Genomic DNA, 57,671 nt, shown 5'->3' on the forward strand with positions numbered 1-57,671 from the left:
TTCGACCAGACCGTCCGGTGCAAGGGCTTCTGCGCGTAAACCGGGGGCCAGGCGATCGATACCCTGGGTATGAATCGAGTTGACCTCGAACTCAGTGGGCAAGCCCAAAGCTGCCAACACTCCGCCCGGCTGGACGTGCATGGCGTGGCTCGGTGCATATTGCACCTCAACAGGGGCACTGGGGTCTTCGCGATGTTCGATAAAACCTTCGACTTCATGCAATTTCTGGTGAAGTGAGCCACCCAGAGCTACATTCAACTCCTGAAAGCCGCGGCAAATGCCGAGCACCGGAACGCCCGCTGCCAATGCAGCACGAATCAGGGGAAGGGTGGTGCGATCACGCTCGGGATCATGCAGCGTGTCTGGTGCGCTGGCGGGGCCGTGATACAAGTGGGGTTCAATATTGGAAGGCGACCCGGTAAAGAGCAGGCCGTCCAGACCGTCAATAATATCGGTTGGATCAATCAGTTCCGCCAGTGACGGAATGATCAGGGGCAAGCCTTTGGCGGCCACTGCAACTGCTCGCACGTACTTATCGCCAGTGATGTGATAAGGATGCAAACCGATCTGCTTGGTGCAGGCGGTGACGCCGATTAACGGCAGGCGTGACATGTAACACCCCGGTATTATTGCTGTTATGGGTTTGAATCGAGCTTAGCCTTGTTCATTTTTTTACACAACACCCCCGTAAAAAATACAACACGGCCCGCTCAAGCCTGCGGGCGCCACCCGTCAAAACAGAACAAATACGCCCCAAAAAGCGTCAAAAATGGCCTTCCGGCGCTTTTTCAGGGCAAAAAAGAGGCTGCTTGACTTCGGTATGCCGTTCGGGTTGACTGAATCCCGTAGCGCTCAATGATTGATATTTTTAACAACAAAGGTGTTGCATCATGTCGGTACCCCCGCGTGCCGTTCAGCTTAACGAAGCGAACGCGTTCCTTAAGGATCATCCTGAGGTTCTGTACGTAGACCTTCTCATTGCGGATATGAATGGTGTGGTGCGCGGCAAGCGCATCGAACGCACCAGCCTGCACAAGGTTTACGAGAAAGGCATCAACCTGCCTGCCTCTCTGTTTGCACTGGATATCAATGGCTCAACGGTGGAAAGCACCGGCCTGGGTCTGGATATCGGTGACGCAGACAGAATCTGTTATCCCATCCCCGACACCCTGTGCAACGAACCCTGGCAAAAGCGCCCTACCGCGCAATTGCTGATGACGATGCACGAACTTGAAGGTGAACCTTTCTTCGCCGACCCTCGCGAAGTACTGCGTCAAGTTGTTACCAAATTTGACGAACTGGGCCTGACCATTTGCGCCGCTTTCGAGCTGGAGTTCTACCTGATCGACCAGGAGAACGTTAACGGTCGCCCGCAGCCACCCCGTTCGCCGATCTCCGGCAAACGCCCGCATTCGACTCAGGTTTACCTGATCGACGACCTCGATGAATACGTCGACTGCCTCCAGGACATTCTGGAAGGTGCCAAAGAGCAAGGCATCCCGGCTGACGCCATCGTTAAAGAAAGTGCCCCGGCGCAGTTCGAAGTGAACCTGCACCACGTTGCCGACCCCATCAAGGCCTGCGACTACGCGGTACTGCTCAAGCGTCTGATCAAAAACATCGCCTACGACCATGAGATGGACACCACATTCATGGCCAAGCCTTATCCGGGCCAGGCGGGCAACGGGCTACACGTTCATATTTCGATTCTGGACAAAGACGGCAAAAATATTTTTGCCAGCGAGGATCCCGAGCAGAACGCCGCATTGCGTCACGCGATCGGCGGTGTGCTCGAGACCCTACCGGCACAGATGGCGTTCCTTTGCCCCAACGTGAACTCCTACCGTCGTTTCGGCGCACAGTTCTATGTGCCCAACTCGCCGTGCTGGGGCCTGGACAACCGTACCGTGGCCATTCGCGTTCCGACCGGCTCGGCCGACTCGGTACGGATCGAACACCGGGTTGCCGGTGCCGATGCCAACCCGTATCTGTTGATGGCCTCTGTGCTGGCCGGTGTTCACCACGGTCTGACCAACAAGATCGAACCGGGCGCACCCGTCGAAGGCAACAGCTACGAGCAAAACGAGCAAAGCCTGCCGAACAACCTGCGCGATGCATTGCGTGAGCTGGATGACAGCGAAGTGATGGCCAAATATATCGACCCGAAATACATCGATATTTTTGTCGCCTGTAAAGAGAGCGAGCTGGAAGAGTTTGAACACTCCATCTCCGATCTCGAATACAACTGGTACTTGCATACCGTGTAAGCGATTGCAGTCCACGAAAAACGCCGCCGGCCTTACAGCCCGCGGCGTTTTTTCATGCTCACAGGTCTACAATGCCGGCTGCCCTTGAGGAGACGCTGATGTCCAGCCGCGCCACACCCCGAAAGCCACGCGCTCGCAGCCAGGGCCGCATCGACACGATACTTGACGCTGCCCGCACGCTGCTGACGGCGCAGGGCGTATCCAGCCTGTCGATTTACAACGTGGCAGAGCACGCACAAATCCCGCCATCGTCGGTCTATCACTTTTTCGCGGGCGTACCCGCGCTCCTTGAGGCGCTGACCGGTGATATTCACGCAGCCTTCCGCGCCTGTCTGCAGGCGCCGATCGAGCATGATGCGTTGAAAGACTGGCGCGATCTTTCGCACATTGTTGAACACCGAATGCTGACGATCTACAACGAAGATGCAGCCGCCCGGCAGTTAATTCTCGCCCAGCATGGCCTTACCGAAGTCACACAAGCCGACCGCCAGCACGACCTTGAGCTGGGGCAATTGATGCACGCGCTGTTTATGCGCCACTTTGAATTGCCAGCACTGCCACAGGACGTGGACGTGTTTGCCCTGGCGATGGAGCTGGGCGACCGCGTGTATGCACGCTCCATCCAGCTGCACGACAGCATCACCCCGCGTATGGCCGAAGAAGGCATGCGCGTGGTGGATGCTTATCTGGGGTTGTATTTGCCGCCGTTTTTGCCGAAACGCAAGAGCCCGACGGTAAACCTGTAGATACTCTGTTGCAGGTCAAGCCCTATTGTGGGAGCGAGCAGGCTCGCTCCCACAGTTGCAGTGTTCATGCCGCTGCGCTCGTCAGCGGCTACACGTCATCCCGCGCTCATCAGAACGGAGCATCACCCAAAATCGTTGCACGGTGCATCACACGGCGGTTCGGACGGTAATCGTCCACGGCGTAATGCTGGGTTACGCGGTTATCCCAAAACGCCACATCGTTCTCCTGCCAGCGCCAGCGAATGGTGTATTCCGGGCGGGTGGCATGGGCAAACAGCAACTTCAGGATCGCTTCGCTCTCTGCTTCAGACAGTTCATTGATGCGCGTGGTGAAACCTTCGTTGACGAACAACGACTTGCGCCCGCTTACCGGGTGGGTGCGGATAACCGGGTGCGACAGCGGCGGGTTATTTTTGCGGGTCTGTTCCCAGCGTGCCAAATCTTCCGGGGTCGAACCAAAGCGCTCCAGCGGGAATGACTTGGTGAAATCGTGGGTTGCGGTCAGCCCATCGAGCAGCACCTGCAACGGTTTCGACAACCCTTCAAAAGCGGCAATACCGGCTGCCCACAACGTGTCACCACCAAAAGCCGGCAGTTGCTTGGCACTCAATACCGCGCCCATGGCCGGGGTTGGCAAAAAGGTCACGTCGGTGTGCCATACCGCGTTGTCACGCACGTCAGTCACGGCGGTGTCCAGCACCAGCACTTCCGGCTGGCCAGGCACGTTGGGGTAGATCGGGTGAATATGCAGGTCGCCAAAATTGGCGGCAAAACGGGCCTGCTGCTGCGGTGTAATCGACTGGTTCTTGAAAAACACCACATGATGTTCAAGCAAGGCTTGCTCGATGGCATCACGGTGCTCAAGGCTCAGCGGTTGAGTCAGGTCGACACCCTCAATCTGGGCGCCCAGGGCAGAGCTAATCGGGGTAATGGTCAGGCTCATGATCTCTCTCTTAATCAGCGCGCCGATTAATCAGCGTCGAGTTCTGTTGTTAGTGAGCCTGGCCGTGCCACGGCACCAGCTTGCGTTGCAGGGCGCGCAGGCCCATTTCCATGGCAAAGGCGATGATGGCTATCACCAGAATCCCCAGTACCACCACATCGGTCACCAGGAACTGCGCGGCGGACTGCACCATAAAACCCAGGCCACTGGTGGCGGCGATCAGTTCGGCGGCCACCAGCGTCGACCAGCCCACGCCCAGACCGATACGCACACCGGTCAAGATATCCGGCAAGGCGCTCGGCAAAATCACATGGCGAATCAACTGCCAGCGCGTCGCACCCAACGACTGCGCAGCACGGACCTTGGCCGGGTCAACGGTACGCACGCCGGTGGCGGTGGCAATCGCGATCGGGGCGAAAATCGCCAGGTAAATCAGCAGCACTTTCGACAGCTCGCCAATACCGCACCAGATCACGATCAGTGGCAAATAGGCCAATGGCGGGATTGGGCGATAGAACTCGATCAGCGGATCGAAAATCCCCCGCGCAATGCGGTTGTGGCCAATGGCGATGCCCACCGGCACTGCTGTCAGAATCGCAAAGCCCAGACCCAGGCCGATACGGCTCAAGCTCGCGCCCAGGTGCTGCCACAGGGTGGAATCCATATAGCCCGTGGTCGCCAGCAGCCAACCTTTTTGCAACACGGCAGAGGGCGGCGGCAGAAACAGGGGTTCAATCAGCCCGGCAGCGGTAACGGCCCACCATACGGCGATCAGGGTGACGAGGGTCAGCACGCTGATCCAGCGTGTGCTCAGGCTGCGCTTGACCGGGCGTGGGGTGTGGGGCGCGGCAACCGGGTTGGCGGCGACTGCTTCATAACTGCTCATGCGCGCTCCTGCCGCTGGGCGGCACCGCGTTGTGAAAACACGCGATCAAGCACGTGCTCACGGGTTTCAATAAAGCGAGGGTCGGACTTGATCGAACGTGCCGATTCGCCGGCGTTGTAGCGCTGGCCAAAATCCAGGCTCAGACGCTCAACAATGCGGCCGGGGTTGGGCGCCAGCAAAATCAGGTCAGTGGCCAGAAACACCGCTTCTTCAATGTCGTGGGTAATCAGAAATACCGGCTTGTCGGTACGTCGGCACACTTGCAGCAACAGTTCCTGCATCTGCTCACGGGTGAACGCATCGAGGGCACCGAAGGGCTCATCCATCAGCAATACGCGAGGGTCGGCAGCCAGCGCGCGGGCCAGGCCCACCCGCTGTTTTTGACCGCCAGACAGCTCCCATACGCGGCGCTTTTCAAAGCCGGACAAATCCACCAGCGAAAGCATTTCACGGGCACGGGCTTCGCGCTTGTCCCGTGGCACACCGGCCAGTTCAAGGCCGAAAGCCACGTTGGCCAGTACGTCTTGCCAGGGCAGCAACACATCATCCTGAAACACCACACCGCGCTCGGCACTCGGGCCGTGGACGGGTACGTTGTCGAGGGTAATTCGACCAGCGCTGGGCTCGACGAAGCCAGCGATCAGGTTCAACAAGGAGGTCTTGCCGCTGCCCGACGGGCCAAGTGCGACCAGCAGTTGCTGTGGCCCGAGGCTGACGGAAATATCCGACAGCACCGGCTCAGCGGCGCCCGGGTACTGTGCGCTGATGCGCTCCAGTGTTAACAAGGCCATGACGGTCGACTCCTCAGCGGCGTTGATTATTGAGTAACAAAAGTGGCGTTGACCGACGGCGCGTAGTCCGGCAGTACAGCGTCGACTTTTTTCTGCTCTTTCAGGAAGGCAGCAGTGTCGGCCAGGGCTTTGGTAGTCGGTGCGCCCAGCAATACCACCTGATCAGCCGCCAACGGGTAGACGTTGCCTTGCAGCAGCAGCGGGATATCGGCCGCCTTGGCGCCCGAGAGCTTCACAACCTTGTCGATATTGCCCTGATTGGCCAGCCAGGCTTTTGGGTCCTTGTGGTAGTCGGCGTAGGCATCCAGAGTCACTTTGGCGAACTGCTTAACGACTTCCGGGTGCTTGGCGGCGTAGTCCTTGCGCACGATCCAGGCATCAAAAGTCGGCGCACCGAGCTTGCCCAGCTCACCGGAAGTGATCAGCACTTTGCCGTTCTCTTTGGCAGTGCCCAAAGCCGGGTCCCATACATAGGTGGCGTCAATATCGCCACGCTTCCAGGCCGCGACAATGGCAGGCGGTGCGAGATTCAGAATCTGTACTTTCGAAGGGTCGATGTTCCAGTGCTTCAATGCAGCCAGCAGGCTGTAGTGACCGGTGGACACAAACGGCACGGCTACTTTTTTGCCGACCAGGTCCTGCGGGCCGTTGATACCGGAGCCGTTGCGGGCGACCAGGGCTTCAGAACCGCCCAACTGAGTGGCGATCAAAAAGGTTTCGACCGGTACGTTACGGGTCACGGCGGCGGTGAGCGGGCTCGAACCCAGGTAGGCAATCTGCACATCACCCGAGGCAATGGCCGCAATGATGTCTGCGCCGTTATCGAATTTGCGCCAGTTGATCTTGGCGTCGGTGGCTTTTTCGTAAGCACCGTCGGCCTGGGCGACTTTGGCCGGGTCAACGGTGGTTTGGTAAGCCACGGTGACATCCGAGCTGGCAGCCTGCGCGAAGAAGCTGGCACCCGCCAGAGACAAAGCAGCCAAAAGGCGTAGGGGAGAGTGCAGTTTCATCAGGTAGCTCCTCGGCAGGTGGCCGGATATCGGCTGGATGCGAGGTTAAATGATCTAAGAATCAGTAAATAAATAACTTTTAAGCATTAGCTTATGTAGTTACGCAACATACAGGCGCGCACCCGCGCCCTAACTGCCAGGGCGTTTTAGCCAGCGGGTGATTAGGTCGAGTGTTTAATAACCAAAGGCTATTAAAAGATTCATGAAATTATGTTTAGAAATTAGACAAAAGACCGATAGCATTCCCACGCGCGCGTGTAGGAGAAACCCTGCTATATGCCTATTTGATCTGAAAAGATCAGAAACAATTCTTTTTAGGTTTATTAAATAGTCATTAACCTGCGCACAAACGACGAATGATTAGACAAAGGTCGTAGCCATGATGGGTTGCGATTGACTTGCCGGTCACCGTCTGGCGCTAATCGCGCATCTGCAGCACCCAGGCATCAGATCCGGGGCTGAGGAACTACAAAAATTAGAAACGCAAAGGAGCAACACAATGCACAAGTCCACCTTGGCCATCGCTGTGGCCGTAGGATTGTTGGCACAACAAGCCAGCGCTGCCGGCTTTATCGAAGACAGCAAGGCCACGCTGAAGCTGCGTAACTTCTATATCAATAACGATAACCGTGACTCGGGCACCAAAGCTGCCGGTGCGCAAAGCAAGACTGAAGAATGGGGCCAGGGCTTCCAGCTGGACTTCACTTCGGGCTTCACCCAGGGCACAGTCGGTTTCGGTATTGATGCCATTGGCCTGTTGGGCGTCAAGCTCGACTCCAGCGCTGGCAAACACGGCAACCCTACCGGCGCAAACTATGGCGGTTCGGTGTTCCCAAGCGATGGCAACCACGCTGTAGACGATTTCTCCAGCCTGGGCCTGACCGCAAAAGCCAAAGTGTCCCAGACCGAACTGCGCATCGGTACCCTGCAGCCTAAACTGCCGGTTATCGTTAGCAACGACGGTCGCATGCTGCCGCAAACCTTCCAGGGTGGCCAGATCACTTCCAGCGAGTTCAAGGACCTGACCTTCACCGGCGGCCAGATCGAGCACGCCAAGGGCCGTAACTCGAGCAACAACGAAGGCCTGTCGATTGCCGGCGCGAACAATTCCATTACGGGCAAGTTCGTTAACAAGTTCTACTACGGCGGTGTGGACTACAAGGTCAACAAAGACCTGTTGTTGCAGTACTACTACGGCAACCTGGAAGATTTCTACAAACAAAACTTCCTGGGCCTGGTTCACAACTGGTCCATCGGTCCGGGCGTGTTGAAATCTGACCTGCGCTACTTCAACAGCACCGACGACGGCAAGAACGGCCACGACTCTGCGTATTACACCACCGGTGATTACGCCAACAGCTCTGCAGGTAGCGGCAAGGGCAAGGTCGACAACAACCTGATCAGCGGCCTGTTCCTGTACACCGTTGAAGGTCACACCTTTGGTGGCGGTTATCAGGTGAGTAACGGCAGCAGCGACTTCCCGTTCCTGAACCAGGGCGACGGTGCATCGGCGTACATCCCTACCGATATGCAGATCTCGAAGTTCGCCCGTGCTGGCGAGCGTACCTGGCAGGCGCGTTACTCGTATGACTTCGCCAAAGTCGGCGTACCTGGCCTGACGGCGGGCGCGGTTTACCTGCGTGGCGACAATATCGACACCTACAACAGCAAAAATGTGCAAACCAGCAATGGCTCTTCCGAGTGGGAACGCGATATCACCGTGGCTTACGTGATCCAGGAAGGCACGCTGAAAAATCTGGGCTTCATGTGGAAAAACGCCATGTGGCGCAACGATATTGCTGGCCAGCGCGACCAGGACGAAAACCGTCTGATCGTGAGCTACTCGATCCCGTTGCTGTAAGCGTGATTTAGTACAAAGTAAGAAAAATCCTGCCCGGCGCAATGCCGGGCAGGGTGTTTACCGAAGACCTCAACGGTCAATTCGCAACACATTAATAGTCGCAGCTCCCTGCCGCTCCCCTTGCCTAAACCAGAACCCACAGTGGCCCCACGCCTGGGCTGCGTCCAATGAAACAGTTTTTAATATCTCTTTTTGTTCTAATCAAATCGATATTTATTCTTTTTAATTAGCTCCAGAGGCAGGCAGAGTGGCTCCATCACGCCCCGCCATTGCCAATAAAAAGGAGCTGCACCATGAGCCTCAGACTCGGCGACATCGCCCCCGATTTCGAACAGGATTCCAGCGCCGGCAAGATCCGTTTCCATGAATGGCTGGGCGACAGCTGGGGCGTGTTGTTTTCGCACCCGGCGGACTTCACCCCGGTGTGCACCACCGAACTGGGCTTCACCGCCAAGCTCAAGGACGAGTTTGCCAAGCGCGGCGTCAAAGCCATCGCACTGTCGGTAGACCCGGTGGATTCGCACCACAAGTGGATCGAAGACATCAACGAAACCCAGAATACCGTGGTCAACTTCCCGATCCTGGCCGATGCCGATCGCAAGGTGTCTGACCTCTACGACCTGATTCACCCCAATGCCAGCGACACCCTGACCGTGCGCTCGTTGTTCGTGATTGATCCGAACAAAAAAATCCGCCTGACCATTACCTACCCGGCCAGCACCGGTCGCAACTTCAACGAAATTTTGCGGGTGATCGACTCGTTGCAACTGACCGACAGCCACAAAGTGGCCACCCCGGCCAACTGGCAGGACGGTGACGAGGTCGTGATCGTGCCGTCGCTCAAGGACGAAGACGAAATCAAGCGTCGCTTCCCCAAGGGCTACCGCGCCGTGAAGCCCTACCTGCGCCTGACGCCGCAGCCGAACAAGTAAAACCAACCTCATACCCTGTGGGAGCGGGCTTGCTCGCGATGATGGCGCCGCGTTTTTTTCTGATACACCGCGCCGATCCCATCGCGAGCAAGCCTGCTCCCACAAACATGCAACCGTGTCTTCAACAGGGTTTTTGGCCGTTTCGACGGCCTTTTTTTTGCTTTCGATTTAACAAAAAGGCATATGCATTTTAAGAATAAACAAATGAATAAATATGATTTATAGATATATAAATCACCTGTTATGGTCTGTTCACTCAAGCGAAAACGCTGACAGCGAATTGCACATATTCATTCAAGGAAACGTCTAGATGCTGGTCGTGACACTCGGAGGAAGCCCAAGCCAACGTTCCCGCTCAGGAGTGTTGCTGGACCACGCCAAACGCTGGCTCAACCAGCAAGGCGTTGAAGTGGTGAGCTATCAGGTACGCGACTTTCCGGCCGAGGACTTGCTGCACGCACGCTTCGACAGCCCGAAAATCATCGACCTGCTGCAACAGATCGAAAACGCCGATGGCCTGGTGATTGCCACCCCGGTGTACAAAGCCTCGTTCAGCGGCGCGCTGAAAACCGTGCTCGACCTGCTGCCCGAACGCGCCCTGAGCCACAAAGTGGTACTGCCTATCGCCACCGGTGGCAGCATCGCCCACATGCTGGCCGTGGACTACGCCCTCAAGCCAGTACTGTCGGCACTCAAGGCCCAGGAAATGCTTCAGGGCATTTTTGCCGAAGACAGCCAGATTGCTTACGGAGAAGGCGGCGCACAAGCGCAACTGGTGCCGATTCTGGAACAGCGCCTGCAAGAGTCACTCGAACAGTTCTACAGCGCCCTGGCGCGACGCCCCAAGCCTCTGGACCCGAGCATCCTCAACGAGCGTCTGGTGACGGCTCGCTGGAGTATCTGAAACAGCATTTTTCCCACCGATAAAAGCTCCACCACCTTACTGATCCGCTAACGGCCCAGCAGGTGCTACCCGAATCCCGAACAACAAAAAAGGAGAGCGCCATGCGCCCTGTCATTTTGCGTCGTGGTCTGGTCGCACTCTTAGCTGCGGCTGTGTCCTTCGGTGCTGTTACCCAGGCTCAAGCCGATACCCTGCGCATCGGTTATCAGAAATACGGCACGCTGATGCTGCTCAAGGCCAAAGGCACGCTGGACAAGCGCCTGGCCGAGCAGGGCGTTGACGTGCAATGGACCGAATTCCCCCGTGGCCCGCAATTGCTTGAAGGCCTGAACGTGGGCTCCATCGACTTCGGCGTGACCGGCGAAACCCCGCCCGTGTTCGCCCAGGCCGCTGGCGCCGACTTGCTCTACGTCGCCTACGAGCCACCAGCCCCCACCAGCGAAGCGATTCTGGTGCCCAAGGATTCGACCATCACCTCGGTCAAAGACCTCAAAGGCAAAAAAGTCGTCCTCAACAAAGGCTCCAACGTGCACTACCTGCTGGTGCGCGCCCTTGAAGACGCCGGCCTTAAATACACCGATATCCAGACCGTGTTCCTGCCCCCCGCCGATGCCCGTGCTGCCTTTGAACGCGGCAGTGTCGATGCCTGGGTAATCTGGGACCCGTACCAGGCAGCCGCCGAACAACAGCTGCAAGCGCGCACCCTGCGTGACGCCAGTGGCATCGCTGATAATCATCAGTTCTATCTGGCTACCAAGCCTTATGCCGAACAGCACCCCAAGGTGATCGAAACCCTGGTCGATGAAGTACGCACTATTGGCGAATGGGCCAAGGCCCACCCCGAGGACGTGACAAAACAAGTCGCACCACTGCTGGGCCTGTCTCCTGAGATCACCCTCACGGCGGTCAAGCGCCAGGGCTACGGCGCACAGTTTCTGACCCCGGAAGTGGTCAACGCGCAGCAAAAAATCGCCGACAGTTTTTACCAGCTCAAGCTGATCCCCAAGCCGCTGGTTGTGAAAGACGTGATCTGGACGCCCCCGGCCAATCTGGCCAAAGCCAACTAACGCTTGCTGCCCCTAATTAGGAGACCACTCCATGAGCCTCAATATTTTCTGGTTCCTGCCTACCCACGGTGATGGCCATTACCTTGGCACCTCCGAAGGCGCCCGCGCCGTTGACTACGGTTACCTGCAACAAGTCGCGCAGGCTGCTGACCGCCTGGGCTTTGGCGGGGTACTGATTCCTACAGGTCGTTCGTGCGAAGACTCATGGCTGGTGGCGGCATCGCTGATTCCGGTAACCCAGCGCCTGAAATTTCTCGTAGCCCTGCGCCCGGGCATTGTGTCGCCCACCGTTGCAGCGCGTCAGGCCGCGACCCTGGACCGCTTGTCCGGTGGCCGCGCCCTGTTCAACCTGGTCACCGGCGGCGACCCGGAAGAGCTGGCCGGTGATGGTTTGTTCCTCAGCCACGAAGAGCGTTATCAGGCCTCGGTAGAGTTCACCCGCATCTGGCGCCGTGTGCTTGAAGGCGAAACCGTGGACTACGATGGTGAACACATCACCGTCAAAGGCGCCAAGCTGCTTTACCCGCCGATTCAGCAACCGCGGCCACCGCTGTATTTCGGCGGGTCTTCGGAAGCCGCACAGGATCTGGCCGCCGAACAAGTGGAAATGGTTCTGACCTGGGGCGAGCCACCGGCTGCCGTTGCAGAAAAAATCGAACAGGTGCGCGCCAAGGCCGCCAAATTGGGCCGCACAGTACGTTTCGGCATTCGTTTGCACGTAATTGTGCGTGAAACCAACGAGGAGGCTTGGAAGGCCGCCGACAAACTGATCTCGCATCTGGACGACGACACCATCGCCCGTGCCCAGGCCTCGCTGTCGCGCTTTGACTCGGTGGGCCAGCAGCGTATGGCCGCCCTGCACGGCGGCAGCCGCGACAACCTCGAAGTCAGCCCTAACCTGTGGGCAGGCGTGGGCCTAGTACGGGGCGGCGCTGGTACGGCGCTGGTCGGGGATGGTCCGACCGTGGCCGCACGGGTTCAGGAATACGCCGACCTGGGCATCGACACCTTTATTTTCTCCGGTTACCCGCACCTGGAAGAGTCCTACCGTGTGGCCGAGTTGTTGTTCCCGCACCTGGATATCGAACGCCCGGAACTGCCAAAAAGTGCAGGCTACGTGAGCCCGTTTGGCGAAATGGTCGCCAATGACATCCTCCCTAAAGCCGCGTCGCAGAGCTGAGGTCGCCATGAGTTCAGGCAAGGCCTCGGGCCTCAAAAATATCGGTCACACCCTGGCGCCCTGGGCCTTGCCGGTCTTGCTGCTGGCAGTGTGGCAGCTGTCCGTGTCAGCGGGCTGGCTGTCGACACGCATCCTGCCCGCCCCCAGTGCCGTGATCACGGCCGGCGTCGAGCTGGTGCGCAGTGGCGAAATCTGGAAACACCTGGCCATCAGCGGCTGGCGCGCCGGGCTCGGCTTTGTGATCGGTGGCAGCATCGGTCTGGCGCTGGGCTTTATCACCGGCCTGTCGAAATGGGGTGAACGCCTGCTCGACAGCTCGGTGCAAATGATCCGCAACGTGCCGCATCTGGCGCTGATTCCGCTGGTCATCCTGTGGTTCGGCATCGACGAGTCAGCGAAGATTTTTCTGGTGGCGCTGGGGACTTTATTCCCGATCTACCTCAACACTTACCACGGCATCCGCAACGTTGACCCGGCGCTGGTGGAAATGGCGCGCAACTATGGCCTGTCCGGTTTCAGCCTGTTCTGGCAGGTGATCTTGCCGGGCGCGCTGCCGTCGATCCTGGTGGTTGTGCGCTTTGCCCTGGGCTTTATGTGGCTGACCTTGATCGTGGCCGAAACCATCTCCGCCAGCTCCGGCATTGGCTACCTGGCGATGAACGCCCGGGAGTTCCTGCAAACCGACGTGGTGGTGCTGGCGATTGTTTTGTACGCAGTGCTCGGCAAACTGGCCGACACCGCAGCCCGGGGGCTGGAGCGCATCTGGTTGCGCTGGCACCCGGCGTATCAAGTGGTTAAAGGCGGTGCAGCATGACAGCTCAACAACCTCCACGTTTGCGCCAGGGCATACCGCTGGCCATCAACGGCTTGCAGAAGGCCTTCGGTGAGCGCCTGGTGCTACGTGATATCAACCTGCATATCCCGGCAGGTCAGTTTGTCGCCATCGTAGGCCGCAGCGGGTGCGGTAAAAGCACCCTGATGCGTTTGCTGGCCGGCCTGGATCAGCCCACTGCAGGCCAGTTGCTGGCCGGTAGTGCGCCCCTGCAAGAGGCCCGTGAAGACACGCGCCTGATGTTTCAGGAAGCGCGTTTACTGCCCTGGAAAAAAGTCATCGACAACGTGGGCCTGGGCCTTAAAGGCGACTGGCGGCCAAAGGCGCTCAAGGCACTGGAAGAAGTCGGCCTGGCCGAGCGCGCCAATGAATGGCCGGCAGCACTCTCGGGCGGTCAGAAGCAGCGCGTGGCCCTGGCCCGCGCCCTGATCCACCAACCGCGCCTGCTGCTGCTTGACGAGCCGCTGGGCGCGCTGGATGCCCTGACCCGCATCGAAATGCAGCAACTGATTGAACGCCTGTGGCGCCAGCATGGTTTTACCGTATTGCTGGTGACCCATGACGTGAGCGAAGCCGTCGCGATTGCCGACCGTGTCATTTTGATTGAAGAAGGCCAGGTAGGGCTGGACCTCACGGTCGACCTGCAACGCCCGCGGCTACGCGGCTCGCATCGCCTGGCGGCACTGGAAACCGAAGTACTGAACCGTGTTCTTGCACTGCCTGGCTCGCCACCTGAGCCGGAACCCGTTGCACCGCTGCCTACGCAACTGCGCTGGGCGCAATAAACCCACTTTCTATCCCAAGACAGGAATCGACACCATGACCATTAAAGCCATCAACGTTCGCAACCAGTTCAAAGGCCACATCAAGGAAATCGTACTGGGCGACGTGCTGTCGGAAATCGACGTACAAACGGCGTCGGGCATCGTGACTTCGGTGATCACCACCCGCTCGGTGAAGGAGCTGGAGCTGGTGGTCGGTAGCGAAGTGATCGCGTTCGTAAAATCCACTGAAGTGTCCATCGCCAAGTTGTAAATCATGGGTGATTCACAGCCCCGAACGGCGTAAGCCCTTCGGGGTTTTTTGTGCCTGAAAATCGCCCTCAAATCTTGGGGGTCATGGCTGTGGCCGCTCATCAGCGATAAACAGCGCAACAAATTCTTGGCCGCCTGAATGCGCTGCTCGGCACAGGCCAGCAGGGCAGATACAGAGGCGCGGGGATCGATCAATAAAACGTGGGAAGCGACGGGATTGTCGGTTTGGGGAACGTACTGGGACATGCTTTAACTCCTAAGAAAAGGAGCCACCTCAATCAGCTTGCACGCAGAAAGAGGGTAGCAATTGAGCGCGGGTGTGCAAGACCGGTCCCAGATAACCCGGCAGACCCGAAGATCTCCCGCGCACAACCGCCATAACGCCGATTGCAGGCGCTGAGCCTACCAAGCGATATGGAAAGTTGAAATCCAATAATTAGGCTTGCACGCCTGATCGCTGATGTTCAGCGATGGAGCGGACTATAGGCAGCCCGCCTGGGGCATCACAATGGGGTAACGCGGGTGAAAGCCCGATCCCACATAAGTGCGCGAAAGGTCTGTAGAAATCGCAGCGCCTGCATCGCGAGCAAGCCCGCTCCCACAGGTTTGACGAGCATCCACACATTGTGAGAACACCCAAAACCTGTGGGAGCGGGCTTGCTCGCGATGGCATCAGCCCGGTGACTCAGGCCATCACAGCAGCCTGAATCACCACCAAACCAATCAGCGCACCAAATGCAAAAACTGCAGATGGCGTTCGTACTGGTCGAGGATATCGTTGATGATCTGCTCTTTGGTGTAGCCCGTCAGGTCGTAGTCCTGGCTGCCTTCGGCCAGATGCACTTCAGCACGGTAGTAACGGCGATTACGCAGTTGCTCCTTTTTGCCAAAGCCACCCCGGGCGAAGGACGGCGTGAAGTAGCCACGCATCTGCACCTGATAGATAAACGGATGTTCATCCCCATGACCGATTTCCAGGCTCACGTTGTCGTTGGCCGGGTCTGGCTGGGTGACAACGTTAAGGCCTTTCTCCCGGAACACCGCACTCACTTCTTCAATCGCCGGGCGCACGGTGGTGTCCATAAAGCGGTACACCTCGTCCCGCGACGGGAAGTGCACGGCCTGGCTCAAACGCTGGCGCCAGCCACCACGACGCGAGTGAGAAACCGGCGCCAGGGAGTGGGTCTGCGCAATCTTCTTCTGCGACTCAAGGTAGAACGCCTTGTGCAGGCCCCACATCATCAGCAGCAAAATCAGCGAGAACGGCAACGAGGTCAGCACTACCGCTGACTTGAGCGCATCGATACTGCCCGAGAACAGCAGCGCACTGGTGACCAGCGCAGTCATCGCGCCCCAGAACACCCGCAGCCATTTCGGGCCGTCTTCGTCCGCGTTATTGCCACGGGCCGAGAGGGTGGACAGCACCACAGTACCGGAGTCAGCCGAGGTCACGAAGAACACGAAGCTGATAAACACCGTCACCGCGATAACGGTCTTGCTCCACGGGTAGGTCTCAAGCAGCAGGTACAGCGTACGCGACGGGTCATCGATAGCCGACTGGCCAAGGGCTACCATGCCGTGGTTGAGCACCTGGTCGATGGCGCTGTTGCCGAAAATAGACATCCACGCCAGGGTAAAGCCCAGCGGAATCAGCAGCACGCCGAACACGAACTCGCGGATGGTCCGGCCACGGGAAATACGCGCAATAAACAGGCCTACAAAGGGCGACCATGCGATCCACCAGGCCCAATAGAACACGGTCCAGCCGCCCAGCCAGTCACTTGGCTTGTCGTAGGCATACACATCGAAACTCTTGGTGGGCAGTGCACCCAGGTAGTCACCGATGTTCTGCACCAGAGTGTTGAGCAAGTGCTGGGTGGGGCCGGCGAACAACACAAACAGCAGCAGGGCACAGGCCAGCAGCATGTTGATGTCGGACATCACCCGCACGCCCTTGTCGACACCGGCAATGGCCACCAGAATCGCGGCGCCCATCATCAACGTGATCAGGCCCACTTGCACCCATTGGGTATGGGGCATGCCGAACAGGTAGTCGAGGCCGGAATTGAGATGCAGCACCCCAAAGCCCATGTCGGCGCCCAGACCGAATACCGTGGCAATGATACCGAAACCATCCACCGCATAACCGATGGGGCCGTTGATGCGCTTGCCGATCAGCGGGTAGAGCGCCGAGCGCAGCGCCAGCGGCAGGTTATGCCGGTAGGCGAAGTAGGCCAGTGCCATGCCGACGAACGCGAACACACCCCAGCCGTGCAGGCCCCAGTGCAGGAACAGCAGCTGCATGCCCTGGCGCGCAGCCTCGGCATTGCCGGCCGGGCCCTGCGGCGGGTTGAGCATATGGGTGAGGGGTTCGGACACACAGAAGAAAAATAGCGTGATGCTGATCCCGGCGGCGAACAACATGCCCGCCCAGGACAGGTAACTGAACTCGGGTTCGTCGTGGTCGGCACCGAGCTTGATCTTGCCGTAGCCGGACAAGGCGGTGACGACCACGAAGATCAGATACAGGGTCATCGCTAACATGTAGTACCAGCCGACCGTGTTGGCCGCCCAGTTTTGTGCGGCCAGCAGCCATTCGCCGGCAGCGGCAGGCATGGCGATGACCACCACACCGAAGATCAGGATAAACGCGGCGGCAAAGTAGAACACCGGCGGGTTCATGCGGATCGAGGACGTCTCGGACGTGATCGGTACACTCATTGGATGTGCACCTTATAGAGGTAAAACGGGATCAAAAAGAGCGGATTCGGCAAGGGTTAGCCTCCTGTTGTGAGCGGGCAGCGGACCACCGGTTTAACTTGAACAAGCATTCAAGTTAAACATGGATGGCCTTTCAGCACTAATCGCTGCCCGCAGCTGCACGCCTGATACGTTAGCTCATGGCAAGGTATGACACATGGCCATGATCATCGTTCAGCCGTTATAGCGTGGGGCTATCAGGGGAGGCGGGGGTGGTTGAAGGAGAAAGATTTTATGGCCGTGAAAAAAATTTCAAATCCAGGCAAATGCCGGATGACATCAAGCAAAACATCAGCAAAACCGCCGCCCCAACTCACGCATGCTCATTTCATATTTTCAGGGCTCAAGGATCAATCCTCAGTCGCCCCCCACCGCCACTGTAATGTCCGCCATTGTCGTACCCGGCGGCTGTAGTTGGTGGCCGTCCGCCACCTCCGCGGCGTCTTCGACGGCGGGCAGGTGGTTGTGTTGGCATCTGGACAGGAGGTAATGGCATTACAATCTTTGGAGGAGGAGAGGTGGGGGCAGGTGCGGGGTAATAGGGAACCACTGGCTTGCCAAAAATATACGCCTTAACTTGTGTTATCGAGCCGCCAAAAATCTTAACCAGTTTGGCTGATCCTAACTTAACGATGGCGCCAGAGTTTTCAATAGACTCAATGCGTCTGATCCAACGAGCAGCCATTTGTCGGCCCTCACTGGAAGCTGAAATAGACGCAATATGCATAAAAATATAAGTCTCTGCCGCAAGCTCCAACTCGGCCTGAGTATTACCGGCCGAGTCCAGCACCCGCTGCCAATATTCTTCGCGTTTACCCTCCGGTAAAATAGTAAATACGGAGTTAAGCGTCCATGCATCTGCTGTGTAGCCAGCAGAGATAAATACATCACTATGAAACTTCCAAACTTCTTGATAATTAATATCTCGAACTACTTCCAGCTGTTCGTCTTCAATTTGACTTTTCAACACCTTCAAATACTCACTCGCCATTTCGCGGAGTATTTCTTGAGTTTTACTTTCATCAACAGGCATACCTTGAGCGGCAGCAACCTCCTTCATATAGTTCATCGCCACTATCCCGGCAACTGTGTTTTGCTCTGCAACACCTAACGCCAAAGTCGCATAGGTATATCCTTTCCCACTCAGATAGTGATACAGAAAACCTGGATTTGTTTCACGCAAATAACCTTCAGCGAACTTTAAATTTCCTGAGTCTAGTTTCCCAACATAAATCAACCTTCATTATTTTTTGTGAACATCAATAAATTGATCAATATCTCTTTTTATAATTTTCCAATTTGAGACCATGTAAGCTTGATAATAAATACTCACCGTCGAGCCGATACCATCGTTAATCCACTTTTGATCACAGGTATAGGGTTCATCTTCACGCATGAACTTGCACTCTATAATGACCTGCTCCGCAGCCTTGGCATCAGTCCAATAGAGCGAGACTCTGCCTTGGCCTATATAGCCTGAGTCGGTTGCATTTAATTCATAAAACAACCCTAACGCTTCATCAAAGTTGTCTCGCTGATCATCGGAAACTTTACGCTGCCTAATTATGAAATCGATCATAGAGGCTGCATTGACCTCACGAGTTGGACTTGGGTACAGAGACACACTGATAAATCCAGGGCGGATCTCCATACTGTAAGCAGGCTCCATGCTAGGCCATAACAACTCGAACCCCAAACTAACTAAATTTGCATCACACCCCTTTTTATTATTTATAAACCCCTTTTCCCAAGAGCTTTTCCCTTCATACTCTGGCCAAAAAAACATATAAGCTCTGGAAATTTCAAATACTGTTCCCGATAATTTTCCACACGCCAGGGCATAGGTTCGTTCATGAGGTTGCTTGCCGTCTATAATCCAGAACCAGTGAAAACTGGAAGCAATAACTACCAGCTACGACTTAACCAGTGCCGACCATACATAGAGATAAATAAGTGCTAAAAACGGCATAACAATAAACATGGCTTAATCTTCTCGCACCGTCAGCCCCGAACATGCGATATTAAAAATCTTATATATCGTGCATATTCAAACGTTAGACCCGGTATCAAAATATAACCACAGCGAAGCCGCCGTACTTAATCTCGGATATTTCCGTAACTAATAATTTTATGTAGGGGAGGGTTAAACCGGGCGCAAAATTGCGCGCCCCCGTTTAAAAAACAGACAAATCCAGCGGCCGAATCGCGCCCATCCAGATTGCATGGTCGGTGTGGTCCAGCAGGTCATTGCCGGTATCGGGATGCATAAATACCACCAGCCCGTGCCGGTAGAGCGCCAGCCACGGCAGGACGATGCCGATCAGTTCAGGGCCGAAAGCCAGTTGGCAGCTCCAGTCCGGGTGCGGCCCCACCGGGCGCTCGTGGACGCGGCCCATGGTGACGCCAAACAGTCGCCTGGCCTCTTCGCACAAGGCGCGCGCCTGATCGATGGTCGAAGCGTCGAAGTAGACATGGGCGTGGTAGCCCTTGATTCGCTGCATAAGTACCTCTTGCCCTCACCCCGCCCTCTCCCGGAGGGAGAGGGCTGCTTTAAAGCGCCAGCAACCGGCGCAATTCAGCCAGCGCCGGTGCAGTATCCGGACGCACCCCGCGCCACAGATAAAACGCCTCGGCGGCCTGTTCGGCCAGCATGCCCAAACCATCCATCACCTGACCCGCGCCATGCCCGCTGGCCCACACGCAAAACGGCGTCGGCTCCTTGCCATACATCATGTCGTAGCACAGGGTTTTACCCGGCTCGATCAGGCTGCTGGCAATGGGGGGCAGTTCGCCGCTCAGGCTGGCCGAGGTGGCATTGATGATAAGGTCGACCGGCTCGTGCAGCCAGTCAAAACCGCTTGCAGCCACCGGGCCCAGGTCGCTGAACAACTCGGCCAGCAACTCGGCTTTTTCAACGGTGCGGTTGGCGATGGTGACCGAGGCCGGCCCTTCAGCCAGCAGCGGCTCCAGCGCACCCCGCACCGCACCGCCCGCGCCCAGGATCAGGATGCGCTTACCCTTGAGGCTGAAACCGGCATTGACCGTCAGGTCGCGCACTAGCCCTGCACCATCGGTGTTGTCCCCCAGCAAAACGCCATCGGCCAATTTGCTCAGGGTGTTGACCGCTCCTGCTCGCTGGGCCCGAGCTGTCAGTTGATCCGCCAGGCGGTAGGCGTCTTCTTTGAAGGGCACTGTCACATTGGCGCCACGCCCCTGCAGGAAAAACTGCGTTGCGCAGCCAGCAAAATCATCCAGTGGTGCCAGCAAGGTGTCGTACTGCATGGCCTGGCCAGTTTGCTCGGCAAACAGGCGATGCAGCACCGGGGATTTGCTGTGGGCAATCGGGTTACCAAAAACAACGTAACGGTCCATCAGGCAAGCTCCTCGGGCAGTGTCAGGCGTTGGCCAACCAGTCGCGGTCTTGCAGGAAGTAATCCGTCAGGCGCGCTTCCGGGCTTTCCGGTTCCGCTTTCCAGTCATAAGCCCAGCGCACTTGCGGTGGCAGGGACATCAGGATCGACTCGGTGCGACCGCCCGATTGCAGGCCAAACAGGGTGCCACGGTCATAGACCAGGTTGAATTCCACATAGCGTCCACGGCGGAATTCCTGGAACTCACGCTGCTGGGCAGTGTATTCGTCGTTTTTGCGGCGCTGAACGATCGGCAGGTAGGCGTCGATATAGGCATCACCAATGGCGCGAATAAAAGCGAAACAGGTGTCGAAATCCCACTCGTTCAGGTCATCAAAAAACAGGCCGCCAATACCACGGGGCTCATTGCGATGCTTGATATGGAAGTAGGTGTCGCACCACGCCTTGTAGCGCGGGTACACATCGGCACCAAATGGCGCACAGGCCTGCTCGGCCACGCGGTGCCAGTGCACGCAGTCTTCTTCAACGCCATAGTAAGGGGTGAGGTCAAAGCCGCCACCGAACCACCAGACCGGTTCTTCGCCTTCTTTCTCAGCGATAAAAAAACGCACGTTGGCGTGGGACGTTGGTACATGCGGGTTGTGCGGGTGGATCACCAGCGACACACCGAGGGCTTCAAAGCCACGGCCCGCAAGTTCAGGGCGATGAGCACTGGCCGACGGTGGCAGGCCGCTGCCGAACACATGGGAAAAGTTGACCCCGCCTTTCTCGATGACGTGGCCGTTTTCGATTACACGGGTACGACCGCCACCACCCGCCGGGCGCTCCCAGGCGTCTTCAACGAACTGGGTGCCGCCGTCTTCCGTTTGCAATGCGTTGCAAATGCGGTCTTGAAGGTCGAGCAGGTAGGCTTTTACAGCCTCGGTGCGAGTAGTCATGACATCACCTTAAATCGGGCAAAGCGACGCGGCGTGCGGGGCCGGCGGCAAAGGGGGGCTAGCATAACACCGCACTCCGGCTCACCGCAGTTGACGAAGATCACGCTTCAGCGTTGGATGGTGGCTTCGTGAAATGAGCGAGGACAGTGCAGATGGCAAAGCGTATCCAGTTTCGGGCCCACGGCGGCCCTGAAGTGCTTGAGTATGTCGATTACCAACCCGCCGAGCCGGGCCCACAGCAAGTTCGGGTGCGCAATCAGGCCATCGGTCTGAATTTCATCGATACCTATTACCGGGGTGGCTTGTACCCGCTGGCTGAACTGCCGTCCGGGCTGGGCAATGAAGGTGCGGGGATCGTTGATGCGGTGGGCAGTGACGTGCGCAACGTGAACGTCGGCGATCGCGTCGCTTACGGCACCGGGCCGCTGGGGGCATACAGTGAACTGCACGTTTTGCCTGCAGCCAATGTGGTGAAACTGCCCGAGGATATTTCCTTTGAGCAAGCCGCCGCAGTGATGCTCAAGGGCCTGACAACCCAGTACCTGCTGCGTCAGACCTACGAACTCAAAGGGGGTGAAACCATCCTGTTCCACGCTGCTGCAGGCGGGGTAGGTTCGATTGCCTGCCAATGGGCGAAAGCCTTGGGCGTGAAATTGATCGGCACGGTCAGCTCAGCCGAAAAAGCCGCCCACGCCAAAGCTCTGGGCGCGTGGGAAACCATCGACTACAGCCACGAGGATGTTGCCAAGCGTGTACTGGAATTAACCGACGGCAAGAAGTGCCCGGTGGTTTACGACGGTGTAGGCAAGGACACCTGGCTAACGTCACTGGACTGCGTAGCACCACGTGGGCTGATGGTCAGCTTTGGTAATGCTTCAGGCGCGGTAACGGGAGTCAACCTGGGGATCTTGTCGCAGAAGGGCTCGCTGTATGTCACTCGACCGACGTTGGCGTCCTACGCCAATAGCGCCGAAAACCTGCAAGCGATGGCCGATGAGCTGTTTGCGATGATCCGCAGCGGTGCAATCAAGGTTGATATCAGCCAGCGTTTTGCGTTGGCTGATGCGGCCAAGGCGCAGACGGAACTGTCGGCGCGCCGAACCACGGGATCGACGATTTTGTTGCCTTAAAACAAATTCGTAGCAGCTGCCGTAGGAACGAGGCTGCGTTCGGCGGCGCAGCCGTCGTAAAACCAGACACTGTGGTCGTTCAGAAAAATCTCGGACTCAGGTTTTACGATTGCTTCGCAACCGGACGCAGCCTCGTTCCTTCGGCAGCTGCTACAAGATCGGTTGGGCTGCAACTCATTACGCCGGGCGTACGATTTTGCCGCTAGCCAGGTCGCGGATCAGGCTCGGGTTTTTACGTCCACCCAAGTTGCCACCCAACACATGGTCGATTTGCCCACGGAAATACTGCTCCACTTTCAAGCGAGTACGCGCTGCCGGCAAACCTGCCGGGTTGGCTGAAGTCGAGACAATCGGCCCCACCAGCGCGCACAGTTCGCGCACCAGCGGGTGATCGCTCACGCGCAGCGCCACCGTATCGTGTACCCCGGTGATCCACTCGGGCAGCAAGCCCTGATGCGGCACCAGCCAGGTGTTCGGCCCTGGCCAGGTACTGGCCATGCGGTCGATCCACTCCTGGGGGAAGTCTTCAAACAGGAAGTCGAACTGGTGAATGTTGTCTGCCACCACAATCAGACCTTTATCCACAGGCCGCGATTTGATCGCCAGCAGCCGCTCGACCGCGTCTTCATCCCATGGGTCGCAGCCCAGGCCCCAGACCGCCTCGGTCGGATAGGCAATCACCGCGCCTGCGCGAATGGCTCTTGCAGCTTGTTGGACGCGCCAGGTGCTGATCATTGAATGTCTCCAGATATGTGCTGCGCGCAGTGTACTTAGCTGGCGCGAGCAAACCAACGCCCACCCTCGAGTACAACATGCCCCGCCAGTTCAAGCTCGGTCAGAGTAGCCAGCAATCGGGGCAAATCCCAACCGCTGATATTGGCCAATGCTTCGCTGGTATAGGGCGCTGCCTGCAACAATTGCACTAATGGATGACAGCTTGGAGTAAACATTTCTGTTGTGGGCAACGGCATCGAGCGCCAGCCACGCAGGCCTTCGAGAATGTGCTCAACGGTCTCGACAAGCGTAGCGCCATCACGGATCAACTGATGGCAGCCACGCGCCCCAGGGTGGTGGATGGAACCGGGCATGGCGTACACCTCGCGCCCCTGCTCTGCGGCGAGACGGGCAGTAATCAGCGAGCCGCTGGACACGCTGGCCTCGACCACCAGCACGCCAAGGGACAAACCGCTGATAATGCGGTTACGCCGCGGGAAGTTGGCGGCTTGGGGCCCGGCGTCCAGAGGAAACTCCGATACCACGGCGCTACCGTTGCAAATCATTGCGTCTGCCAATGCCCGATGGCGCTGTGGATAAAGTTTTTCCAGGCCCGTCCCCAAAACCCCCACTGTCTGCCCGCCAACGTCCAGAGCAGCCTGATGCGCTGCGCCATCAATCCCCAGCGCCAGCCCGCTGGTAATCACAAAACCGGCGCCAGCCAGGCTGCGGGAAAAGGCGGTCGCGGTGTCCAGCCCAGGCCTCGAAGCGCGTCGGCTACCGACCATCGCCAACTGCGGTTTTTCCAGAGTTGACGGCTCTCCCGCCACGAATAACAGCGGCGGGGCATCGCTCAATTCGCTTAACAGCGCCGGGTAATCGGCCTGATCATGCAGCAGCACATGGTGTCTGGAGCGCTCAAGCCAGCGCAATGCAGCGCTGGCACCCTCACGGACTTCAGGGCTGCGCCGCGCCTGGGCACACCCCTCGGGCAGCCCCAGGGCACGCCAGGCGCTGGCAGGTGCGCTGAGCGCTGAACTGGCCGAACCAAAGGCTCTGAACAGGCTGTAATAACGCCGTGGCCCAACGTCGGGCAAACGGTGCAAACGCAAGCGGGCCTCCAACTCTGCTGGGGATATTTCTGAGGGTGGCATAGGATCATCCTTGATCGGTTATTCCATCTGGCTGTAAGGAACAAGCTGTGGATAACTCTGTTGACAAGTTGTTTGGCTAACGATGAAAAGTACCGGGTTGAGCCCCTTGGCAGAACTTGAAACGCCAATGGGAAACCCAACATTAGTTGAACGTCGCCTGGAGGCCGGGCAGGTTGGTTTCAAATTGAGACATGCACAGGTGCAGCCCGGCAGCTAGTCGTTTCATCCGTGGGTGAATCCCTTTATTATGTGCTCTCGCGTGAAACGCCTGAGCCCGAGCGGGCTCTCTCTGAAGGAGACGTTTTGCACAGGTTGCTCGAGTCCCCAGGACCCACCTGACAACCGTTTTTGAATCTTTCACACAGTGCACCAAACAAACTTATGGCTATTTTGAACATCCTCGAATTCCCAGACTCGCGTCTGCGTACCATCGCCAAACCCGTGGCGGTTGTGGACGACGAAGTCCGTCAGTTGATCGATGACATGTTTGAAACCATGTACGAGGCGCCAGGTATCGGCCTGGCCGCGACCCAGGTCAACGTGCACAAACGCATCGTGGTCATGGATCTGAGCGAAGATCGCAGCGAACCGATGGTGTTTATCAACCCCGAGTTCGAGATCCTGTCCGACGAGATGGGCCAATACCAGGAAGGCTGCCTGTCGGTACCGGGTTACTACGAGAACGTTGATCGCCCGCAGCGCGTCAAGATCAAGGCGCTGGACCGTGACGGCAAACCTTTCGAAATGATCGCCGAAGGCCTGTTGGCGGTGTGCATTCAGCATGAGTGCGACCACCTCAACGGCAAGCTCTTCGTCGATTACCTGTCTACGCTCAAGCGCGACCGGATCAAGAAGAAACTGGAAAAACTGCACCGCCAGAACGCTTGATCGGCATAAAACGCACAACACTCCCGAACTGGCAGGGACCCGATGTGGGAGCGGGCTTGCTCGCGATCGGGCCAACACGGTTCTGCTGATACACCGGGTAGCCCTCATCGCGAGCAAGCCCGCTCCCACATGAAAATGAGCCAGCCGGTCCGTTCGCTGGCTCATTGCCGTCAGTTCCCGCGCCCCCCTATTCCAAGTGAGTATTCCATGACTGAGCCACTGCGCATCGTCTTTGCCGGCACCCCAGAATTCGCCGCCGAACACCTCAAGGCACTGCTAGACACGCCTTACGAGATCGTCGCGGTCTACACCCAGCCGGACCGTCCGGCAGGGCGCGGGCAAAAGCTGATGCCAAGCCCGGTCAAACAGCTGGCGCTGGAGCACAACATCACAGTGATGCAGCCACCCACCCTGCGTGCCCCTGAGGCCCAGGCCGAACTGGCTGCACTCAAGCCGGACCTGCTGGTGGTGGTGGCCTACGGCCTGATCCTGCCGCAAGTGGTGCTGGATATTCCGCGCCTGGGCTGCATCAACAGCCACGCCTCCTTGCTGCCACGCTGGCGCGGAGCAGCGCCGATCCAGCGCGCCATCGAAGCCGGCGACAGTGAAAGCGGAGTGACCGTAATGCGTATGGAGGCGGGTCTGGACACCGGCCCCATGCTGCTCAAGTCCGTGACCGCAATCACCGCCGATGACACCGGCGGCAGCCTGCACGACCGCCTGGCCGAACTGGGCCCACCGGCCGTGATCCAGGCCATTGCCGGTCTGGCGGCGGGGACGCTGCAAGGTGAAGTCCAGGATGACAGCCTGGCGACCTACGCCCACAAGTTGAACAAGGACGAAGCGCGCATCGACTGGAGCCGCCCGGCCGTTGAGCTGGAGCGCCTGATCCGCGCCTTCAACCCGTGGCCGATCTGCCACAGCACGCTCAATGGCGAAGCCCTCAAAGTACTGGCCGCAAACCTGGCTGACGCTCAAGGTGCACCGGGACAGATTCTCGCCGCCAGCAAGGACGGCCTGATCGTGGGTTGCGGTGAAGGCGCCTTGTGCCTCACACGCCTGCAATTGCCTGGTGGCAAAGCGCTGAACTTCAGTGATTTTTTCAACAGCCGCCGTGAGAAATTCGCCGTCGGTACAGTTTTGGGTGCCGCACAATGAATCCTCGTCTGGCCGCCGCCAAAGCCCTGACTGCCGTGCTCAACGGCAAGGCATCGCTCAACAGTTCGTTGCCGCTGCAACTGGACAAGGTTGAGGTACGTGACCGCGGTCTGACCCAGGATCTGGCCTTCGGCACCGCGCGCTGGCAGCCACGCCTGTCGGCGCTGGCCAACAAGCTGCTGCAAAAACCGTTCAAGGCCGCCGACGCTGACGTCGAGGCATTGCTGCTGGTCGGTTTGTATCAACTGCTCTACACCCGCATTCCGGCCCACGCCGCCATCGGCGAAACCGTAGGTTGCGCCGACAAACTGAAAAAGCCGTGGGCCAAAGCCCTGCTTAACGCCGTATTGCGCAATGCACAGCGAGAAAGCGAAGCCTTACTGGCTGAGCTGGAGCGTGACCCGGTGGTGCGTACTGCGCACCCACGCTGGCTGCAAAAATCCCTGAAGGCTTTTTGGCCTGAGCAATGGGAAGCCATCTGTGCAGCCAACAATGCGCACCCGCCGATGATCTTGCGGGTCAACCGTCGCCATCACAGTCGTGATGCGTATCTGCAGTTGCTGGTCGAGGCAGGGATCGAAGCTCAACCTTGCACCTTTAGCCAGGACGGCATCGTGCTGGCTGCGGCCTGCGATGTACGCAATCTGCCAGGCTTTGCCGAAGGCTGGATCAGTGTCCAGGACGAAGCCGCCCAGCTGGCTGCCGATTTGCTCGATCTGGCCCCGGGCCAGCGTGTACTCGACGCCTGCTGCGCCCCCGGCGGCAAGACCTGCCACATCCTGGAAGTCGAGCCCAAGCTCGCCGGCGTGGTAGCCGTGGACCTGGAAGCCAAGCGCCTGGTGCGCGTTCGCGAGAACCTTGAACGTCTGGGCCTGAGTGCCGAGTTGATTGCGGCTGACGGCCGCGATACCGCAACCTGGTGGGACGGCAAACCTTTCCAGCGCATTTTGCTGGATGCGCCTTGCTCAGCAACGGGTGTTATCCGCCGTCATCCAGACATCAAGCTGACCCGCCAACCGGACGACATCGCCGCACTCGCCACCCTGCAAGGCGAACTGCTGGACGCGATGTGGCCAACCCTGGAAGTCGGTGGCATCTTGCTTTACGCCACCTGTTCGACGCTGCCGACCGAAAACACCGAGGTGATCGAAGCGTTTCTGGCCCGGACACCGGGTGCCCGCGAGCTGGATATCGCCGGTCAGTTCGGTATCAAACAACCCCACGGCCGCCAGTTGCTGGCGCAAGAAGGTGGGCATGACGGTTTCTATTACGCCAAACTGATCAAGATCGCTGCCGCACGCAGCTAACGGTTCCAGGAAATGACGGCATGAAAATCATCATCCTCGGCGCAGGCCAGGTCGGCGGTACGCTGGCAGAACATCTGGCCAGCGAAGCCAACGACATCACCGTGGTCGACACCGATGGCGAACGCCTGCGCGACCTGGGTGACCGCCTCGACATCCGCACCGTGCAGGGCCGCGCCTCGCTGCCCAATGTGCTGCGCCAGGCGGGTGCAGATGACGCCGACATGCTGGTGGCCGTGACCAACAGCGACGAGACCAATATGGTCGCGTGCCAGGTGGCCTACACGCTGTTTCACACCCCGACCAAAATCGCCCGTGTTCGAGAAGCGGCTTATCTGACACGCGGCGAGGAGTTGTTTGATAACGACGCCATCCCGGTCGACGTGCTGATCAGCCCCGAGCAGGTGGTCACCAACTACATCAAGCGCCTGATCGAACACCCCGGTGCTTTGCAGGTGATCGACTTTGCCGAGGGCAAGGCGCAGTTGGTCGCGGTCAAGGCGTATTACGGTGGCCCGCTGATTGGTCAGCAATTGCGCCAGCTACGCGAGCACATGCCGAATGTGGATACACGAGTCGCGGCGATTTTCCGACGCGATCGGCCAATTACACCCCGTGGCGATACCATCATCGAGGCTGACGACGAAGTATTTTTCATCGCCGCCAGAGCCAATATTCGCGCAGTAATGAGCGAAATGCGCCGCCTTGACGAAAGCTACAAGCGTATTGTCATTGCTGGCGGCGGACAGATCGGCGAGCGCCTGGCCGAGGCCATTGAAAGCCGTTACCAGGTCAAAATCATAGAGATGAATCCTGCACGTTGCCGCTATTTGTCCGACACGCTCGACAGTACAGTTGTGCTGCAAGGTAGCGCCTCGGACCGCGACTTGATGCTCGAAGAGAACATCGCCGATGCCGACGTGTTCCTGGCCCTGACCAACGATGACGAGGCCAATATCATGTCCTCGCTGCTGGCCAAGCGCCTGGGCGCGAAGAAGGTGATGACCATCATCAACAACCCGGCCTATGTGGACCTGATCCAGGGTGGCGAAATCGATATCGCCATCAGTCCGCAGCTGGCCACCATCGGCACCTTGCTGGCCCACGTACGCCGAGGCGATATCGTCAGTGTGCACTCACTGCGCCGCGGTGCGGCGGAGGCCATCGAAGCCATCGCCCACGGTGACTCCAAGTCGAGCAAGGTGATTGGCCGCAGCATCGGTGAAATCAACTTGCCACCGGGGACCACGATTGGCGCGATCATTCGCGACGAAGAAGTGCTGATCGCCCACGACTCTACCGTCATCAATGCCGGCGACCATGTGATCCTGTTCCTTGTGGATAAAAAGCATATTCGCGACGTAGAGAAGCTGTTTCATGTGGGCTTGAGTTTTTTCTAAGGAGTCAGGGATGCTGGAATCACTGGAAAAGATGCTCGCCAAGGGTGTGGATAACTCATTGCTGCGCTTTGGCCTGGGCAAGGGCTATCTGGACCTTGGGGATAACTTGAAAGCGGCGGAGCATCTGCAGCGTTGCGTCGGCTTTGACCCCAAGTATTCGGCGGCCTGGAAGCTGCTGGGCAAGGCGCAGCTGGCGGCGGGGGATCGTGCGGCAGCGCGGGCGGCATGGGAGCAGGGGATTGCAGCGGCTCAGGCCCATGGCGACAAGCAGGCCGAGAAAGAAATGACGGTGTTTTTGAAGAAGCTGGATAAGTCGCAGTAATTCATCCAGCTTCATATTGGGAACTTGATGCGGGAGCGAGCCTGCTCGCGAAGATCGTTAGATAATCGCGGCGCTTGTGAAACCTTCGCGAGCAGGCTCGCTCCCACGGGATGCATGTTTGGTCAGTACCAGCGCGCCTCACCCGGCGGACGCTTCTTGAAGCGCTTCATGCTCCACATGTACTGGCTCGGGTACGCCCGCACATACTTCTCGACCACCTTGCTCATGGCCGCGCACGAGGTCGCCGTATCGGTGCTGTACATCTCTTCGGGCGCCGCTTCCAGAATCACTTTGAAACCCGAACCGTCGGGCAAGCGCAATGCGTGGAGGAACACGCCCACCGCTTTGCCGCCCGCCAGCATATTGGGCACAAACTTGCTGGTCAGGGCCATCGTGCCGAGGAACGGCACAAAAATACCGGCCGACTCAGCGGGCTCCGGATCTGCCGGAATGCCCACCTGACCACCTTTGCGCACCTCCTTGATCACGCTCAGGATGCCTTCTTTGGTCGATGCCGCCACGCGGTTGCCCAGCTGAACGCGTTGCTTTTGCAGCAATTCATCCACAGCCTTGAGCTTGGGCGGGCGGTAAAAAATGATCGGCTTGCACTGGCTGCAATAGAAGTGGTTGAGCACTTCCCAGTTGCCCAGATGGCTGGTGATGCCTACCACGCCCTTGCCTGAGGCCAGGGCGTCCTTGAGCACGTCCAGACCTTCGACTTCACGCACCAGGTCAATCGAACGCTGGGCCGGCCAGATCCAGGCGCACGCGCTCTCGGTCAGGCTTTTACCGATGTCCTTGAGGCTCTGGCCCACGAGTTGCTCACGGGCGACCGGGTCCATTTCGGGGAAGCATTTGGCCAGGTTGATCCGCACCACATCGCGCGAACGATTAGGCAGTTTCCACATCAACCAGCCAATGGCCGAGCCCACGCGTTGCACCGCGCTCCACGGGAGCATGGCAAACAATCGCAAAGCCCCGACCAGCAAGGCGCCTTTAAACTTTTCCACAGAATAATCTCTCGAAAGCACTCGTAGCAGCTGCCGAAGGCTGCGTCCGATTGCGAAGCAATCGTAAATGCTGAGTGCTTGATTTTACTGACACATCGCAGGGCCTGACTTCACGACGGCTGCGCCGCCGGACGCAGCCTTCGGCAGCTGCTACGGGTTATGCGTGTGGCGAAAAAAGACATTCTAACCGCCGTTGGCCAGTTCCGCGTAACGGTCGCAATACGTGGCATGGTCCATAACCATGCCGCTGGCCTGCATAAAGGCGTAGCAAATGGTCGGGCCGACGAACGTAAAACCGGCTTTTTTCAGGCCTTTGCTCATGGCTTCGGCCTCTGGCGTCACCGCAGGGAATTCATGGCGTTCAGTAAAGTGGTTGATCTTCGGTTTACCCCCAACAAACGACCATAAAAACTCCACCGGGTTGTCCAGAGCCAGCCAGGCCCGGGCATTGCGTCGTGCTCCGGCCACCTTGAGACGGTTGCGGATAATCCCCGGATCCTGCAACAAAACCTCGATTTCAGTGTCCGTCATAACTGCCAAACGCTGCACATCAAAGCCAAACATGACCTTGCGATAGTGCTCGCGCTTCTTCAAAACCGTGATCCATGACAAACCTGCCTGGAACCCTTCGAGCAATAACAACTCGAACAGCCCATGCGCATCGCGCAACGGCACGCCCCACTCTTGATCGTGATAAGCGGCATACAGCGGATCTTCTGAACACCAGAAGCAACGTGGCATATAGGCTCCAGGGGGTGGAGGGGCGACCGAATCGGGTATACTCCCGCTCTTTAAATCGCAGCCCAAGAAACAGGTGAATTTGTGAGCCAGCCTACGCCAGCAGTGCGTACCTTCCAAGACTTGATCCTCGCCCTCCAGCAATACTGGGCCGAGCAAGGTTGTGTGGTGCTTCAGCCCTACGATATGGAAGTGGGCGCCGGCACATTCCATACCGCCACGTTTTTGCGCTCTCTGGGCCCGGAAACCTGGAACGCCGCTTATGTGCAGCCCAGTCGTCGTCCGACTGACGGCCGCTACGGCGAAAACCCGAACCGTTTGCAGCACTACTACCAGTTCCAGGTGGTTTTGAAGCCAAACCCGCCAAACTTCCAGGAGCTGTACCTGGGTTCGCTGAAACATATCGGCCTGGACCCACTGGTCCACGATATCCGTTTCGTAGAAGACAACTGGGAATCGCCAACACTGGGCGCCTGGGGTCTGGGCTGGGAAATCTGGCTCAACGGTATGGAAGTCACCCAGTTCACCTACTTCCAGCAAGTAGGCGGCATTGAGTGCTACCCGGTTACCGGCGAAATCACCTACGGCCTTGAGCGTTTGGCTATGTACCTGCAGGGCGTGGATTCTGTCTACGACCTGGTATGGACTGACGGCCCGTTCGGCAAAGTGACCTACGGCGACGTGTTCCATCAGAACGAAGTCGAGCAGTCGACTTACAACTTCGAACACGCCAACGTCGACAAACTGTTCGAACTGTTCGATTTCTATGAAAGCGAAGCCAAGCGCCTGATCGAACTCGACCAGCCTTTGCCGTTGCCAAGCTACGAAATGGTGCTCAAGGCATCCCACACGTTCAACCTGCTGGATGCCCGCCGCGCCATTTCCGTGACCGCGCGTCAGCAATACATCCTGCGTGTGCGTACCCTGGCGCGTTCGGTGGCTCAGGCCTACCTTGAAGCTCGCGCCAAGCTGGGCTTCCCGATGGCTCCGCCGGATTTACGTGATGAAGTGTTGGCTAAGTTGGAGGCAGCACAATGAGTGCTCAAGATTTTCTGGTTGAACTGGGCACTGAAGAACTGCCACCAAAAGCCCTCAATACCCTGGCTGATGCATTTCTCGCCGGGATTGAAAAAGGCCTGCAAACAGCCGGTCTGAAATTCAGCGCGAAAAAAGTCTACGCCGCACCGCGCCGCCTGGCCGTTCTGCTGACCCAGCTGGAAACCCAGCAGCCTGACCGCAGCATCAATATCGACGGCCCGCCACGTCAAGCTGCTTTCGATGCCGAAGGCAACCCGACCCAGGCAGCCCTTGGCTTTGCCAAAAAATGCGGCGTTGAGCTGAGCGAAATCGACCAGAGCGGCCCAAAACTGCGTTTCAGCCAGGTGATCGTCGGCAAGCCGACCGCCAGCCTGCTGCCGACCATCGTTGAAGACTCGCTCAATGACTTGCCGATCCCCAAGCGTATGCGCTGGGGCGCGCGCAAGGTCGAGTTCGTACGTCCAACCCAGTGGCTGGTCATGCTGCTGGGCGACGAGGTCATCGATTGCACGATCCTTGCGCAAAAAGCCGGTCGTGAGTCCCGTGGCCACCGCTTCCATCACCCGGAAAACGTGCGCATCAGCGCCCCGGCCAACTACGCCGAAGACCTGCGCAAAGCCTACGTGCTGGCCGATTTCTTTGAGCGTCGCGAGCTGATTTCCAAGCGTGTGGCCGAGCTGGCGACGATGCAGGAAGGCAGCGCTATCGTGCCGCCGGCCCTGCTCGACGAAGTGACCGCGCTGGTTGAATGGCCGGTGCCGCTGGTGTGCTCGTTTGAAGAGCGCTTCCTGGACGTCCCGCAAGAAGCCCTGATCACCACCATGCAGGACAACCAGAAGTACTTCTGCCTGCTGGACGTCGATGGCAAATTGCTCCCGCGCTTTATTACCGTGGCCAACATCGAGAGCAAAGACCCGCAGCAGATCATCTCGGGTAACGAGAAAGTGGTTCGCCCGCGCCTGACCGATGCCGAGTTCTTCTTCAAGCAAGACAAGAAGCAAAAACTCGAGAGCTTCAACCTGCGTCTGCAAAACGTGGTATTCCAGGCCCAACTGGGCAGTGTTTACGACAAGGCTGAGCGTGTTTCGAAACTGGCGGCATTCATTGCCCCGCGCATTGGCGGTGACGCACCGCGTGCCGCCCGTGCCGGTTTGCTGTCCAAGTGCGACCTGGCCACGGAAATGGTCGGCGAGTTCCCGGAGATGCAAGGCATTGCCGGTTACTACTACGCGCTGAATGACGGCGAGCCTGAAGACGTCGCCCTGGCGTTGAACGAGCAGTACATGCCGCGTGGCGCGGGCGCCGAGTTGCCGAGCACCCTGACCGGTGCTGCAGTGGCCATCGCCGACAAGCTCGACACCCTGGTGGGTATTTTCGGCATTGGCATGTTGCCTACAGGCAGCAAAGACCCGTACGCACTGCGTCGTGCAGCGCTGGGTATCCTGCGCATCCTGATCGACAAGAAACTCGACCTCGACCTGACTGAAGCAGTGAAATTCGCTGTCAGCGCTTTCGGGGCCAAGATCAAGTCGGCCGGTCTGGCAGATCAGGTTCTGGAATTCATCTTCGACCGCCTGCGTGCGCGTTACGAAGACGAAGGCGTGGACGTGGCCACTTACCTGTCGGTACGTGCCCTCAACCCAACGTCGGCGCTGGACTTCGATCAGCGCGTGCAAGCCGTACAAGCGTTCCGCCAGTTGCCGGAAGCCGCTGCACTGGCCGCCGTGAACAAACGCGTTTCGAACCTGCTGAGCAAGGTTGAAGGCACGGTTTCGACCCACGTTGAAGCCCGCTATTTCGACAATGCTTGTGAGTTCTCGCTGTTCTCGGCCATCCAGAAGGCCGACGAGGCCGTACAGCCAATGGCTGCTGCCCGTCAGTACAACGAAGCCCTGACCCGTCTGGCCTCGTTGCGCGAGCCGGTGGATGCGTTCTTCGAAGCGGTGATGATCAACGCAGAAGACCCGAGCGTGCGGGCTAACCGCTACGCCTTGCTGGCCCGTCTGCGTGGCCTGTTCCTGGGTGTTGCCGATATTTCACTGCTGGGCTGAGGGGTTGCCGTTGAAACTGCTGATTCTCGATCGGGACGGAGTAATCAATTACGACTCCGACGCTTACATCAAGTCAGTCGAGGAGTGGCAACCACTGCCCGGCGCGATCGAGGCCATTGCGCAGTTGAGCAAGGCCGGCTGGACAGTCGCCATCGCGACCAACCAGTCCGGCATTGCCCGCGGCTACTATGATGTTGCCACGCTGGACGCCATGCACGCCCGCTTGCGGGCGCTGGTGGCAGAGCAGGGTGGCGAGGTCGGATTGATTGTCTATTGCCCACACGGACCTGACGCGGGTTGCGCTTGCCGTAAGCCCAAACCTGGCATGTTGCAAACGATTGCCAACCATTACGGCGTTGATTTGGCCCAATGTTGGTTCGTCGGTGACAGTTTGGGTGACTTGCAGGCTGCGCAAGCCGTCGATTCTCAGCCAGTTTTGGTAAAAACCGGAAAGGGCCTACAGACATTGGCCAAAGAGTTACCGGTTAATACTCTAGTATTTGACGATCTGGCGGCAGTCGCCGCAGAACTTATCCACAAATAAAGCATGTTCGAACACTGGCCTGCACGTTATGCGCTGGCCTGTTCCCTTATGCTTTATCCGCAACGGTAAAAGCCGCTATGTCGATACTGCAGGCCATCAGAACCTTCTTCTTTTACCTGCTGCTGGGCACCAGCTCTCTGCTGTGGTGCTCGCTGAGCTTTTTTGTCGCTCCGTTTTTGCCGTTCCGTGCGCGCTATCGGTTTATCAATGTTTACTGGTGCCGCTGCGCGCTGTGGCTGACACGGGTGTTCTTGAAAATTGACGTTCGGGTTACGGGCGCAGAAAACATCCCGCAACGACCGTGCGTGATTCTGGCCAACCACCAAAGTACCTGGGAGACGTTTTTTCTCTCGGCCTACTTTCAGCCGTTGAGCCAGGTACTCAAACGCGAATTGCTGTATGTGCCGTTTTTTGGCTGGGCGATGGCGATGCTGCGCCCGATTGCCATCGACCGTGACAACCCCAAGGCTGCACTCAAGCACATTGCAAAAAAGGGTGATGAGCTGCTCAAGGACAACATTTGGGTGCTGATCTTCCCGGAAGGCACCCGCGTGCCGTTTGGCCAGGTGGGAAAATTTTCCCGGGGGGGCACGGCTCTGGCGGTCAACGCCGAACTACCGGTACTACCGATTGCCCACAACGCGGGCAAGTTCTGGCCCAAGACGGGCTGGGCGAAAAAGGCTGGCACCATCGAGCTGGTCATCGGTGAACCGATGTACGCCAACGGCAGCGGTCCACGGGCCATTGCCGAGCTGAACGACCGGGTACAGGCCTGGAACGAGCAGGCTCAGCGCGACATGGGTTCGTTGCCTCCTATAGCTAAACCTTCTGAAACGATTGTGAACTAAGCAAATTGTGGATAACTTGTGCACAAGTTTTCTTTTTTTGTGAAAAAACAGACGTAAGCCTATGATTTTCATGCTTATTTCAGACTGTAAGTTTTCACCTAAATACGTGCATAAGTTTTTCTAAGCGCAAAAAAAACCGGCTTATATCAGCCGGTTTTTTGTGCCTGTCGATTCATTGCTTCTACCGCGCGGCCATCCTGCACCTTGGTAAATTCAAGATATCTGGATTCATCGCAACCTAACCAACATTGCTGTCAGGAAAAGCTATTGCTGCGTGTCAGATGCGGGATGAACGTGGTCTGGTACTTCAACTGATCGGCCTTGAGGGTTGACGCCGGATACACCAGATTTTCCAGCTGTCTGGTTTTTTCGATCATCTTTTGATCACCTTTGACGAAGTTTATCGAATACGCATTGTCTGGGCCCGGACTCGTAGGGGTGACCGTCACCGGGGTAAATCCAGCATTGGTGGCCATGGCGATCAGTCTTTCTTGGGACATATAATTGGCAGGTGTTTCAGCTTCCATATATTGATTGTAGGTTCGCTCCAGTTGTGCGGGCGATATATCCGGGTTTTCATGGAGCTTCTTATACAACTCAATGACCACATGCATCAGGTCGATATCATCTCCGCTCAGGCGACTGGAGTGCTCGGTGATGCTCAGTACGCCCCCCTCCTTGAGCAGATCGGCGGCTTGTTTGATACTGTATTGTTGCACCCCGTCGGAGGGAAAGTGATGCAGTGAATGCTGATACATGACGCAATCAAACTTTCCACCTTCCACTAATGGGTTTGCACAATCGCTCCCTGCCACTTTGCCGCTGCTCATGCTAGTGCCGTCATAAATGATCTTTTTAACGGATGCACAATTCTTGCGACTCTCGAGTTGCACCGTTTTGCTGTTTTCGTCCCATCCTGTTTCAGTATCGACTTCCAGGACATAGGGCTCGACATATATGCCGCTGGCCTCGGCCAGACTGGCGGATACATAGGACGTCAGCTTGCCGTCATTTCCGCCGATATCCAAAACCTTGAGCTTGTTCGAACCGCGGCCCAAATCTGGATTCACCTCCATGATCATAGTGGCGATGTCATTACCCTTTCTGCTGAGGTGAGCAGTGACATCAGTCGCAACGGATTGTTTATTGATCGTTGTCGCGTTTCTATACCAATCGCACAGTTTTTCTATAAAAACGGCGTTGGGAAGCTTTCGTGAAACGTCCTTGGCGAGGCCCATCATATCGGCAATCAAGCGTTCCTTGTACTCATTGCTGATTGAAAAAGAATCCGAGTCGCAGTGATAGGTCAGTACTTTGGAAAGATCAGCATGTCGGCCAATATTCTCGCCGTGCAACTTTAAATAGTCATGGATAAAGTAATTACTCTTTGAGTCCAGTCGATGTTGGACAGGTTCGAAGCTTTCCAATGGACCGTCGAATGCCCTAGGAGAGAGTGAGATAAGTTGCAACATACAGAGTTCCTTATTCGCTGATGATCGTTCTAGGCTATAAGTAGGATTATCAGCAAAGCGGGTTCCAGAGACTTTGTATGAGCCCTTGTCCAAAGCTTTGGACGACCCGACCACAACAACAGAGGGGCAGGTTATTGAATGGGGCTTTATTGCCACGTTCAAGTTCGGGAATGTGGAAGGCGGTGGGGCTCTTCGCTCCACCGCTCGCTCAAAGGGAAGGCGGGTTACTTAGACCTTGTCGATATTCACATTCCTCGTTTCCTTGAGGCACAGCATGCCCACCACCAGGCTGACCCCGGTGATCACCACCGGGTACCACAGGCCATAGAAGATATCCCCGGTGTAGACCACCAGTGCAAACGACACGGTGGGCAGAAAACCACCGAACCAGCCGTTGCCGATATGGTAGGGCAGGGACATTGAGGTGTAGCGGATGCGAGTCGGGAACAGCTCTACCATCACGGCTGCCAGTGGGCCGTAGGTCATGGTGGCAATGAGTGTCAGTAGTACCATCACCAGTACAACCATTGGCTGGTTGACCGCGCCTGGATCAGCCTTGGCCGGGTAACCCGCTTCGGTTATCGCTGCGCGCATGGCCGCTTCGTCAAAACCGCTGATTTTCTGTTCACCTACCGACACTTGAACTTCAGCGCCCGGTGCAGCCGACTGTGAGGTATACGGCAAGCCCTGCTTCACCAGGAAGGTTTTAACCTTGTCGCACGGGCTGTCAAAACGTGCCTTGCCTACCGGGTCAAACTGGAAGGTGCAGGTGCCCGGGTCGGCCATGACCACAATCGGTGATTGACGGCTGGCGGTATCAATCTGCGGGTTGGCGTAATGGCTCAATGCTTTGAACAGCGGAAAGTACAGGACTGTGGCCAATAACAGGCCAAGCATCAGGATCGGCTTGCGCCCCACACGGTCAGACAGCCAGCCGAAGAATATAAAGAACGGTGCCCCGATTACTACGCTGATAATCAGTAAGAGATTGGCCTGGGCCGGGTCCATCTTGAGCATCTGTGTCAGGAAAAACAGCACATAGAACTGCGCGGTATAGAAGGTTACCGCCTGGCCAGCGTTGATACCGAACAGGGCAATCAGCACGATCTTGAGGTTTTCCCATTTACCGAACGATTCGCGGATCGGCGACTTGCTGGTTTTACCTTCGGCTTTCATTTTCACGAACGCTGGCGACTCGTGCATGCTCATGCGAATCCAGGTCGAGATGCCCAGCAGCACGATGGACAGCAGAAACGGCAGGCGCCAGCCCCAGACTTCAAACTGGTCACCGGTCAGGTACCGGCAACTCAGCACCACCAGCAGCGACAACAACAAACCCAAGGTGGCAGTCGATTGAATCCAGCTGGTGTTGAAGCCACGCTTGCCCGGTGCGGCGTGTTCAGCCACGTAAGTGGCTGCACCGCCGTATTCACCGCCCAGCGCCAGCCCCTGGAGCATGCGCAATACCACGAGCATGATCGGGGCAGCGATACCGATGCTGGCGTAGGTCGGCAACAGGCCGACAGCGAAGGTCGATAAACCCATCAAGATGATGGTCATGAGGAAGGTGTATTTACGCCCGATCATGTCACCCAATCGACCGAACACCAGTGCCCCGAAGGGTCTCACCAAAAAGCCTGCGGCGAAGGCCATCAAGGCAAAAATAAACGCCGTGGTGTCGTTGACCCCAGCAAAGAACTGCTTGCTGAGCACGGTGGCCAAAGCGCCATACAAGAAAAAGTCATACCACTCGAAAACGGTCCCGAGGGATGACGCAAAAATGATCTTGCGCTCTTCGCGCCCGGTCGTTCCTTTGACGGTAGCCGCCTGTTGTGCAAGTGCGTCTGACATGTGCAAAGTCCTCGGCCCTATGGGCCACAGTGATTATTGTTGTTGTCCACTGCCGGTTCCGGATGACTGCGCCCGAAACCACGATCGCCTTCAGGCGACCGGTATAGCTGCCGTGCGGTTAACGCCTGCTGTGTACTGCGGTGTTTCAAGCGAAGCCTGCAAAATCAGCTGCGCGGCTTTTTCGCCAATCATCAGGGTCGGAGAACAGGTATTACCCGACACGATGCTGGGCATGATCGAAGCGTCTGCCACCCTCAAACCCGGTACCCCATGAACGCGCAATTGGGCATCGACCACTGCCTCGGCGTCCTGGCCCATGCGGCAAGTGCCCACGGGGTGAAAAATCGTCGTACCAATACGGGCAGCTGCGTCGTACAGCTCTTGTTCGGTCTGCAAGTCCTTGCCTGGCAGATATTCCTCAGGGGTAAAGGCCTGCAGAGCTGCGCTGGCCACGATACGCCGAGTCAGGCGTATGGCATCGGCTGCTACCTTCAGATCATCAGGGTGGCTCAGGTAATTGGGGTCGATCAGCGGTGCGTCATCCGGGTTTGCCGAACGGATATCCACGCGCCCCCGGCTTTTTGGTCGCAAGTTGCACACCGAGGCGGTAAAGGCCGGGAAGGTGTGCAGCGGCTCGCCAAAACGCTCAAGGGACAGCGGCTGGACGTGGTATTGCAAGTTGGCAGATAACTGATCAGGGTCGGATTTGACGAACGCCCCCAGCTGACTGGGGGCCATCGCCAAAGGACCACTGCGGTCGTAGGCATATCGCAGGCCCATGCCGACTTTACCCCACACGCTATTGGCGACCTGGTTGAGGGTTCGGGCCTTGGTCAGTTTGAAGATCAAGCGTAACTGCAAGTGGTCCTGCAAATTCCCCCCCACCCCGGGCAGCTCATGCAGCACAGTTATCCCCAGGCTTTCGAGCAAAGGCCGCGGGCCAATACCCGAGCGCTGCAAGATGCCAGGAGAGCCAATCGAACCGGCGCAAAGGATAATCTCGCAACCGGTCGTGAAGGTATGCTGTGCGCCTTGCCAGCGCGCACTGACCTGGGTGGCCCGGCCGTTTTCAAGCAGCACTTTGTCGACTTGCACGTCGGTCAAAACCGTCAGGTTGGGGCGCTTGAGTATCGGCCGCAGAAAAGCCTTTGAGGCATTCCAGCGCACACCGGAGCGCTGGTTGACTTGAAAGTATCCACAGCCCTGGTTATCGCCACCGTTGAAATCGCTGACGCTGGCAATTCCGCTTTGCGCGGCAGCGTCACGAAACGCGTCCAGAATCGGCCATGAATAGCGCTGCTGCTCAACCCGCCACTCACCTTCACTGCCATGCAGCTCAGAATTGCCGGCAAAGTGCTTTTCGCTGCGTTTGAACAATGGCAATACGTCATCCCAGCCCCAGCCCGAATTGCCCAACTCGGCCCAGCGGTTGTAATCACCCGCCTGGCCGCGCATATAAATCATGCCGTTGATGGACGAGCTGCCGCCCAAGACCTTACCCCGTGGGTAGCTCAGGCTGCGACCTTGCAAACCGGCCTGGGTTTCGGTCTTGAAACACCAGTCGGTGCGCGGGTTACCGATGCAATACAGGTAACCCACAGGAATATGGATCCACGGGTAGTTATCTTGCCCGCCCGCTTCGAGCAGCAACACGTTGTGGCGAGGATCGGCAGACAGCCGATTGGCCAGCACTGAACCTGCAGGCCCGGCACCCACGATGATGTAGTCGTACACCTTGTTGGCTGATGGCATGTATCACCTCGCGCCTTTTATTTATTGTTCTTGTCCTACACCATCCTATTGATTATTTTCGTGTTGCAAACGCGAGATTTCACCCATGGCTTGTGCGTTTTTGCACAGTCATCCGTAAGCCACATCTGATGTAGCGCTCTGGGGGTTGATCATGTTCGACTGGAATGACATGCGGTACTTCCTGGAGTTGCAGCGCAGCGGACGTTTACTCACCGCCGCCAAGCGCCTGAACACCACCCATAGCACCGTTGCCCGGCATATTGAGAGCATCGAGCAACACTTGGGCGCGGCTTTATTTGTGCAATATGCTCAGGGGTACGAACTGACCCCGGCCGGGCAAGCCTTGCTCAAACATGCCGAAGCGATGGAAAACGTCGCACTGCTGGCCCAGGAAGAAATCAATCAGTCCCTCACCCCCTTGGGCAAAATCCGTCTGGGTGTCACCGAGGGCATTGGCATCATGTTTATCACCTCGCGACTGCGGGGTTTATTTGAGCGTTATCCAGGTCTGGAGGTGGAACTGGTCGCAGTACCGCGCTTCGTCAGCATCCTCAACCGCGAAGCAGAAATCAGTATTCATCTGGAGCGTCCCAACGCCGACCTGTTGATAACTCGAAAACTCACTGACTACCGGCTCGCGCTCTATGCCAGCCGCCTTTATCTGGACAAGGCGCCGCCCCTGAACAGCCGCGACGATCTGGCCAACCACTACTGGATCGGCTACGTCGACGACCTGTTGTTCAGTCAGGAGCTGCTGTTCCTCAATACCTTCTGCCGCACCCCGACCGTGACCTTTCGCAGCACCAGCGTCATTGCCCAGCAACAAGCCGCTCGTGCCGGGCTGGGTATCGCCGTATTGCCCAACTACATGGCCGCTGACGACCCCGACCTGGTGCGTGTATTGCCGGGCGAGTCTGTGCAACGCAGTTACTGGATCAGCACCCGCCGTGAACTGCACAAATCCGTAAGGTTGAGGGTGGTGTGGGATTTTTTACTGGAGTTGTGCCGCGAGGAGAGGGCGGTGCTGTTGGCGCCATAGTCATTTTTTAGCCATTAAAAAAGGCCAACGCTGAGCGTTGGCCTTTTTGGGTACTGCGGGTCAAAACAGGATCAGAAATCCAGGTTGGACACTGCCAGTGCGTTGCTCTCGATGAATTCACGACGTGGTTCTACAGCATCGCCCATCAAGGTGTTGAAGATCTGATCGGCGCCGATCGCGTCTTCGATGGTGACTTTCAGCATGCGACGCACGCTTGGGTCCATCGTGGTTTCCCAGAGCTGATCCGGGTTCATTTCACCCAGACCTTTGTAGCGCTGGATGGTGTGACGCTTGGTGCTTTCAGCCATCAACCAGTCCAGTGCTTCCTTGAACTCGGTCACTTGCTTGCGACGTTCGCCACGCTGAATATAGGCACCTTCATCCAGCAGGGTGCTCAGTTGAGCGCCCAGGGTCACAACGGTTTTGTAATCGTTGCTGCCGAAGAAGTCGCGGTTGAAGGTGATGAACGTCGAGTGGCCGTGGGAGATAAGTTCGACCTCTGGCAACCAGACATTACGCTCACGGTCTTCACGCAGGCTGGCTTTGTAGACCAGGCCCGATTTCTCGACCAGACGCAGACGCTCTTCAAACTTGGCCATCCAGTCCTGCATGGCAGCGTGGTCACCCAACTGCTCAAGGCTTACAGCCGGCAGGTAGATGAAGTGCTCGGTCAGCTCCTGAGGGTACAGGCGCGACAAACGCTTGAGGGTCTTCATCACCATGCGGAAGTCGTACACCAGACGCTCCAGTGCCTCACCGGAGATGCCAGGAGCATCTTCGTTCAGGTGCAGGCTGGCATCTTCAAGAGCCGACTGGGTCATGTACTCTTCCATGGCCTCGTCGTCTTTAATGTACTGCTCTTGCTTGCCCTTTTTCACTTTGTACAACGGTGGCTGGGCGATGTAGATGTAGCCACGCTCGATCAGCTCCGGCAACTGACGGAAGAAGAAGGTCAGCAGCAGGGTACGGATGTGCGAACCGTCAACGTCAGCATCGGTCATGATGATGATGTTGTGATAGCGCAGTTTGTCGATGTTGTACTCTTCGCGGCCGATGCCACAGCCCAGCGCAGTGATCAAGGTGCCGACTTCTTGCGAAGAGATCATCTTGTCAAAACGGGCTTTCTCGACGTTGAGGATTTTACCTTTCAACGGCAGGATGGCTTGGGTACGACGGTTGCGACCCTGCTTGGCGGAGCCGCCAGCAGAGTCACCTTCCACCAGGTACAGTTCGGACAGAGCAGGGTCTTTTTCCTGGCAGTCAGCCAGCTTGCCCGGCAAGCCCGCGATGTCCAACGCGCCTTTACGACGGGTCATCTCACGGGCTTTACGTGCAGCTTCACGAGCACGGGCTGCGTCGATCATCTTGCCGACAATCAACTTGGCTTCGTTCGGGTGTTCCAGCAGGAAGTCGGAGAAGAACTTGCCCATTTCCTGTTCAACAGCGGTCTTCACTTCGGAAGACACCAGCTTGTCTTTAGTCTGCGAGCTGAACTTTGGATCCGGCACTTTCACCGAGATGATCGCAGTCAAGCCTTCACGGGCGTCATCACCGGTGGTGGCGACCTTGTGCTTCTTGGCCAGGCCTTCAGCTTCGATGTACGTGTTGAGGTTACGCGTCAGGGCAGAGCGGAAGCCCACCAAGTGCGTGCCACCATCGCGCTGTGGAATGTTGTTGGTGAAGCACAACAGGTTCTCGTTGAAGCTGTCGTTCCACTGCAGGGCGATTTCTACGCCGATGCCGTCTTCACGCTGAACATTGAAGTGGAACACCTGGTTCACAGGGTTCTTGTTGGTGTTCAGGTAATCAACGAATGCACGCAGGCCACCTTCGTACTTGAACAGCTCCTCCTTGCCGCTGCGCTCGTCCTTGAGGACGATACCCACACCGGAGTTCAGGAAGGACAGTTCACGAATCCGCTTGGCCAGGATGTCCCAGCTAAAGTGGATATTCTTGAAGGTTTCAGCCGAAGGCTTGAAGTGGATCTGCGTACCCGTGGTTTCGCTTTCACCCACAATAGCCATAGGCGCCTGAGGAACACCGTGGACGTAGGTCTGTTCCCAGATCTTGCCGCTGCGGCGTACAGTCAGGACCAGCAGTTCGGACAGGGCGTTTACCACCGAAACACCTACACCGTGCAAGCCGCCGGATACTTTGTAGGAGTTGTCATCGAACTTACCGCCGGCGTGCAGCACGGTCATGATGACCTCGGCTGCAGATACGCCTTCTTCTTTATGCACGTCAACCGGAATACCGCGGCCGTTATCGCGCACGGTGATGGACTCGTCCGGGTGGATCGTGATGGTGATGTCGTCGCAATGGCCAGCCAGCGCTTCGTCGATGGAGTTGTCGACTACTTCGAACACCATGTGGTGCAGACCGCTGCCATCGTCAGTATCACCAATGTACATACCGGGACGTTTGCGTACGGCATCAAGGCCTTTCAGCACTTTAATGCTCGTTGAGTCGTACGTGTTTTCTTCGCTCAATGCCTTCACTCCCGATGGTCGTGGGTCTGGGTGATACAGCCCTGTTCCACGTGGAACAGGGCAACTGGCGTTTCCGTCTGCCAGCCTTCCCTCAATAATTCGTGGTCTACACAGGTAATGAATACCTGGCAGCGTAAGTCTTCCAACAAGCGACACAGTGCGTTGCGATGCTGCTCGTCCAGTTCGGACGGCAAGTCATCCACCAGATAAATACATTGGCCTCGCCGGGCCTGGCTGACCAAGTGCCCCTGAGCGATGCGCAGCGCGCAGACCACCAACTTCTGCTGCCCCCGCGACAAAATATCTGCGGCGTTATTTGCACCCAGCTTAAGGCGCAAATCAGCACGTTGTGGCCCCGCCTGGGTATGCCCCATTTGCTGGTCCCGGTGGACAGACGCGGCGAGTACAGCACTCAGCTCACGGTCTTTATCCCAACCACGGTAATAGCTCAGCGTTAACCCCTGGAGATCCAGCAGCTCGCTCAGGGTCTGCTCAAAGACTGGTTTCAAGGCTTTGATGTAGGCGCGGCGGTATTCATCAATTTCAGCACTGGCCAGGCACAGTTCCCGGTCCCAGGCCGCTTGTGAAACGGCGTCGAGTGTACCATGCCGCAGCCATGAGTTCCGCTGCCGCAGGGCCTTCTGTAGCCGCTGCCAGGTCGACATGAACCGCGGTTCAACATGGAACACGCCCCAGTCGAGAAATTGCCTGCGGATCTTTGGGGCCCCTTCAAGAAGTCGGAAGCTGTCCGGGTTGATCAATTGCAGCGGAAGTATCTCGGCCAATTGCGCAGCACTGCGCGCATTCTGGCCGTCGATACGAATCTGGAACTCCCCCTGACGATCCCGCGAGACACCCAGTGCACTGTGTCCGCCTTCTGCCAGTTCTACCTGACCAAAAACTGTACAGCTCTGCTGCTCATGCTGGATAACGGGGTTCAGCCGCACACTGCGAAACGACCGCGCCAACCCTAGCAGGTGGATAGCTTCCAGCACGCTGGTTTTGCCGCTGCCGTTGGCGCCGTACAGAATATTGATGCGGGGGGAGGGGGAGAAGGTCACCGGGTGCAGGTTACGCACCGCGGTGACTGTGACACGACTGAGGGACATCTAGCGTGGGCTGTGCATAAGTTACAGGCGCATCGGCATGACAACGTAGGCCGAGTCGTCGTTGTCAGACTCCTGGACCAGGGCGCTGCTGTTGGAATCCGACAGGATCAGACGCACTTGTTCAGTGGTCATGACGCCCAGTACGTCCAGCAGGTAGCTCACGTTGAAGCCGATCTCCAGGGAGCCGCCGTTGTAATCAACGCCAACTTCTTCTTCCGCTTCTTCCTGCTCCGGGTTATTGGCCTGGATCTTCAGCTGGCCATTGGCCAGTTGAAGGCGAATACCGCGGTACTTTTCGTTGGACAGGATCGCGGTACGACTGAACGCTTCACGCAGTGCCTGACGGTCACCGATCACCACCTTGTCACCGCCTTTAGGCAGAACGCGCTCGTAGTCCGGGAACTTGCCGTCTACCAGCTTGGAGGTAAAGGTGAACTCGCCGGTGGTCGCACGGATATGGTGTGCACCCAGAACGATGCTCACTTCGCCGTCTGGCTCGGTCAGCAGGCGCGCCAGCTCGAGGATACCCTTGCGCGGTACGATCACCTGGTGACGGTCTGGTTGGCCGATATCGGCTTTCATCGAGCACATGGCCAAACGGTGACCGTCGGTAGCTACGGCACGGATGATCCCGGCCGACACTTCCAGCAGCATACCGTTGAGGTAGTAACGAACGTCCTGCTGGGCCATGGCAAAGCTGGTGCGCTCGATCAGACGACGCAACTTGCTCTGCTGCAGGCTGCAGGTCAGCGAACCCGGACCTTCTTCAACCGTCGGGAAATCGTTGGCTGGCAGGGTGGACAGGGTAAAGCGGCTACGGCCTGCCTTGACCACCAGTTTGTTGTCATCAAGTTTGATGTCGATCAGTGCATCGTTGGGCAGGCTTTTGCAGATATCCATCAGCTTGCGCGCAGGCACGGTGATTTCGCCTGGCTCGGCCGGCTCTTCAAGTTGCACCCGACCGACCAGCTCGACTTCAAGGTCAGTACCGGTCAGCGACAGTTGCTGGCCTTCGACAACCAACAGCACGTTGGACAATACCGGCAAGGTCTGGCGGCGTTCTACTACGCCGGCGACCAGTTGCAGGGGTTTCAACAGGGCTTCGCGTTGAATGGTGAAATGCATGGTCTAGTCCCTTGCCTTAATAAGCTGCGCTGGTGTCATCAGGTTGTCAGAGTTCGCAGCAGGTTCTTGTAGTCCTCGCGGATGTCCGCGTCGGATTCCTTGAGTTCGTTGATCTTGCGGCATGCGTGCAAAACCGTGGTGTGATCGCGACCGCCAAACACATCGCCGATTTCCGGCAGGCTGTGGTTGGTCAGTTCCTTGGACAGTGCCATGGCGACCTGGCGTGGTCGCGCTACCGAGCGCGAACGGCGCTTGGACAACAAGTCCGAGATCTTGATCTTGTAGTACTCGGCCACGGTACGCTGGATGTTATCCACAGAGACGAGTTTGTCTTGCAGCGCCAGCAAGTCTTTTAGGGATTCGCGAATCAGCTCGATGGTGATGTCGCGGCCCATAAAGTGCGAGTGAGCGATAACGCGCTTGAGCGCGCCTTCGAGCTCACGCACGTTGGAGCGAATACGCTGGGCAATAAAGAAGGCTGCATCATGGGGCAGATCAACCTTGGCCTGATCGGCCTTCTTCATCAGGATCGCTACGCGGGTCTCTAGCTCCGGCGGCTCGACGGCAACCGTCAGTCCCCAGCCAAAGCGCGACTTCAGACGCTCTTCGAGGCCTTCGATTTCTTTCGGGTAACGGTCACTGGTCAGAATCACTTGCTGACCGCCTTCAAGCAGGGCGTTGAAGGTGTGGAAGAACTCTTCCTGGGACCGTTCCTTGCGCGCAAAGAATTGAATGTCATCGATAAGCAAGGCATCGACCGATCGGTAGAAGCGCTTGAACTCGTTGATGGCATTGAGCTGCAGGGCTTTAACCATATCAGCTACAAAACGCTCGGAATGCAGGTATACGACCTTGGCATTCGGGTTCTTCTTTAACAGGTGGTTACCCACCGCGTGCATCAAGTGAGTTTTACCCAGACCTACGCCGCCATAAAGGAAGAGCGGGTTGTAACCATGCTTGGGGTTATCCGCCACTTGCCACGCCGCAGCGCGGGCCAGTTGGTTGGACTTGCCCTCGACGAAGTTTTCAAAGGTAAAGGTGCGGTTCAGGTAGCTGGTGTGCTTCAGGGCACCTTCAACCTGAACGGTGCGCTGTTCGGCGCGCACGGGTGCTTGCTGCGAGCTGGCGCCAGCCATCGGGTCGAAGCTGGCACGCGAAGGCTCTTCGCTGGCGGGCTCGGACTGCTTGGGCGCGGGTGCAGAGACTGCAGGCGCAGGCGCGCTCGGCGCCGGGGCTTGTTGAGAAGCCGATGCAGCCAAGGGCGCATTGGGGGCAGCACGAGGCGCCGAGCTGCGTTTGCTGCCTATTAACAAGGACAACGCTGGCGCCATGCCATTGCTGTGCTCATTCAACAGTTCAAGCAAACGGCTCAGGTATTTTTCGTTAACCCAGTCGAGAACGAATCGGTTGGGTGCATACACACGCAACTCGTCGCCTTCGGCTTCGACCTGTAGTGGACGGATCCAGGTGTTGAATTGCTGGGCAGGCAGCTCATCGCGCAAAAGCTCCACGCACTGCTGCCAAAGTTCCACTGACACGGATATCCCCTAAGTTGAAAGCCGGTGAGGCAAAAACAGGCGCCATTGTAGCGACCGCCGCCCCACTTATCCACATGTAGCTGACCTGCATATAAGGCGTTGACAGGCTTTTTACTGTGAACAAAGCGACAAATGGTATGTGCATAAGGTCTGTGGATAAGCGGGCCTGAGCTCGTTGCACAAGTGGGGGTAAAACTCTGTGCATAACACGGCTGTGGATAAGTAGCCCTTTCATGCACAGCTTTTCCGAGGGTGCAGCACAGGCAAAGCACCGCTTGTGGACAACCTTTCTGTTCTCTGAAAACCTTGCTCTACAAGGGCTGCATAGAGTTATCCACAGCAGAACGGCTCTATAAGAGTAGTAAGTTCTTTAAAAGAGCTTTAAATACTTCGTTTTTTTATTTCTATAGTTGGCAGGCACAAGACTGGTGCAAAACGGCAAACATCTATTTAGCAGTAAACGTTGGTTGGAAATTGACCTATCGGCTTGCATTCTCTAGAATCGCCGGTCTCTTAAAACGGGGGCCATTCCGGCCCGTTGTGGACGAACCAGGTAGCACGACATGAAACGTACTTTCCAACCAAGCACTATCAAACGCGCCCGCACTCACGGTTTCCGTGCTCGCATGGCTACTAAAAACGGCCGTGCAGTCCTGTCGCGTCGCCGCGCCAAAGGCCGTGCACGTCTGGCAGTTTGATAATCAGACAATGGTGGTGAGTCAGGACTTCAGTCGGGAAAAGCGGTTACTCACTCCCCGACATTTCAAGGCAGTCTTTGACTCCCCCACCGGCAAGGTTCCGGGGAAAAATCTCCTGCTCCTTGCGCGTAGCAACGATCTTGATCACCCCCGCCTGGGGTTAGTGATCGGGAAAAAGAGCGTAAAGCTCTCCGTTGAGCGCAATCGCCTTAAGCGTTTGATGCGTGAATCGTTTCGTCTCCACCAGGATTTACTGGTTGGTTGGGATATCGTTATCGTCGCGCGCAAAGGTTTGGGTGACGTAGAGAACCCCGAATTGATTCAGCATTTCGGCAAACTCTGGAAGCGTCTGGCCCGTAACACGCCAGTTCCAGCGGTTAAAACCGAAACTGTAGGGGTAGGCAGTCCTGATGCGTAAACTGGCACTCGTTCCGATCCAGTTTTATCGTTATGCCATTAGTCCTTTGATGGCCAGCCACTGCCGTTTCTACCCCAGTTGTTCCTGCTACGCGTTGGAAGCCATCGAAAATCATGGCCTTCTGCGCGGCGGCTGGCTGACCTTTCGTCGTTTAGGTCGCTGTCACCCGTGGAATCCCGGTGGTTACGACCCGGTTCCACCTATCCCTACCTCCCGTTCTTCTTGATGGCCGAGTAATCATGGATATTAAACGCACGATCCTGATCGTCGCTCTCGCAGTCGTGTCCTACGTTATGGTTCTGAAATGGAACCAGGACTACGGCCAAGCTGCCCTGCCGACTCAGAATGTTGCCGCCAGCACCACCGCACCGGCTTTGCCCGATACGGTTTCAGGTAACAACGTTGCAAACAGTGCCGATGTACCCAGCGCCAATACCGATACCAGCACACCGACTGAAACCCCGGTGGCTGCAAGCAAAGACCTCATCCACGTAAAAACGGATGTTCTGGATATCGCGATTGATCCACAGGGTGGTGATATTGCCCAGCTGCGTCTGCCGCTTTATCCACGTCGCCAGGATCACCCGGATGTTCCTTTCCAGTTGTTCGATAACGGCAACGAACGCACCTATCTGGCCCAAAGTGGCCTGACAGGCGTTGATGGCCCGGACGCCCGTCCGTCAGGTCGTCCTGTTTTCAGCACCGAGAAAAAGACCTACGAACTGGCCCCAGGTCAGGATCAACTGGTTGTTGATCTGAAATTCAGCGAAAACGGCATCAACTACATCAAACGCTTCACGCTCAAGCGTGGTTTGTACGATGTACAAGTCAGCTATCTGATTGATAACGAGAGCGGCAAGCCGTGGAACGGCAACCTGTTCGCGCAATTGAAGCGTGATGCCAGCTCCGATCCTTCTTCCAGCACCGCCACCGGTACTGCGACTTACCTGGGCGCTGCCCTGTGGACAAGTGCAGAGCCGTACAAAAAAGTGTCGATGAAAGATATCGACAAGGCTCAGCTGAAAGAAACCGTACAAGGCGGCTGGGTTGCCTGGTTGCAGCACTACTTTGTGACCGCGTGGATCCCTCAGAAAGGCGATAACAACGTCGTTCAGACCCGCAAAGACAACCAAGGCAACTACATCATCGGTTTCACTGGCCCAACATTGACTGTTGAGCCGGGCAAAACCGCTGAAACCAGCGCTACGTTGTATGCCGGTCCGAAAAGCCAGGGTGTACTCAAAGAGTTGTCCCCAGGCCTGGAACTGACGGTTGACTACGGCATCCTGTGGTTCATTGCCCAGCCTATCTTCTGGCTGCTGCAACATATCCACAGCCTGGTCGGTAACTGGGGCTGGTCGATCATCTTCCTGACCATGCTGATCAAAGGGATCTTCTTCCCTCTGTCGGCCGCCAGCTACAAGTCGATGGCCCGCATGCGCGCTGTGGCACCAAAACTGGCCGCTCTGAAAGAGCAGTTCGGTGATGACCGCCAGAAAATGTCGCAAGCGATGATGGAGCTGTACAAGAAAGAGAAGATCAATCCACTGGGCGGCTGCTTGCCGATTCTGGTGCAGATGCCGGTCTTCCTGTCCTTGTACTGGGTACTTCTGGAAAGTGTTGAAATGCGCCAGGCGCCGTTCATGCTCTGGATTACCGACCTGTCGATCAAAGACCCGTTCTTCATTCTGCCGATCATCATGGGCGCAACCATGTTCATCCAGCAGCGTCTGAACCCGACTCCGCCGGATCCGATGCAGGCCAAGGTGATGAAGCTGATGCCAATCATCTTCACCTTCTTCTTCCTGTGGTTCCCGGCTGGTCTGGTGCTGTACTGGGTTGTGAACAACTGCCTGTCCATCGCTCAACAGTGGTACATCACGCGTAAAGTCGAAGCGGCTACCAAAAAAGTCGCTGAGTAACTTACTCTGATACGCACCACTCAAAACGCCCCCTAGTGGGGCGTTTTGCTATCCGTCACTTTTGTTTTGAGGCCTGTTTTATGAGTGTTCCGGCAGAGACTATTGCTGCAGTAGCGACCGCCCAAGGCCGAGGTGGTGTGGGGATCGTACGTATTTCCGGCCCACTCGCCCGTGTTGCGGCCAAAGCGTTCAGCGAACGCGAACTAAAACCGCGCTATGCCCATTACGGCCCTTTTTACGGCGACAACCGCGAAGTGCTGGATGAAGGCATAGCACTCTACTTCCCCGGGCCCAACTCCTTTACCGGCGAAGATGTCCTTGAACTGCAGGGCCACGGCGGTCCGATTGTTCTGGATATGCTGCTGCAGCGCTGCATCCAGTTGGGCTGCCGTTTGGCCCGTCCGGGGGAGTTCAGCGAGCGGGCCTTTTTGAATGACAAGCTCGACCTGGCCCAGGCCGAGGCGATTGCCGACCTGATCGAGGCAAGTTCTGCACAGGCTGCGCGTAACGCATTACGTTCCTTGCAGGGTGCTTTCTCTCAACGTGTGCATAACTTGACCGAGCAATTGATCGGTTTGCGTATCTATGTCGAAGCAGCGATTGATTTCCCGGAAGAAGAAATCGACTTCCTCGCCGATGGCCATGTGCTCGGTATGCTCGACAAGGTTCGTGAAGAGTTATCCACCGTACAGCGCGAAGCCGGCCAGGGTGCTTTGCTGCGCGACGGCATGACCGTGGTGATTGCCGGGCGGCCCAATGCTGGAAAATCGAGCCTGCTCAATGCCCTCGCCGGGCGTGAAGCGGCGATCGTGACCGAAATCGCGGGTACTACCCGTGATGTGTTACGCGAACATATCCACATCGATGGCATGCCATTGCACGTTGTCGACACCGCAGGTCTGCGCGACACCGATGACCAGGTTGAGAAAATTGGCGTGCAGCGCGCACTCAAGGCCATTGGTGAAGCTGATAGGGTATTGCTGGTGGTTGATGCCACGGCACCGGAAGCTGATGACCCGTTTGCCCTGTGGCCAGAGTTTCTTGAACAACGCCCGGATCCGGCGAAGGTGACCTTGATCCGCAACAAGGCGGATCTAAGCGGTGAGAATGTAGCCCTTGAAGTCAGTGAAGATGGCCATGTCACCATCAGCCTGAGTGCCAGATCTACAGAGGGCCTGGACCTGCTGCGGGAACACCTCAAGGCCTGCATGGGCTATGAGCAGACCTCGGAGAGCAGCTTCAGCGCACGCCGCCGCCATCTGGAGGCATTGCAGCACGCCAGCAAGGCACTTGAGCATGGCAGGGCACAACTGACTCTGGCGGGCGCCGGGGAGCTATTGGCCGAGGATTTGCGCCAGGCACAGCATTCCCTTGGCGAAATTACCGGGGCATTCAGTTCGGATGACCTGCTGGGACGGATCTTCTCCAGCTTCTGTATCGGTAAATGACCCTCGTAGCAGCTGCCGTAGGAACGCAGCCTCGTTCCTACGGCAGCTGCTACAGTTATCCACATTCACACGAGGTATTAGTCCGATGCGCCATTGATGCCGCCGCGATGCTTGCGGCCAGTTCTTGATTCCCCTGCAACAGGGGGTAGATCTGTGCATCTCTGGAGTGCGTATGGCTCACGTTACCTCTGTAACGCTGCAAGGCGTTTCTTATCATCTGCCCGATGGCAGTTCCCTGTTTTCAGATATTGATCTGCATCTCGACCAGCGCCGCACCGGCCTGGTAGGGCGCAATGGTGTGGGCAAGAGCATATTGGCGCGCATCATGGCAGGGGATCTCTTGCCCTCAACCGGCCACTGCATCCGTAATGGCACGGTGTATTACCTGACGCAGCACGTCAGCCATGACCCCAATCACACCCTTGCCGAGCTTGCTGGCGTGCAACCAGTCATTAGCGCCCTTGAGCGAATAGAGCGGGGCAGCAGCGCCCAAGCGGACTTTGACTGTGTGGGCGAACGCTGGAATTTCCGCCAGCAACTGCTCGATCAGCTAAGCCGCAACAAGCTTGCACACCTGACCCTTTCGACTCCTGCATCAGCGCTCAGCGGTGGCGAAGCCATGCGCGTGGCTCTGCTGGGCGCCTTTTTGTCGAAAGCCGATCTGTTGATCCTGGATGAGCCCACCAATCATTTGGATCACCAGCATCGACTTGCCCTGCATGAACAGTTGCAGCAGTGGCCAGAAGGATTACTTGTTATCAGCCATGATCGCGCCTTGCTGGAAAATATGGAGCGCATCGTTGAGCTGTCACCACAGGGCCTCACCAGTTACGGCGGCGGTTACTCGTTTTATGCACAGGCCAAAACCGGGCAACTGCAAGCGGCGCAACAACAGCTGGCGGCATACCGGCTGGAGCGCAAGCGTCAGGAACAGACCCTGCGTGAGCAAAGGGAAAGTCTTGAGCGCAAACAATCCCGTGGCCGGAAACAGGCCGCTGACGCCAATCAGGCGAAGATTTTGCTGGGCCGGCAAAAGGAGCGCAGCCAGGCCAGCAGCGGTAAGTTGCGGGTACAGCAGGATGCGGCTCGCGAGCAATTATCTGTGCAGGTCCGTCAGGCTGCGAATCAGGTAGAAGAGCAGCAGGCCATCTTTATCTCTGCGCCGCAGCCTTGCTCTGGCTCGCCGGCTCAAATTGCCGAGTTGATAGAGGCCCGCCTGCCTTATGGGGCGCAACAACTGCGCAGGATCAATCTTGCCGTTACGCGAGGCCAGCGCATTGCCTTGACCGGCCCGAACGGCTGCGGCAAGTCGACCTTGCTCAAGGTATTGGCCGGGCAACTAACGGTTGTTTCCGGTCAGGCCAGGACCCAGGTCACCAGCACTTACCTCGACCAGCACCTGGGCGTTTTGGAACCGGCTCGGTCAGTTCTTGAGCAGTTGCAGTCACTTAACCGGCAACTGAGTGAAGGAGAATTACGTACCCGGCTGGCGCAATTGGGCCTCAATGCCGATCGTATCAACCTGCCATCCCATCGGCTCAGTGGCGGTGAACGCTTGAAAGCGGCGATGGCCTGCGTGTTTTATACACAATCCCCACCACAGCTGTTACTGCTCGATGAACCGGCCAATCACCTGGATCTGCCTTCCGTTCAAGCCCTGGAAAGCATGCTCAAGCATTACCCGGGCACTCTGATCGTTACCTCACACGATGATGTGTTTCTGGCCGCAATCGGAATTACCCACAGGCTCATGGCCTCACCCACAGGCTGGCTGCTTTGCCCCGTCTAACGGGGCTGTTGGCTACCGTTTATCACATTAATCATTGACCGAACGTCCGACCGCTTGCCGGATTGCACCTTCAAGCGTTTTTCGGCTGCCTGTTTATTGGCTCGAAAGCACCCAAACACGGGAATAAGCCCTGTGCATAACTGGCCCTCAGGTCAGTGGGTAAGTAGGTCTGAAAACTGAAGATAACCACCCCTGTGGATAAGCACCTGTTTTACCCACAGGCTTAAAGCACTTATCCCAACCCCTCATTAGTGCATAACCACAGACTTTTGATCCTCTGTACAGTACGTAAAATATAGCCTGTAGCAATCTATCCACAGAAAGGTGCCTCAGTAGAAATAGACATAAAAACAAAGCTTTATAAATTTCTTCTCTATTTATTTATCTATCTTGCCCTTATCCACAGCTGGTTAAATTTTGTGCAAAGGGTTCTTTAAGAAGGGCGAAGTCCCTATACTTCGCGGTCTATCCAAAAAACCCCTAGTAACAGGCACGAGGTGCGTGGTGAATTTCCCTTCCCGTTTTGCAGTGATCGTCATCGGCGGCGGTCACGCCGGAACCGAGGCTGCACTTGCTTCAGCACGTATGGGTGTGAAAACCCTGCTGTTGACCCACAACGTGGAAACCCTCGGGCAAATGAGCTGCAATCCTGCAATTGGCGGGATTGGTAAAAGCCATCTGGTTAAAGAAATCGATGCCCTTGGCGGCGCGATGGCGATAGCCACCGATAAAGGCGGTATTCAGTTCCGCGTACTCAACGGACGCAAAGGCCCGGCAGTACGGGCGACCCGTGCACAGGCCGACCGCATCCTGTACAAGGCCGCCGTACGCGAAATCCTGGAAAACCAGCCCAACCTGTGGATATTTCAACAGGCCGCTGATGACCTGATCGTTGAACAGGATCAAGTCCGTGGCGTAGTGACCCAGATGGGCCTGCGTTTTATGGCTGATGCCGTGGTTCTGACCACAGGCACTTTCCTCGGTGGACTTATCCACATCGGCATGCAGAATTACTCGGGCGGTCGGGCCGGTGATCCACCTTCGATTGCCCTGGCACACCGTCTGCGTGAACTGCCCCTGCGAGTCGGTCGCCTGAAAACCGGGACGCCACCGCGTATCGATGGCCGTTCTGTGGATTTCTCGGTAATGACCGAGCAACCGGGTGATACACCGATTCCTGTCATGTCGTTCATGGGCAACAAGGAACAGCACCCGGCCCAGGTCAGCTGCTGGATTACCCATACCAACGCCCGCACTCACGAAATCATTGCCTCCAACCTTGATCGTTCGCCGATGTATTCAGGCGTGATCGAAGGTATTGGCCCGCGTTACTGCCCGTCGATCGAAGACAAGATCCATCGCTTTGCCGACAAGGAAAGCCATCAGGTCTTTATCGAGCCGGAAGGTTTGACCACACACGAGCTGTACCCGAACGGGATTTCCACCTCCTTGCCGTTCGACGTGCAAATCCAGATCGTGCAATCGATTCGCGGTATGGAAAACGCCCATATCGTGCGCCCGGGCTATGCCATCGAGTACGATTACTTCGATCCACGCGACCTGAAGTACAGCCTCGAAACCAAGGTGATTGGCGGCTTGTTCTTTGCCGGGCAAATCAACGGCACCACCGGTTACGAAGAAGCCGGCGCCCAGGGTTTGCTGGCTGGCGCCAACGCGGCATTGCTCGCACAGGGCAAGGAAAGCTGGTGCCCGCGCCGGGATGAGGCGTACATCGGCGTATTGGTCGACGACCTGATTACCCTGGGTACTCAAGAACCGTACCGGATGTTCACTTCCCGCGCCGAATACCGCCTGATCCTGCGCGAAGACAACGCCGACATGCGCTTGACTGAAAAAGGCCGCGAACTGGGCCTGGTCGACGACGCTCGTTGGGCGGCTTTCTGCACCAAGCGCGAAAGCATCGCGCAGGAAGAACAACGCCTCAAAAGTACCTGGGTTCGTCCGGGTACCGAGCAGGGTGATGCCATTGCTGCCAAGTTCGGCACACCGCTGACCCATGAATACAATTTGCTCAACCTGCTGACCCGCCCCGAAATTGATTACGCCGGCCTGGTTGAAGTGACCGGGCAGGGGGCAGAAGACCCGCTGGTTGCCGAGCAGGTTGAGATCAAAACCAAGTACGCCGGTTATATCGATCGTCAACAAGACGAAATTGCCCGTCTGCGTGCCAGTGAAAATACCAAGCTGCCTGTGGATATCGATTACACGACCATCTCCGGTCTGTCGAAAGAGATTCAGAGCAAGTTGGGCGCAACACGTCCCGAGACCCTGGGCCAGGCTTCGCGTATCCCGGGTGTGACCCCTGCGGCAATTTCCCTGTTGATGATTCACCTGAAAAAGCGCGGCGCTGGCCGCACGTTGGAGCAAAACGCTTGAGTTCGCTGGTAACCGCACAACACGCCGAAGAGTTATCCACAGGTGCACGCCAGCTGGGCGTCGCACTGACCGAGCATCAGCATCAGCAATTGCTGGGTTATCTGGCCCTGTTGATCAAATGGAACAAGGCCTACAACCTCACGGCTGTGCGTAACCCGGACGAGATGGTGTCGCGTCATTTGCTCGACAGTCTGAGCGTGATGCCCTTCATCGAAAATGGCCGTTGGCTGGATGTGGGCAGTGGCGGCGGCATGCCGGGTATTCCCCTGGCGATCCTGTTTCCCGAGTCGCAAGTGACCTGCCTGGACAGCAACGGCAAGAAAACCCGTTTCCTGACCCAGGTAAAACTCGAGCTGAAGCTGGATAACCTGCAAGTTATCCACAGTCGCGTCGAAGAATTCCAGCCTGAGCAGCCTTTCAACGGAATTGTTTCCAGGGCTTTCAGCAGCATGGAGAACTTCAGCAACTGGACGCGCCACCTTGGCAACAGCGAAACCCGCTGGTTGGCAATGAAGGGCGTTCATCCGGCCGATGAGCTGGTAGCATTGCCGTCTGATTTTCGTCTCGATGGCGAACACGCCTTGACCGTTCCGGGTTGCCAAGGCCAACGCCATCTGCTGATACTGCGCCGCACGGCATGATTGGGAACGCAAGCAAGAATGGCTAAGGTATTCGCAATAGCGAACCAAAAAGGTGGTGTGGGTAAAACCACCACCTGTATCAACCTCGCAGCATCGCTGGTCGCGACCAAGCGCCGCGTGCTGCTCATTGACCTTGATCCACAGGGCAACGCCACCATGGGT

General features: G+C 57.2%; 52 protein-coding genes (2 of these 52 cut by a window edge). 30 read left to right on the forward strand and 22 right to left on the reverse strand.

Going from position 1 to position 57,671, the window contains the following annotated elements:
• Positions 1-612: the 5' portion of a gamma-glutamyl-gamma-aminobutyrate hydrolase family protein gene (locus PPTH39_RS16670; RefSeq protein WP_130872214.1), read on the reverse strand. The gene continues 165 nt to the left of window position 1, outside the view; only the first 612 of its 777 coding nucleotides appear in the window; the start codon lies at positions 610-612; the stop codon falls past the left edge of the window.
• A 278-nt stretch (positions 613-890) separates the two neighbouring features.
• Here PPTH39_RS16670 and PPTH39_RS16675 point away from each other — a divergent pair, with 278 nt between their 5' ends.
• Positions 891-2,267, forward strand: coding sequence for a glutamine synthetase family protein (locus tag PPTH39_RS16675; RefSeq protein WP_094999612.1), 1,377 nt, complete (start codon positions 891-893; stop codon positions 2,265-2,267).
• A gap of 98 nt (positions 2,268-2,365) precedes the next feature.
• Positions 2,366-3,013, forward strand: coding sequence for a TetR/AcrR family transcriptional regulator (locus tag PPTH39_RS16680; protein ID WP_094999611.1), 648 nt, complete (start codon positions 2,366-2,368; stop codon positions 3,011-3,013).
• Positions 3,014-3,122: 109 nt separating this feature from the next.
• Here the strand turns inward: PPTH39_RS16680 and tauD are convergent, their stop codons facing one another.
• From tauD to tauA, 4 genes are read right to left on the reverse strand one after another with little or no spacing between them, the layout of a single operon-like run.
• The gene (tauD, locus tag PPTH39_RS16685) at positions 3,123-3,956 is read right to left on the reverse strand and encodes a taurine dioxygenase (RefSeq protein ID WP_095017913.1); all 834 of its coding nucleotides are present in this window, start codon (positions 3,954-3,956) and stop codon (positions 3,123-3,125) included.
• Between the two features lie 49 nt (positions 3,957-4,005).
• A complete protein-coding gene (tauC, locus tag PPTH39_RS16690) occupies positions 4,006-4,842 on the reverse strand; it encodes a taurine ABC transporter permease TauC (protein WP_094999609.1) in 837 nt (278 codons plus the stop codon).
• On the reverse strand, positions 4,839-5,633 hold the full coding sequence (gene tauB, locus PPTH39_RS16695) for a taurine ABC transporter ATP-binding subunit (protein WP_094999608.1): 795 nt from the start codon (positions 5,631-5,633) through the stop codon (positions 4,839-4,841). The genes tauC and tauB overlap by 4 nt, the downstream gene beginning before the upstream one ends.
• 26 nt (positions 5,634-5,659) lie before the next feature.
• The gene (gene tauA / locus PPTH39_RS16700; protein WP_094999607.1) at positions 5,660-6,643 is read right to left on the reverse strand and encodes a taurine ABC transporter substrate-binding protein; all 984 of its coding nucleotides are present in this window, start codon (positions 6,641-6,643) and stop codon (positions 5,660-5,662) included.
• Between the two features lie 499 nt (positions 6,644-7,142).
• Here tauA and PPTH39_RS16705 point away from each other — a divergent pair, with 499 nt between their 5' ends.
• From PPTH39_RS16705 to PPTH39_RS16740, 8 genes are all read left to right on the forward strand, one after another.
• Positions 7,143-8,504 (forward strand): OprD family porin, encoded by a 1,362-nt coding sequence (locus PPTH39_RS16705; RefSeq protein WP_094999606.1) that lies wholly within the window; start codon positions 7,143-7,145, stop codon positions 8,502-8,504.
• 293 nt (positions 8,505-8,797) lie between these two features.
• Positions 8,798-9,436, forward strand: a complete 639-nt coding sequence (locus PPTH39_RS16710) for a peroxiredoxin (protein ID WP_083369699.1) — start codon at positions 8,798-8,800, stop codon at positions 9,434-9,436.
• A 310-nt stretch (positions 9,437-9,746) separates the two neighbouring features.
• Entirely contained in the window at positions 9,747-10,340 is a 594-nt protein-coding gene (ssuE, locus tag PPTH39_RS16715; protein ID WP_094999605.1) for an NADPH-dependent FMN reductase, read from the forward strand.
• A 101-nt stretch (positions 10,341-10,441) separates the two neighbouring features.
• Positions 10,442-11,407, forward strand: coding sequence for a sulfonate ABC transporter substrate-binding protein (locus tag PPTH39_RS16720; protein WP_130872215.1), 966 nt, complete (start codon positions 10,442-10,444; stop codon positions 11,405-11,407).
• 31 nt (positions 11,408-11,438) lie between these two features.
• Complete coding sequence (gene ssuD / locus PPTH39_RS16725) at positions 11,439-12,587, forward strand: FMNH2-dependent alkanesulfonate monooxygenase (protein ID WP_016782830.1); 1,149 nt, start codon at positions 11,439-11,441, stop codon at positions 12,585-12,587.
• A gap of 7 nt (positions 12,588-12,594) precedes the next feature.
• Positions 12,595-13,401 (forward strand): aliphatic sulfonate ABC transporter permease SsuC, encoded by an 807-nt coding sequence (gene ssuC / locus PPTH39_RS16730; RefSeq protein WP_130872216.1) that lies wholly within the window; start codon positions 12,595-12,597, stop codon positions 13,399-13,401.
• Positions 13,398-14,204, forward strand: coding sequence for an aliphatic sulfonates ABC transporter ATP-binding protein (gene ssuB, locus PPTH39_RS16735; protein WP_095017916.1), 807 nt, complete (start codon positions 13,398-13,400; stop codon positions 14,202-14,204). Before ssuC ends, ssuB begins: the two co-directional genes overlap by 4 nt.
• Positions 14,205-14,238: 34 nt before the next feature.
• Complete coding sequence (locus tag PPTH39_RS16740; protein ID WP_003444581.1) at positions 14,239-14,454, forward strand: TOBE domain-containing protein; 216 nt, start codon at positions 14,239-14,241, stop codon at positions 14,452-14,454.
• 722 nt (positions 14,455-15,176) lie between these two features.
• Here PPTH39_RS16740 and betT read toward each other — a convergent pair.
• The 6 genes from betT to hemF all read right to left on the reverse strand — a co-directional run bounded on the left by betT (position 15,177) and on the right by hemF (position 21,522).
• Positions 15,177-17,174, reverse strand: coding sequence for a choline transporter BetT (gene betT / locus PPTH39_RS16750; protein ID WP_094999601.1), 1,998 nt, complete (start codon positions 17,172-17,174; stop codon positions 15,177-15,179).
• A 382-nt stretch (positions 17,175-17,556) separates the two neighbouring features.
• Complete coding sequence (locus PPTH39_RS16755) at positions 17,557-18,396, reverse strand: hypothetical protein (protein WP_130872217.1); 840 nt, start codon at positions 18,394-18,396, stop codon at positions 17,557-17,559.
• 60 nt (positions 18,397-18,456) lie between these two features.
• A complete protein-coding gene (locus tag PPTH39_RS16760; RefSeq protein ID WP_130872218.1) occupies positions 18,457-18,999 on the reverse strand; it encodes a hypothetical protein in 543 nt (180 codons plus the stop codon).
• A 388-nt stretch (positions 19,000-19,387) separates the two neighbouring features.
• Positions 19,388-19,714 carry a DOPA 4,5-dioxygenase family protein gene (locus PPTH39_RS16765; protein WP_095023150.1) on the reverse strand — a complete coding sequence of 109 codons (327 nt, stop codon included), beginning with the start codon at positions 19,712-19,714 and terminating at the stop codon, positions 19,388-19,390.
• Positions 19,715-19,763: 49 nt separating this feature from the next.
• Positions 19,764-20,585 carry a shikimate dehydrogenase gene (aroE, locus tag PPTH39_RS16770; protein ID WP_095031560.1) on the reverse strand — a complete coding sequence of 274 codons (822 nt, stop codon included), beginning with the start codon at positions 20,583-20,585 and terminating at the stop codon, positions 19,764-19,766.
• Between the two features lie 22 nt (positions 20,586-20,607).
• Positions 20,608-21,522: an oxygen-dependent coproporphyrinogen oxidase gene (hemF, locus tag PPTH39_RS16775; RefSeq protein WP_094999596.1), complete on the reverse strand. Its 915-nt coding sequence runs from the start codon at positions 21,520-21,522 to the stop codon at positions 20,608-20,610.
• Positions 21,523-21,674: 152 nt separating this feature from the next.
• On the opposite strand from hemF, the gene PPTH39_RS16780 reads away from it, so the two are divergent.
• Positions 21,675-22,652, forward strand: coding sequence for a quinone oxidoreductase family protein (locus PPTH39_RS16780; protein ID WP_095017919.1), 978 nt, complete (start codon positions 21,675-21,677; stop codon positions 22,650-22,652).
• Positions 22,653-22,829: 177 nt separating this feature from the next.
• Here PPTH39_RS16780 and tsaC read toward each other — a convergent pair whose 3' ends face one another.
• On the reverse strand, positions 22,830-23,387 hold the full coding sequence (gene tsaC, locus PPTH39_RS16785) for an L-threonylcarbamoyladenylate synthase type 1 TsaC (RefSeq protein WP_094999595.1): 558 nt from the start codon (positions 23,385-23,387) through the stop codon (positions 22,830-22,832).
• A gap of 35 nt (positions 23,388-23,422) precedes the next feature.
• Positions 23,423-24,520: a DNA-processing protein DprA gene (dprA, locus tag PPTH39_RS16790; RefSeq protein WP_094999594.1), complete on the reverse strand. Its 1,098-nt coding sequence runs from the start codon at positions 24,518-24,520 to the stop codon at positions 23,423-23,425.
• 381 nt (positions 24,521-24,901) lie between these two features.
• Here dprA and def point away from each other — a divergent pair, with 381 nt between their 5' ends.
• The 5 genes from def to PPTH39_RS16815 all read left to right on the forward strand — a co-directional run bounded on the left by def (position 24,902) and on the right by PPTH39_RS16815 (position 29,592).
• Positions 24,902-25,408, forward strand: a complete 507-nt coding sequence (gene def / locus PPTH39_RS16795) for a peptide deformylase (RefSeq protein ID WP_016782844.1) — start codon at positions 24,902-24,904, stop codon at positions 25,406-25,408.
• Positions 25,409-25,615: 207 nt separating this feature from the next.
• Complete coding sequence (gene fmt, locus PPTH39_RS16800) at positions 25,616-26,566, forward strand: methionyl-tRNA formyltransferase (RefSeq protein ID WP_094999593.1); 951 nt, start codon at positions 25,616-25,618, stop codon at positions 26,564-26,566.
• Complete coding sequence (rsmB, locus tag PPTH39_RS16805) at positions 26,563-27,873, forward strand: 16S rRNA (cytosine(967)-C(5))-methyltransferase RsmB (protein WP_095017920.1); 1,311 nt, start codon at positions 26,563-26,565, stop codon at positions 27,871-27,873. Before fmt ends, rsmB begins: the two co-directional genes overlap by 4 nt.
• A gap of 20 nt (positions 27,874-27,893) precedes the next feature.
• Positions 27,894-29,270, forward strand: coding sequence for a Trk system potassium transporter TrkA (trkA, locus tag PPTH39_RS16810; RefSeq protein ID WP_094999591.1), 1,377 nt, complete (start codon positions 27,894-27,896; stop codon positions 29,268-29,270).
• A gap of 10 nt (positions 29,271-29,280) precedes the next feature.
• Entirely contained in the window at positions 29,281-29,592 is a 312-nt protein-coding gene (locus tag PPTH39_RS16815) for a tetratricopeptide repeat protein (protein ID WP_094999590.1), read from the forward strand.
• A 122-nt stretch (positions 29,593-29,714) separates the two neighbouring features.
• Here PPTH39_RS16815 and PPTH39_RS16820 read toward each other — a convergent pair whose 3' ends face one another.
• Together PPTH39_RS16820 and PPTH39_RS16825 are read right to left on the reverse strand one after the other, a co-directional pair.
• The gene (locus PPTH39_RS16820) at positions 29,715-30,602 is read right to left on the reverse strand and encodes a lysophospholipid acyltransferase (RefSeq protein ID WP_094999589.1); all 888 of its coding nucleotides are present in this window, start codon (positions 30,600-30,602) and stop codon (positions 29,715-29,717) included.
• A 183-nt stretch (positions 30,603-30,785) separates the two neighbouring features.
• Positions 30,786-31,343, reverse strand: coding sequence for a DNA-3-methyladenine glycosylase I (locus tag PPTH39_RS16825; RefSeq protein WP_095020604.1), 558 nt, complete (start codon positions 31,341-31,343; stop codon positions 30,786-30,788).
• A gap of 81 nt (positions 31,344-31,424) precedes the next feature.
• Here PPTH39_RS16825 and glyQ point away from each other — a divergent pair, with 81 nt between their 5' ends.
• From glyQ to PPTH39_RS16845, 4 genes are all read left to right on the forward strand, one after another.
• Positions 31,425-32,378 (forward strand): glycine--tRNA ligase subunit alpha, encoded by a 954-nt coding sequence (gene glyQ, locus PPTH39_RS16830; RefSeq protein ID WP_003437964.1) that lies wholly within the window; start codon positions 31,425-31,427, stop codon positions 32,376-32,378.
• Entirely contained in the window at positions 32,375-34,429 is a 2,055-nt protein-coding gene (gene glyS / locus PPTH39_RS16835) for a glycine--tRNA ligase subunit beta (RefSeq protein WP_094999587.1), read from the forward strand. The genes glyQ and glyS overlap by 4 nt, the downstream gene beginning before the upstream one ends.
• A 4-nt stretch (positions 34,430-34,433) precedes the next feature.
• Positions 34,434-34,973 (forward strand): D-glycero-beta-D-manno-heptose 1,7-bisphosphate 7-phosphatase, encoded by a 540-nt coding sequence (gene gmhB / locus PPTH39_RS16840; protein ID WP_165446529.1) that lies wholly within the window; start codon positions 34,434-34,436, stop codon positions 34,971-34,973.
• A gap of 77 nt (positions 34,974-35,050) precedes the next feature.
• Positions 35,051-35,821 (forward strand): lysophospholipid acyltransferase family protein, encoded by a 771-nt coding sequence (locus PPTH39_RS16845; RefSeq protein ID WP_094999585.1) that lies wholly within the window; start codon positions 35,051-35,053, stop codon positions 35,819-35,821.
• Between the two features lie 254 nt (positions 35,822-36,075).
• On the opposite strand, the gene PPTH39_RS16850 is transcribed toward PPTH39_RS16845, so the two are convergent.
• The 3 genes from PPTH39_RS16850 to PPTH39_RS16860 form a co-directional block, all read right to left on the reverse strand.
• Positions 36,076-37,293, reverse strand: coding sequence for a class I SAM-dependent methyltransferase (locus tag PPTH39_RS16850; RefSeq protein WP_130872219.1), 1,218 nt, complete (start codon positions 37,291-37,293; stop codon positions 36,076-36,078).
• Positions 37,294-37,521: 228 nt separating this feature from the next.
• Positions 37,522-39,144: an MFS transporter gene (locus PPTH39_RS16855; protein WP_094999584.1), complete on the reverse strand. Its 1,623-nt coding sequence runs from the start codon at positions 39,142-39,144 to the stop codon at positions 37,522-37,524.
• A gap of 90 nt (positions 39,145-39,234) precedes the next feature.
• Positions 39,235-40,896, reverse strand: coding sequence for a GMC family oxidoreductase (locus tag PPTH39_RS16860; RefSeq protein WP_094999583.1), 1,662 nt, complete (start codon positions 40,894-40,896; stop codon positions 39,235-39,237).
• 151 nt (positions 40,897-41,047) lie between these two features.
• Between PPTH39_RS16860 and PPTH39_RS16865 the strand changes: the two genes are divergently transcribed.
• Positions 41,048-41,935 carry a LysR family transcriptional regulator gene (locus tag PPTH39_RS16865; RefSeq protein WP_095020603.1) on the forward strand — a complete coding sequence of 296 codons (888 nt, stop codon included), beginning with the start codon at positions 41,048-41,050 and terminating at the stop codon, positions 41,933-41,935.
• A 71-nt stretch (positions 41,936-42,006) separates the two neighbouring features.
• On the opposite strand, the gene gyrB is transcribed toward PPTH39_RS16865, so the two are convergent.
• Genes gyrB through dnaA form a run of 4 tightly spaced genes read right to left on the reverse strand, consistent with a single transcriptional unit; the run spans position 42,007 to position 48,196 of the window.
• Complete coding sequence (gene gyrB, locus PPTH39_RS16870) at positions 42,007-44,424, reverse strand: DNA topoisomerase (ATP-hydrolyzing) subunit B (RefSeq protein WP_016782862.1); 2,418 nt, start codon at positions 44,422-44,424, stop codon at positions 42,007-42,009.
• Between the two features lie 5 nt (positions 44,425-44,429).
• A complete protein-coding gene (recF, locus tag PPTH39_RS16875) occupies positions 44,430-45,533 on the reverse strand; it encodes a DNA replication/repair protein RecF (RefSeq protein ID WP_094999581.1) in 1,104 nt (367 codons plus the stop codon).
• Positions 45,534-45,554: 21 nt separating this feature from the next.
• The gene (gene dnaN, locus PPTH39_RS16880; protein WP_016782864.1) at positions 45,555-46,658 is read right to left on the reverse strand and encodes a DNA polymerase III subunit beta; all 1,104 of its coding nucleotides are present in this window, start codon (positions 46,656-46,658) and stop codon (positions 45,555-45,557) included.
• A 38-nt stretch (positions 46,659-46,696) separates the two neighbouring features.
• The gene (gene dnaA / locus PPTH39_RS16885; RefSeq protein ID WP_094999580.1) at positions 46,697-48,196 is read right to left on the reverse strand and encodes a chromosomal replication initiator protein DnaA; all 1,500 of its coding nucleotides are present in this window, start codon (positions 48,194-48,196) and stop codon (positions 46,697-46,699) included.
• A gap of 563 nt (positions 48,197-48,759) precedes the next feature.
• Here dnaA and rpmH point away from each other — a divergent pair.
• The 9 genes from rpmH to PPTH39_RS16930 form a co-directional block, all read left to right on the forward strand.
• Positions 48,760-48,894 carry a 50S ribosomal protein L34 gene (rpmH, locus tag PPTH39_RS16890; RefSeq protein ID WP_003213577.1) on the forward strand — a complete coding sequence of 45 codons (135 nt, stop codon included), beginning with the start codon at positions 48,760-48,762 and terminating at the stop codon, positions 48,892-48,894.
• Between the two features lie 16 nt (positions 48,895-48,910).
• Positions 48,911-49,312 carry a ribonuclease P protein component gene (gene rnpA, locus PPTH39_RS16895; RefSeq protein WP_019828646.1) on the forward strand — a complete coding sequence of 134 codons (402 nt, stop codon included), beginning with the start codon at positions 48,911-48,913 and terminating at the stop codon, positions 49,310-49,312.
• Complete coding sequence (gene yidD, locus PPTH39_RS16900) at positions 49,305-49,538, forward strand: membrane protein insertion efficiency factor YidD (protein ID WP_019828647.1); 234 nt, start codon at positions 49,305-49,307, stop codon at positions 49,536-49,538. Before rnpA ends, yidD begins: the two co-directional genes overlap by 8 nt.
• 13 nt (positions 49,539-49,551) lie before the next feature.
• Complete coding sequence (gene yidC / locus PPTH39_RS16905; RefSeq protein ID WP_094999579.1) at positions 49,552-51,234, forward strand: membrane protein insertase YidC; 1,683 nt, start codon at positions 49,552-49,554, stop codon at positions 51,232-51,234.
• 80 nt (positions 51,235-51,314) lie between these two features.
• The gene (mnmE, locus tag PPTH39_RS16910) at positions 51,315-52,682 is read left to right on the forward strand and encodes a tRNA uridine-5-carboxymethylaminomethyl(34) synthesis GTPase MnmE (RefSeq protein ID WP_094999578.1); all 1,368 of its coding nucleotides are present in this window, start codon (positions 51,315-51,317) and stop codon (positions 52,680-52,682) included.
• A gap of 172 nt (positions 52,683-52,854) precedes the next feature.
• Positions 52,855-54,471 (forward strand): ABC-F family ATP-binding cassette domain-containing protein, encoded by a 1,617-nt coding sequence (locus tag PPTH39_RS16915; RefSeq protein ID WP_130872220.1) that lies wholly within the window; start codon positions 52,855-52,857, stop codon positions 54,469-54,471.
• Between the two features lie 504 nt (positions 54,472-54,975).
• Entirely contained in the window at positions 54,976-56,868 is a 1,893-nt protein-coding gene (mnmG, locus tag PPTH39_RS16920) for a tRNA uridine-5-carboxymethylaminomethyl(34) synthesis enzyme MnmG (RefSeq protein WP_016782869.1), read from the forward strand.
• Complete coding sequence (gene rsmG, locus PPTH39_RS16925) at positions 56,865-57,509, forward strand: 16S rRNA (guanine(527)-N(7))-methyltransferase RsmG (RefSeq protein WP_094999576.1); 645 nt, start codon at positions 56,865-56,867, stop codon at positions 57,507-57,509. The genes mnmG and rsmG overlap by 4 nt, the downstream gene beginning before the upstream one ends.
• A gap of 18 nt (positions 57,510-57,527) precedes the next feature.
• Positions 57,528-57,671, forward strand: partial view of a ParA family protein gene (locus tag PPTH39_RS16930; protein WP_094999575.1) — the 5' portion only. 648 nt of this gene lie beyond the right edge of the window; only the first 144 of its 792 coding nucleotides appear in the window; it begins with the start codon at positions 57,528-57,530; its stop codon lies off the right edge, out of view.

It is taken from the genome of Pseudomonas bubulae (assembly GCF_900618535.1).
Lineage (GTDB): Bacteria > Pseudomonadota > Gammaproteobacteria > Pseudomonadales > Pseudomonadaceae > Aquipseudomonas > Aquipseudomonas bubulae.

What these genes read in the sequence shown, in the direction of transcription:
- PPTH39_RS16675 (WP_094999612.1), top strand. Translation starts at nt 891, where the DNA reads ATGTCGGTACCCCCGCGTGCCGTTCAGCTTAACGAAGCGAACGCGTTC.
- PPTH39_RS16680 (WP_094999611.1), top strand. Translation starts at nt 2,366, where the DNA reads ATGTCCAGCCGCGCCACACCCCGAAAGCCACGCGCTCGCAGCCAGGGC.
- tauD (WP_095017913.1), bottom strand. Translation starts at nt 3,956, where the DNA reads ATGAGCCTGACCATTACCCCGATTAGCTCTGCCCTGGGCGCCCAGATT.
- tauC (WP_094999609.1), bottom strand. Translation starts at nt 4,842, where the DNA reads ATGAGCAGTTATGAAGCAGTCGCCGCCAACCCGGTTGCCGCGCCCCAC.
- tauB (WP_094999608.1), bottom strand. Translation starts at nt 5,633, where the DNA reads ATGGCCTTGTTAACACTGGAGCGCATCAGCGCACAGTACCCGGGCGCC.
- tauA (WP_094999607.1), bottom strand. Translation starts at nt 6,643, where the DNA reads ATGAAACTGCACTCTCCCCTACGCCTTTTGGCTGCTTTGTCTCTGGCG.
- PPTH39_RS16705 (WP_094999606.1), top strand. Translation starts at nt 7,143, where the DNA reads ATGCACAAGTCCACCTTGGCCATCGCTGTGGCCGTAGGATTGTTGGCA.
- PPTH39_RS16710 (WP_083369699.1), top strand. Translation starts at nt 8,798, where the DNA reads ATGAGCCTCAGACTCGGCGACATCGCCCCCGATTTCGAACAGGATTCC.
- ssuE (WP_094999605.1), top strand. Translation starts at nt 9,747, where the DNA reads ATGCTGGTCGTGACACTCGGAGGAAGCCCAAGCCAACGTTCCCGCTCA.
- PPTH39_RS16720 (WP_130872215.1), top strand. Translation starts at nt 10,442, where the DNA reads ATGCGCCCTGTCATTTTGCGTCGTGGTCTGGTCGCACTCTTAGCTGCG.
- ssuD (WP_016782830.1), top strand. Translation starts at nt 11,439, where the DNA reads ATGAGCCTCAATATTTTCTGGTTCCTGCCTACCCACGGTGATGGCCAT.
- ssuC (WP_130872216.1), top strand. Translation starts at nt 12,595, where the DNA reads ATGAGTTCAGGCAAGGCCTCGGGCCTCAAAAATATCGGTCACACCCTG.
- ssuB (WP_095017916.1), top strand. Translation starts at nt 13,398, where the DNA reads ATGACAGCTCAACAACCTCCACGTTTGCGCCAGGGCATACCGCTGGCC.
- PPTH39_RS16740 (WP_003444581.1), top strand. Translation starts at nt 14,239, where the DNA reads ATGACCATTAAAGCCATCAACGTTCGCAACCAGTTCAAAGGCCACATC.
- betT (WP_094999601.1), bottom strand. Translation starts at nt 17,174, where the DNA reads ATGAGTGTACCGATCACGTCCGAGACGTCCTCGATCCGCATGAACCCG.
- PPTH39_RS16760 (WP_130872218.1), bottom strand. Translation starts at nt 18,999, where the DNA reads ATGTTTTTTTGGCCAGAGTATGAAGGGAAAAGCTCTTGGGAAAAGGGG.
- PPTH39_RS16765 (WP_095023150.1), bottom strand. Translation starts at nt 19,714, where the DNA reads ATGCAGCGAATCAAGGGCTACCACGCCCATGTCTACTTCGACGCTTCG.
- aroE (WP_095031560.1), bottom strand. Translation starts at nt 20,585, where the DNA reads ATGGACCGTTACGTTGTTTTTGGTAACCCGATTGCCCACAGCAAATCC.
- hemF (WP_094999596.1), bottom strand. Translation starts at nt 21,522, where the DNA reads ATGACTACTCGCACCGAGGCTGTAAAAGCCTACCTGCTCGACCTTCAA.
- PPTH39_RS16780 (WP_095017919.1), top strand. Translation starts at nt 21,675, where the DNA reads ATGGCAAAGCGTATCCAGTTTCGGGCCCACGGCGGCCCTGAAGTGCTT.
- tsaC (WP_094999595.1), bottom strand. Translation starts at nt 23,387, where the DNA reads ATGATCAGCACCTGGCGCGTCCAACAAGCTGCAAGAGCCATTCGCGCA.
- dprA (WP_094999594.1), bottom strand. Translation starts at nt 24,520, where the DNA reads ATGCCACCCTCAGAAATATCCCCAGCAGAGTTGGAGGCCCGCTTGCGT.
- def (WP_016782844.1), top strand. Translation starts at nt 24,902, where the DNA reads ATGGCTATTTTGAACATCCTCGAATTCCCAGACTCGCGTCTGCGTACC.
- fmt (WP_094999593.1), top strand. Translation starts at nt 25,616, where the DNA reads ATGACTGAGCCACTGCGCATCGTCTTTGCCGGCACCCCAGAATTCGCC.
- rsmB (WP_095017920.1), top strand. Translation starts at nt 26,563, where the DNA reads ATGAATCCTCGTCTGGCCGCCGCCAAAGCCCTGACTGCCGTGCTCAAC.
- trkA (WP_094999591.1), top strand. Translation starts at nt 27,894, where the DNA reads ATGAAAATCATCATCCTCGGCGCAGGCCAGGTCGGCGGTACGCTGGCA.
- PPTH39_RS16815 (WP_094999590.1), top strand. Translation starts at nt 29,281, where the DNA reads ATGCTGGAATCACTGGAAAAGATGCTCGCCAAGGGTGTGGATAACTCA.
- PPTH39_RS16825 (WP_095020604.1), bottom strand. Translation starts at nt 31,343, where the DNA reads ATGCCACGTTGCTTCTGGTGTTCAGAAGATCCGCTGTATGCCGCTTAT.
- glyS (WP_094999587.1), top strand. Translation starts at nt 32,375, where the DNA reads ATGAGTGCTCAAGATTTTCTGGTTGAACTGGGCACTGAAGAACTGCCA.
- PPTH39_RS16845 (WP_094999585.1), top strand. Translation starts at nt 35,051, where the DNA reads ATGTCGATACTGCAGGCCATCAGAACCTTCTTCTTTTACCTGCTGCTG.
- PPTH39_RS16850 (WP_130872219.1), bottom strand. Translation starts at nt 37,293, where the DNA reads ATGTTGCAACTTATCTCACTCTCTCCTAGGGCATTCGACGGTCCATTG.
- PPTH39_RS16855 (WP_094999584.1), bottom strand. Translation starts at nt 39,144, where the DNA reads ATGTCAGACGCACTTGCACAACAGGCGGCTACCGTCAAAGGAACGACC.
- PPTH39_RS16860 (WP_094999583.1), bottom strand. Translation starts at nt 40,896, where the DNA reads ATGCCATCAGCCAACAAGGTGTACGACTACATCATCGTGGGTGCCGGG.
- PPTH39_RS16865 (WP_095020603.1), top strand. Translation starts at nt 41,048, where the DNA reads ATGTTCGACTGGAATGACATGCGGTACTTCCTGGAGTTGCAGCGCAGC.
- recF (WP_094999581.1), bottom strand. Translation starts at nt 45,533, where the DNA reads ATGTCCCTCAGTCGTGTCACAGTCACCGCGGTGCGTAACCTGCACCCG.
- dnaN (WP_016782864.1), bottom strand. Translation starts at nt 46,658, where the DNA reads ATGCATTTCACCATTCAACGCGAAGCCCTGTTGAAACCCCTGCAACTG.
- rpmH (WP_003213577.1), top strand. Translation starts at nt 48,760, where the DNA reads ATGAAACGTACTTTCCAACCAAGCACTATCAAACGCGCCCGCACTCAC.
- yidD (WP_019828647.1), top strand. Translation starts at nt 49,305, where the DNA reads ATGCGTAAACTGGCACTCGTTCCGATCCAGTTTTATCGTTATGCCATT.
- yidC (WP_094999579.1), top strand. Translation starts at nt 49,552, where the DNA reads ATGGATATTAAACGCACGATCCTGATCGTCGCTCTCGCAGTCGTGTCC.
- mnmE (WP_094999578.1), top strand. Translation starts at nt 51,315, where the DNA reads ATGAGTGTTCCGGCAGAGACTATTGCTGCAGTAGCGACCGCCCAAGGC.
- PPTH39_RS16915 (WP_130872220.1), top strand. Translation starts at nt 52,855, where the DNA reads ATGGCTCACGTTACCTCTGTAACGCTGCAAGGCGTTTCTTATCATCTG.